Annotated in this window: 53 protein-coding genes (2 of these 53 only partly in view); 34 read left to right on the top strand and 19 right to left on the bottom strand. The window is 71.1% G+C overall.

Annotated features, from left to right (window positions below; all coding sequences use genetic code 11):
• The 5 genes from lepA to IE262_RS09230 all read left to right on the top strand — a co-directional run.
• Positions 1-78: the 3' portion of a translation elongation factor 4 gene (gene lepA, locus IE262_RS09250; RefSeq protein WP_189872620.1), read on the top strand. Its footprint begins 1,791 nt before the window's first position; only the last 78 of its 1,869 coding nucleotides appear in the window; its start codon lies off the left edge, out of view; the stop codon is at positions 76-78.
• Positions 79-543: 465 nt separating this feature from the next.
• Positions 544-2,421, top strand: a complete 1,878-nt coding sequence (locus tag IE262_RS09245; RefSeq protein ID WP_189872618.1) for an AMP-dependent synthetase/ligase — start codon at positions 544-546, stop codon at positions 2,419-2,421.
• Between the two features lie 361 nt (positions 2,422-2,782).
• A complete protein-coding gene (locus IE262_RS09240; protein ID WP_189872616.1) occupies positions 2,783-4,798 on the top strand; it encodes a SpoIIE family protein phosphatase in 2,016 nt (671 codons plus the stop codon).
• Between the two features lie 78 nt (positions 4,799-4,876).
• Positions 4,877-6,109, top strand: coding sequence for a radical SAM family heme chaperone HemW (gene hemW / locus IE262_RS09235; protein ID WP_189872614.1), 1,233 nt, complete (start codon positions 4,877-4,879; stop codon positions 6,107-6,109).
• 102 nt (positions 6,110-6,211) lie between these two features.
• The gene (locus tag IE262_RS09230) at positions 6,212-6,802 is read left to right on the top strand and encodes a Uma2 family endonuclease (RefSeq protein ID WP_134040465.1); all 591 of its coding nucleotides are present in this window, start codon (positions 6,212-6,214) and stop codon (positions 6,800-6,802) included.
• Here the strand turns inward: IE262_RS09230 and IE262_RS09225 are convergent.
• On the bottom strand, positions 6,780-7,592 hold the full coding sequence (locus IE262_RS09225) for a DUF3097 domain-containing protein (protein ID WP_134040464.1): 813 nt from the start codon (positions 7,590-7,592) through the stop codon (positions 6,780-6,782). The genes IE262_RS09230 and IE262_RS09225 overlap by 23 nt on opposite strands.
• 46 nt (positions 7,593-7,638) lie before the next feature.
• Entirely contained in the window at positions 7,639-8,382 is a 744-nt protein-coding gene (locus IE262_RS09220) for an MBL fold metallo-hydrolase (protein ID WP_189872612.1), read from the bottom strand.
• Positions 8,383-8,634: 252 nt separating this feature from the next.
• On the opposite strand from IE262_RS09220, the gene hrcA reads away from it, so the two are divergent.
• The 8 genes from hrcA to IE262_RS09180 all read left to right on the top strand — a co-directional run bounded on the left by hrcA (position 8,635) and on the right by IE262_RS09180 (position 18,954).
• A complete protein-coding gene (gene hrcA / locus IE262_RS09215) occupies positions 8,635-9,651 on the top strand; it encodes a heat-inducible transcriptional repressor HrcA (protein WP_134040462.1) in 1,017 nt (338 codons plus the stop codon).
• On the top strand, positions 9,652-10,788 hold the full coding sequence (gene dnaJ, locus IE262_RS09210) for a molecular chaperone DnaJ (protein ID WP_134040461.1): 1,137 nt from the start codon (positions 9,652-9,654) through the stop codon (positions 10,786-10,788).
• Positions 10,789-10,878: 90 nt separating this feature from the next.
• Complete coding sequence (locus IE262_RS09205; RefSeq protein WP_134040460.1) at positions 10,879-11,970, top strand: nitronate monooxygenase; 1,092 nt, start codon at positions 10,879-10,881, stop codon at positions 11,968-11,970.
• Positions 11,970-12,710: a 16S rRNA (uracil(1498)-N(3))-methyltransferase gene (locus tag IE262_RS09200; RefSeq protein ID WP_134040459.1), complete on the top strand. Its 741-nt coding sequence runs from the start codon at positions 11,970-11,972 to the stop codon at positions 12,708-12,710. The genes IE262_RS09205 and IE262_RS09200 overlap by 1 nt, the downstream gene beginning before the upstream one ends.
• A gap of 392 nt (positions 12,711-13,102) precedes the next feature.
• Positions 13,103-16,357, top strand: a complete 3,255-nt coding sequence (locus tag IE262_RS09195) for a S41 family peptidase (protein WP_189872610.1) — start codon at positions 13,103-13,105, stop codon at positions 16,355-16,357.
• Between the two features lie 288 nt (positions 16,358-16,645).
• Positions 16,646-16,999 (top strand): histidine triad nucleotide-binding protein, encoded by a 354-nt coding sequence (locus tag IE262_RS09190; RefSeq protein WP_134040456.1) that lies wholly within the window; start codon positions 16,646-16,648, stop codon positions 16,997-16,999.
• Between the two features lie 6 nt (positions 17,000-17,005).
• On the top strand, positions 17,006-17,911 hold the full coding sequence (locus tag IE262_RS09185) for a ribonuclease Z (RefSeq protein WP_134040455.1): 906 nt from the start codon (positions 17,006-17,008) through the stop codon (positions 17,909-17,911).
• Positions 17,912-17,961: 50 nt separating this feature from the next.
• Positions 17,962-18,954, top strand: a complete 993-nt coding sequence (locus IE262_RS09180; protein ID WP_189872608.1) for an adenosine deaminase — start codon at positions 17,962-17,964, stop codon at positions 18,952-18,954.
• A gap of 46 nt (positions 18,955-19,000) precedes the next feature.
• On the opposite strand, the gene IE262_RS09175 is transcribed toward IE262_RS09180, so the two are convergent.
• Positions 19,001-19,792 carry an IclR family transcriptional regulator gene (locus IE262_RS09175; protein ID WP_189872606.1) on the bottom strand — a complete coding sequence of 264 codons (792 nt, stop codon included), beginning with the start codon at positions 19,790-19,792 and terminating at the stop codon, positions 19,001-19,003.
• A 114-nt stretch (positions 19,793-19,906) separates the two neighbouring features.
• Here IE262_RS09175 and IE262_RS09170 point away from each other — a divergent pair, with 114 nt between their 5' ends.
• The 11 genes from IE262_RS09170 to era all read left to right on the top strand — a co-directional run bounded on the left by IE262_RS09170 (position 19,907) and on the right by era (position 31,244).
• Positions 19,907-21,202 carry a glucarate dehydratase family protein gene (locus tag IE262_RS09170; RefSeq protein WP_189872604.1) on the top strand — a complete coding sequence of 432 codons (1,296 nt, stop codon included), beginning with the start codon at positions 19,907-19,909 and terminating at the stop codon, positions 21,200-21,202.
• A 172-nt stretch (positions 21,203-21,374) separates the two neighbouring features.
• Complete coding sequence (locus IE262_RS09165; protein WP_189872602.1) at positions 21,375-22,487, top strand: carbohydrate kinase family protein; 1,113 nt, start codon at positions 21,375-21,377, stop codon at positions 22,485-22,487.
• A gap of 172 nt (positions 22,488-22,659) precedes the next feature.
• On the top strand, positions 22,660-23,724 hold the full coding sequence (locus tag IE262_RS09160) for a PhoH family protein (RefSeq protein WP_134040450.1): 1,065 nt from the start codon (positions 22,660-22,662) through the stop codon (positions 23,722-23,724).
• Positions 23,725-23,736: 12 nt separating this feature from the next.
• The gene (gene ybeY / locus IE262_RS09155; RefSeq protein WP_134040449.1) at positions 23,737-24,234 is read left to right on the top strand and encodes an rRNA maturation RNase YbeY; all 498 of its coding nucleotides are present in this window, start codon (positions 23,737-23,739) and stop codon (positions 24,232-24,234) included.
• On the top strand, positions 24,231-25,538 hold the full coding sequence (locus tag IE262_RS09150; RefSeq protein ID WP_134040448.1) for a hemolysin family protein: 1,308 nt from the start codon (positions 24,231-24,233) through the stop codon (positions 25,536-25,538). The genes ybeY and IE262_RS09150 overlap by 4 nt, the downstream gene beginning before the upstream one ends.
• Positions 25,535-25,894 (top strand): MmcQ/YjbR family DNA-binding protein, encoded by a 360-nt coding sequence (locus IE262_RS09145; protein ID WP_189872600.1) that lies wholly within the window; start codon positions 25,535-25,537, stop codon positions 25,892-25,894. The genes IE262_RS09150 and IE262_RS09145 overlap by 4 nt, the downstream gene beginning before the upstream one ends.
• Positions 25,895-25,971: 77 nt before the next feature.
• The gene (locus IE262_RS09140) at positions 25,972-26,325 is read left to right on the top strand and encodes a cytidine deaminase-like protein (protein WP_134040446.1); all 354 of its coding nucleotides are present in this window, start codon (positions 25,972-25,974) and stop codon (positions 26,323-26,325) included.
• Positions 26,326-26,905: 580 nt separating this feature from the next.
• Positions 26,906-27,382, top strand: coding sequence for a hypothetical protein (locus tag IE262_RS09135; protein WP_134040445.1), 477 nt, complete (start codon positions 26,906-26,908; stop codon positions 27,380-27,382).
• A gap of 257 nt (positions 27,383-27,639) precedes the next feature.
• The gene (locus IE262_RS09130) at positions 27,640-28,998 is read left to right on the top strand and encodes a WxL domain-containing protein (protein ID WP_189872598.1); all 1,359 of its coding nucleotides are present in this window, start codon (positions 27,640-27,642) and stop codon (positions 28,996-28,998) included.
• Between the two features lie 134 nt (positions 28,999-29,132).
• Entirely contained in the window at positions 29,133-30,107 is a 975-nt protein-coding gene (locus tag IE262_RS09125; RefSeq protein WP_189872596.1) for a WxL protein peptidoglycan domain-containing protein, read from the top strand.
• A gap of 159 nt (positions 30,108-30,266) precedes the next feature.
• Positions 30,267-31,244, top strand: coding sequence for a GTPase Era (era, locus tag IE262_RS09120; protein WP_134040443.1), 978 nt, complete (start codon positions 30,267-30,269; stop codon positions 31,242-31,244).
• A gap of 37 nt (positions 31,245-31,281) precedes the next feature.
• Here the strand turns inward: era and IE262_RS09115 are convergent, their stop codons facing one another.
• Together IE262_RS09115 and IE262_RS09110 are read right to left on the bottom strand one after the other, a co-directional pair.
• Entirely contained in the window at positions 31,282-32,109 is an 828-nt protein-coding gene (locus IE262_RS09115) for a phosphotransferase enzyme family protein (RefSeq protein WP_189872594.1), read from the bottom strand.
• Positions 32,110-32,232: 123 nt separating this feature from the next.
• Positions 32,233-32,946 carry an SGNH/GDSL hydrolase family protein gene (locus IE262_RS09110; RefSeq protein WP_134040441.1) on the bottom strand — a complete coding sequence of 238 codons (714 nt, stop codon included), beginning with the start codon at positions 32,944-32,946 and terminating at the stop codon, positions 32,233-32,235.
• Positions 32,947-33,009: 63 nt separating this feature from the next.
• Here IE262_RS09110 and IE262_RS09105 point away from each other — a divergent pair, with 63 nt between their 5' ends.
• A complete protein-coding gene (locus IE262_RS09105; protein ID WP_166681753.1) occupies positions 33,010-33,654 on the top strand; it encodes a TetR/AcrR family transcriptional regulator in 645 nt (214 codons plus the stop codon).
• Positions 33,655-33,676: 22 nt separating this feature from the next.
• Here IE262_RS09105 and IE262_RS09100 read toward each other — a convergent pair whose 3' ends face one another.
• The 3 genes from IE262_RS09100 to IE262_RS09090 form a co-directional block, all read right to left on the bottom strand.
• Entirely contained in the window at positions 33,677-35,029 is a 1,353-nt protein-coding gene (locus IE262_RS09100; RefSeq protein WP_189872592.1) for a GH1 family beta-glucosidase, read from the bottom strand.
• Positions 35,030-35,115: 86 nt separating this feature from the next.
• Positions 35,116-35,382, bottom strand: coding sequence for a protealysin inhibitor emfourin (locus IE262_RS09095; protein WP_189872590.1), 267 nt, complete (start codon positions 35,380-35,382; stop codon positions 35,116-35,118).
• 20 nt (positions 35,383-35,402) lie between these two features.
• The gene (locus IE262_RS09090) at positions 35,403-36,485 is read right to left on the bottom strand and encodes a M4 family metallopeptidase (protein WP_134040437.1); all 1,083 of its coding nucleotides are present in this window, start codon (positions 36,483-36,485) and stop codon (positions 35,403-35,405) included.
• A gap of 364 nt (positions 36,486-36,849) precedes the next feature.
• Here IE262_RS09090 and leuA point away from each other — a divergent pair, with 364 nt between their 5' ends.
• The 3 genes from leuA to IE262_RS09075 all read left to right on the top strand — a co-directional run bounded on the left by leuA (position 36,850) and on the right by IE262_RS09075 (position 40,974).
• A complete protein-coding gene (gene leuA, locus IE262_RS09085; RefSeq protein ID WP_134040436.1) occupies positions 36,850-38,571 on the top strand; it encodes a 2-isopropylmalate synthase in 1,722 nt (573 codons plus the stop codon).
• Positions 38,572-39,022: 451 nt separating this feature from the next.
• Complete coding sequence (locus tag IE262_RS09080) at positions 39,023-39,691, top strand: TerB family tellurite resistance protein (protein WP_134040523.1); 669 nt, start codon at positions 39,023-39,025, stop codon at positions 39,689-39,691.
• A gap of 68 nt (positions 39,692-39,759) precedes the next feature.
• Positions 39,760-40,974: a sialidase family protein gene (locus IE262_RS09075; protein ID WP_189872914.1), complete on the top strand. Its 1,215-nt coding sequence runs from the start codon at positions 39,760-39,762 to the stop codon at positions 40,972-40,974.
• Positions 40,975-41,214: 240 nt separating this feature from the next.
• Here the strand turns inward: IE262_RS09075 and IE262_RS09070 are convergent, their stop codons facing one another.
• The 5 genes from IE262_RS09070 to IE262_RS09050 form a co-directional block, all read right to left on the bottom strand.
• On the bottom strand, positions 41,215-42,153 hold the full coding sequence (locus tag IE262_RS09070) for a dihydrodipicolinate synthase family protein (RefSeq protein ID WP_134040435.1): 939 nt from the start codon (positions 42,151-42,153) through the stop codon (positions 41,215-41,217).
• Complete coding sequence (locus IE262_RS09065; RefSeq protein ID WP_229877168.1) at positions 42,150-43,331, bottom strand: oligopeptide/dipeptide ABC transporter ATP-binding protein; 1,182 nt, start codon at positions 43,329-43,331, stop codon at positions 42,150-42,152. The genes IE262_RS09070 and IE262_RS09065 overlap by 4 nt, the downstream gene beginning before the upstream one ends.
• Positions 43,328-45,313, bottom strand: a complete 1,986-nt coding sequence (locus tag IE262_RS09060) for a dipeptide/oligopeptide/nickel ABC transporter permease/ATP-binding protein (protein WP_189872909.1) — start codon at positions 45,311-45,313, stop codon at positions 43,328-43,330. Before IE262_RS09060 ends, IE262_RS09065 begins: the two co-directional genes overlap by 4 nt.
• A gap of 11 nt (positions 45,314-45,324) precedes the next feature.
• A complete protein-coding gene (locus IE262_RS09055; protein ID WP_134040434.1) occupies positions 45,325-46,284 on the bottom strand; it encodes an ABC transporter permease in 960 nt (319 codons plus the stop codon).
• A gap of 97 nt (positions 46,285-46,381) precedes the next feature.
• Positions 46,382-48,019, bottom strand: coding sequence for an ABC transporter substrate-binding protein (locus IE262_RS09050; protein ID WP_189872588.1), 1,638 nt, complete (start codon positions 48,017-48,019; stop codon positions 46,382-46,384).
• 243 nt (positions 48,020-48,262) lie between these two features.
• Here IE262_RS09050 and IE262_RS09045 point away from each other — a divergent pair, with 243 nt between their 5' ends.
• Both IE262_RS09045 and IE262_RS09040 read left to right on the top strand, forming a co-directional pair.
• Positions 48,263-48,994, top strand: coding sequence for a FadR/GntR family transcriptional regulator (locus IE262_RS09045; protein ID WP_373304995.1), 732 nt, complete (start codon positions 48,263-48,265; stop codon positions 48,992-48,994).
• Positions 48,995-49,034: 40 nt separating this feature from the next.
• Positions 49,035-49,475: a phosphatase domain-containing protein gene (locus tag IE262_RS09040; protein WP_189872587.1), complete on the top strand. Its 441-nt coding sequence runs from the start codon at positions 49,035-49,037 to the stop codon at positions 49,473-49,475.
• 6 nt (positions 49,476-49,481) lie between these two features.
• Here IE262_RS09040 and IE262_RS09035 read toward each other — a convergent pair whose 3' ends face one another.
• Positions 49,482-50,054 (bottom strand): class I SAM-dependent methyltransferase, encoded by a 573-nt coding sequence (locus tag IE262_RS09035; RefSeq protein ID WP_189872586.1) that lies wholly within the window; start codon positions 50,052-50,054, stop codon positions 49,482-49,484.
• A gap of 56 nt (positions 50,055-50,110) precedes the next feature.
• Between IE262_RS09035 and IE262_RS09030 the strand changes: the two genes are divergently transcribed.
• Positions 50,111-50,881 carry an AraC family transcriptional regulator gene (locus tag IE262_RS09030; protein ID WP_189872585.1) on the top strand — a complete coding sequence of 257 codons (771 nt, stop codon included), beginning with the start codon at positions 50,111-50,113 and terminating at the stop codon, positions 50,879-50,881.
• Positions 50,882-50,898: 17 nt separating this feature from the next.
• On the opposite strand, the gene IE262_RS09025 is transcribed toward IE262_RS09030, so the two are convergent.
• The 4 genes from IE262_RS09025 to IE262_RS09010 form a co-directional block, all read right to left on the bottom strand.
• Positions 50,899-51,738 carry an isoprenyl transferase gene (locus IE262_RS09025; RefSeq protein WP_189872584.1) on the bottom strand — a complete coding sequence of 280 codons (840 nt, stop codon included), beginning with the start codon at positions 51,736-51,738 and terminating at the stop codon, positions 50,899-50,901.
• Between the two features lie 29 nt (positions 51,739-51,767).
• Positions 51,768-52,517 (bottom strand): DNA repair protein RecO, encoded by a 750-nt coding sequence (gene recO, locus IE262_RS09020; protein ID WP_134040424.1) that lies wholly within the window; start codon positions 52,515-52,517, stop codon positions 51,768-51,770.
• Between the two features lie 139 nt (positions 52,518-52,656).
• Positions 52,657-52,887 (bottom strand): hypothetical protein, encoded by a 231-nt coding sequence (locus IE262_RS09015; protein ID WP_189872583.1) that lies wholly within the window; start codon positions 52,885-52,887, stop codon positions 52,657-52,659.
• Positions 52,884-53,111 (bottom strand): hypothetical protein, encoded by a 228-nt coding sequence (locus tag IE262_RS09010; RefSeq protein ID WP_131565670.1) that lies wholly within the window; start codon positions 53,109-53,111, stop codon positions 52,884-52,886. Before IE262_RS09010 ends, IE262_RS09015 begins: the two co-directional genes overlap by 4 nt.
• A 115-nt stretch (positions 53,112-53,226) precedes the next feature.
• On the opposite strand from IE262_RS09010, the gene IE262_RS09005 reads away from it, so the two are divergent.
• Together IE262_RS09005 and IE262_RS09000 are read left to right on the top strand one after the other, a co-directional pair.
• Positions 53,227-54,060 carry a helix-turn-helix domain-containing protein gene (locus IE262_RS09005; protein ID WP_189872582.1) on the top strand — a complete coding sequence of 278 codons (834 nt, stop codon included), beginning with the start codon at positions 53,227-53,229 and terminating at the stop codon, positions 54,058-54,060.
• Entirely contained in the window at positions 54,042-54,236 is a 195-nt protein-coding gene (locus tag IE262_RS09000; protein WP_189872581.1) for a DUF397 domain-containing protein, read from the top strand. Before IE262_RS09005 ends, IE262_RS09000 begins: the two co-directional genes overlap by 19 nt.
• A gap of 7 nt (positions 54,237-54,243) precedes the next feature.
• Here IE262_RS09000 and IE262_RS08995 read toward each other — a convergent pair whose 3' ends face one another.
• Complete coding sequence (locus IE262_RS08995) at positions 54,244-56,874, bottom strand: DUF6185 family protein (protein ID WP_229877167.1); 2,631 nt, start codon at positions 56,872-56,874, stop codon at positions 54,244-54,246.
• A gap of 316 nt (positions 56,875-57,190) precedes the next feature.
• Between IE262_RS08995 and IE262_RS08990 the strand changes: the two genes are divergently transcribed.
• Positions 57,191-57,310 carry the beginning of an AfsR/SARP family transcriptional regulator gene (locus IE262_RS08990; RefSeq protein WP_189872580.1) on the top strand. 3,006 nt of this gene lie beyond the right edge of the window, so 120 of the gene's 3,126 nt are visible here — the first part of the coding sequence; it begins with the start codon at positions 57,191-57,193; its stop codon lies off the right edge, out of view.

Here is a 57,310-nt window from a genome sequence, read left to right as displayed (position 1 = left end):
GTGGAGGTTCCGCAAGAGGCCTTCATCGCCGTGCTGTCCAGCGACGACGGCGGCGGGTCCGCGAAGAGCAAGAAGTAAGGAGCAAGGGCGGAAAAGGCAGGAAGCAGGGGCGCAAAGGGCAGGAAGTAGAAGCGGGAAGCAGGGGCGGGAAGCGGGGGCGCGAAGGGTGCGTCGCCCGCCTCCGCGAGGCTCCGTGCCCTGCCGGCACAAACACCTGTTACCCGCGGAAACCTGGGCAGGACGCGGGCAGAACCCGGGCAGTACGCGGGCAAAACCAGGGCGGCGCGCGGGCAGGACGCGGGCAGGTTCCGGGGCAAGGTCCGGGCGGAAGGCGGGCCCGTCGCGTTTCGGCGCGGCGGGCCCTACGTGCGCGTAGGGTCGCTCTCCGTAGGAGTTGTCCGGGAGAAGTGACAGGGCGCCGCCCCCTTACGCACCGGGCAGCCGCGCTCTACTCTGATCACCACTCGATGGTTACTCGCGAGTTAAACAACAGCCGCTTTGAGCCAGCCGCATACCGCACAGTCGCGGGCCCCGGAGGATGTCGTGAGCGACACACTGACCCTGATCGAGAACCGTCCGCCGTCCGTGGCGGCCCTCTTCCTGGAGCGCGTGGCGGCCACGCCCGACGCGGAGGCCTACCGCTACCCCGTGCCCTCGTCCTCCCACACCGGTCCGGACGACTGGAAGTCGCTCAGCTGGGCGCAGGCCGCCGAGCGGGTTCACGCCATCGCGGCCGGACTGATCGAGCTGGGCGTGCAGCCGGAGCAGCGTGTCGCCCTAGCCTCCGCCACCCGGGTCGAGTGGATCCTCGCCGACCTCGGCATCATGTGCGCGGGCGCCGCCACCACGACCGTCTACCCGTCGACGAACGCCGACGAGTCCGCGTTCATCCTGTCCGACTCCGAGAGCAGGATTCTCGTCGCGGAGGACGCCGCGCAGCTGGCCAAGGCCCGGGAGAAGCGGGCCGAGCTGCCCGACCTGACCCATGTCGTCGTCATCGACCCGGCCGGCGCGGACCTCTCCGAGGACTGGACCCTCTCGCTCGCCGAGCTGGAGGAGCGCGGCGCCGCGTACCTGGAGAAGAATCCCGACCTGATCAAGAAGAAGGTCGGCGCGATCACCTCCGAGCAACTCGCCACCCTCATCTACACCTCGGGCACCACGGGCCGTCCCAAGGGCGTCCGCCTCCCGCACGACAACTGGTCGTACATGGCGAAGGCGATCGCCGCGACGGGCCTGATCAGCGCCGAGGACGTGCAGTACCTGTGGCTGCCGCTCGCCCATGTCTTCGGCAAGGTGCTCACCTCCGGGCAGATCGAGGTCGGGCACGTCACCGCGGTCGACGGCCGCGTGGACAAGATCATCGAGAACCTGCCGGTCGTCCAGCCGACGTACATGGCCGCCGTGCCGCGCGTCTTCGAGAAGGTCTACAACGGAGTCGCCGCCAAGGCCCGCGCGGGCGGGCCCGCCAAGTACAGGATCTTCCAGTGGGCGGCGCAGGTCGCACGCGAGTACGCCAAGGTCAGCCAGGACAACTTCCGGCGCACCGGCAGTGCCTCGGTGCCGTTCGGGCTGGGAGCCAAGCACGCGGTCGCGGACGCGCTGGTCTTCAAGAAGCTGCGCGAGGCCTTCGGCGGACGTCTGCGGGCCTGTGTCTCCGGGTCCGTCGCGCTGGCCCCCGAGATCGGCTTCTTCTTCGCCGGCGCGGGCATCCACATCCTGGAGGGCTACGGCCTCACGGAGTCGTCCGCCGCGTCCTTCGTCAACCCCGGTGAGGCGTACCGGACCGGCACGGTCGGCAAGCCGCTGCCCGGCTGCGAGGTGCGCATCGCCGACGACGGCGAGATCCTGCTGCGCGGTCCGGGAATCATGGAGGGCTACCACAAGCTGCCGGAGCAGACCGCCGAAGTCCTGGAGCCCGACGGCTGGTTCCACACCGGCGACATCGGCGAACTCTCGCCCGACGGCTACCTGCGCATCACCGACCGCAAGAAGGACCTGTTCAAGACCTCCGGTGGCAAGTACATCGCGCCGACCGAGGTCGAGGGCCAGTTCAAGGCCCTGTGCCCGTTCGTGTCCAACGTCATGGTGATCGGTGCCGACCGCAACTTCTGCTCCGCGCTCATCGCCCTCGACGAGCCGGCCCTCCTCGGCTGGGCCAAGGAGAACGGCATGGGCGGCAAGTCGTACGAGGACGTCGTCGCCTCGCCCGCGACGGTCGAGCTGATCGACGGCTACGTGCGGCGGCTCAACGCGGGCCTTCAGCGGTGGCAGACCGTCAAGAAGTTCCGTCTCCTGCCCCGGGATCTGGACGTGGAGCACGGTGAGCTGACGCCGAGCCTGAAGTTGAAGCGGCCGGTGGTGGAGCGGGAGTACAAGCACCTGATCGAGGAGATGTACGCGGGCGCCAGGGAGGCGTAGCCGGGAGACGGCTTGCTCGAACAGGGGACCCCATCGCGCGGGGCCGCACATCGATGCGGCCCCGCGCCCCTTTGCGATGCGCCCCTTCGCGATGCCCGCTTTGCAATCCCCCTTCGCGATGCCGCCTTTGCGATGCCCGCGGCCATCACCACGGGCGGGGGCGCGCAGATCGGATGCCCGAATCTGCCCCTCTTGATGCCCGAATCCGCCCCTCTTTCTGACCGTCTTCGAGCACCCGCGTAGCACTGTTCTCACCCATGGTGGCCCACTTCGGTAACTCGGCGCTTATGGGCGTGGCCGGTCTGTCACTCTGTCCCTGCCGCCTGAGATCTATTCGTCGAACTGCTCCGGGAGCCGCACAGTGGGGGCCATTCCGACGCAACGCGAGTCGACGACTCGTGCCCCTGGTACGCCGGCGCACCAGGGAGCGGACCGGCGCGCGGTCGCCCACGCGTCGCTGCCCGGCGGCCCGCTCGCGCCCGGCGCCGCCCGCCGCTTCGCCCGCGCAGGACTGGACGAGTGGGCCGGGCTCGCGCTCCCCGGCGCCGAATCCCTCACCGACCGCCTCGTCGACGACGTGCTGGTCGTGGTCAGCGAACTGGTCACCAACGCCGTCGTGCACGCGGGCACGGACGTCGAGCTGCTGTGCCGTCTGGAGCCCCCCGAACCTCCCGACGAGGAGGCCGCCCACGTCGTCGTCGAGGTCTCCGACCACCACCCCGCGCGCGCCGTACGCGACGAAGGCGCCGAACGCCCGTACAGCACCGAGCGCCCCCACGGCACCGAACCCTCCTACGGCACCCCGGAGTACGGGCGCGGCCTGCGGCTCGTCTCCGCGCTCTGCGACGCCTGGGGCATCACCTACCGCACCGGAGTGAAGACCGTCTGGGCCCGCCTGCCCGTCGACGGGGCCGTGACCGTCGAGGAGAAGATCGAGGCGTACGCCGCCGATGCCGACGCCGCCTTCGGACACGGGACGATCACCGCCGACATGCTCGCCGCCGATGTCCTCGCTCCCGCACCGAGGCGGACCATGGAGAGCGACCGGGAGTGGCTGAACCGCGGCGCCCTCTCCTTCCTCGCCGAGGCCTCCGACCTGCTGGCGGGGCAGCTCGACGAGGACCTGGTCGCCGCGCTCGCCGGACAGTTGCTGGTGCCCCGCCTGGCGGACTGGTGCGCGGTGTGGCTGGAGGACGAGGGCATGGGCTGGCGCGGCACCGAGGCCGGCCTCGGCTCGGGTCCCCGGCTCGCCCGCGTCTGGCACGTCAGCGAGAACCGCATCGAGGACCTGCGCCACGCGCTGGAGAAGGACCCGCCCCGGCTGCCGGAGGCCGTACGGTCGCGGGCGGTGCCCGTGGCGTGGCCCGGGGAGGCGCTCGGCGACGAGGGCGAGACCGGCACCGCCCTCGCGTACCGGCTGATCGCGGGCGGACGGCCGCTGGGCACACTCGTCATCGGACGGGCCGGGCTGCTCCGCTTCGCCGACGAGGTCACCGGGCTCGTCGAGGACCTCAGCCGCCGCGTGGCTCTCGCGATCGGCGCGGCCCGCCAGTACGCCCGCCAGGCCACCATCAGCCGGGTCCTCCAGCGCGGACTGCTGCCCGGCGCGGTCGCCGAGATCCCCGGGATGCACAGTGCGCTCGTGTACGAGCCGTGTGACAAGGGCGGGCCCAGCGGCGACTTCTACGACCTGTTCCCGGCGGGCGACGGCCGCTGGTGCTTCGCTCTCGGAGACGTGCAGGGCAAGGGCCCCGAGGCCGCCGTCGTCATCGGGCTCGCCCGGCCCTGGCTGCGGTTGCTCGCCCGCGAGGGCTACCAGGTCGCCGACGTCCTCGACCGCCTCAACCAGCTCCTCCTCGACGACGCCACCGAGGCGGCCGACGCCGCCGCCCGCGCCCTGGTCACGGCCGGCGGCCCCGGCCTCGGCGCCGACGAGGGCCCGCAGACCCGCTTCCTGTCCCTCCTGTACGGCGAACTCGTCCCCTACGAAGGCGGCGTCCAGTGCACCCTCGCCTCCGCCGGACACCCCCTGCCGCTGGTCCTCGGCCCCGACGGCGACGTACGCACCGCCGCCGAGCCGCAGACCCTGCTCGGTGTGATCGAGGACACCGCCTACGTCTCCGAGACCTTCGCCCTGCACCCCGGTGACACCCTGCTGTGTGTCACCGACGGCGTGACCGAGCGGCGCTGCGGATCGGTCATGTTCGACGACGGGGACGGGCTCGCGGTCGCCCTGGCCGACTGCGCCGGGCTGAACGCGCAGCACATCGCGGAGCGGATCACGCAGTTGGTGCACGAGTTCGGCGAGCGGCCTCCGGAGGACGATCTGGCGTTGCTGGTGTTGCAGGCGGAGCCGGTGAGCACGGCGGGGAGGTGAGGACGGACGGCGGGGAGGTGAGCACGGCCGGGGAGGTGAGCACCTGGGGACGGTGGCCGGTGCTGGACAATGGAACGCATGCCTTCCGCACTCCCCGACGGCGAGCCCGTCCCCGACGACGGGGCACTGCCCGCGCACGCCCTGACCGGGGCCGCGGACCGGCCCCTCGGGTTCTACCTGCACGTCCCGTACTGCGCGACCCGCTGCGGCTACTGCGACTTCAACACCTACACGGCGACCGAACTGCGCGGCACGGGCGGGGTCCTCGCCTCCCGCGACAACTATGCCGAGACCCTGATCGACGAGATCCGCCTGGCCCGCAAGGTGCTCGGCGACGACCCGCGCCCCGTCCGCACGGTCTTCGTCGGCGGCGGCACGCCCACGCTGCTCGCCGCCGGCGACCTCGTACGGATGCTGGGGGCGATCCGGGACGAGTTCGGGCTCGCGGACGACGCGGAGGTCACCACCGAGGCCAACCCGGAGTCGGTGGACCCGGCGTATCTCGACACGCTGAGGGCGGGCGGCTTCAACCGGATCTCCTTCGGCATGCAGAGCGCCCGGCAGCACGTGCTGCGGGTCCTGGACCGCACCCACACCCCCGGCCGCCCCGAGCGGTGCGTCGCCGAGGCCCGCGCGGCGGGCTTCGAGCACATCAACCTCGACCTGATCTACGGCACCCCCGGAGAGTCGGACGACGACTGGCGGGCCTCCCTGGACGCGGCGATCGGAGCCGGACCGGACCACGTGTCGGCGTACGCGCTGATCGTGGAGGAGGGCACCCAGCTCGCACGGCGCATCCGCCGGGGCGAGGTCCCGATGACGGACGACGACGTCCACGCGGACCGCTACCTGATCGCGGAGGAGACCCTGTCCGCGGCGGGCTTCTCCTGGTACGAGGTCTCGAACTGGGCCACGTCCACCGCGGGCCGCTGCCTCCACAACGAGCTGTACTGGCGCGGCGCCGACTGGTGGGGCGCGGGCCCGGGAGCGCACTCGCACGTGGGCGGCGTGCGCTGGTGGAACGTGAAGCACCCGGGGGCGTATGCGGCGGCGCTGGCGGCGGGCCGTTCGCCGGGCGCCGGGCGCGAGGTCCTCGCGGAGGAGGACCGGAGGGTCGAGCGGATTCTGCTGGAGGTGCGGTTGCGGGAAGGGGTGCCGCTGGAGTTGCTGCGGGAGGAGGGGCTGGCGGCTTCGCGGCGGGCGCTCGGGGACGGGCTGCTGGAGGGCGGGCCGTACGAGGAGGGGCGTGCGGCACTGACGCTGCGGGGTCGGTTGCTGGCGGATGCGGTAGTGCGGGACCTGGTGGACTGATCACTCCGGCGGGTGAATCGGTGCGGAACGCCGGTTCGGTCCCTAACCTGTCTCGTAGGCTGCTGCCGTAAATCGGGGTGGCGGAAACCGGAGGCTGCGGAGATGACCGCTGTGGACGACCGACGGATGACCACCGGCATCGTGGAGATCTTCGAGAACCTTGAGGTTCCCGAAGGATTCAAGGTCGAGCTCCTCCGGGGGGAAATCGTGATGATGGCGGGGCCGGACGTGATCCACAATGACATCGTGGAGGCGATCCAGGATCAGATCCCCCGGCGCCGCTGGAGGAGACTTCAGACCCAGGACATCGCGATCCTCGAACAGACGAGTGAGCCACAGCCGGACCTTGTGGTGATCGAGCGCGGCATCGGCCCGGACCACGGGAGGCTGATGCCTTCCGAAATCATCACGATGTTGGTTGAGGTTGTTTCCAAGACCAGCGTCGATCGGGACTACAGCGTCAAGCGCTCGATCTATGCCGCAGCGAAGGTCCCCGCCTACCTGATCATCGATCCGGTCATGGCCCAGTGCGTACTTCTCACCGAGCCCACGGGTAACGGAGATTACGCGGACTACCGACGCCAGCGGATCACCAAATTCGGCGACCTCACCCCCCTGGAGCCCCTCGAAATCGAGCTTGACACCAGCGAATTCGGCACCTTCGCAAAGGTCAGGCCCCACCGCTACCCGTAACGAAGTCGATCAACTCCTCCACCCGCCCCAGCAACTCCGGCTCCAGGTCCTTGTAAGAGCGCACCGAGCCGAGGATCCGCTGCCACGCCTCCCCGGTGTTCGTCACCCGCCACCCGAGCGCCCGGCACACCCCCGACTTCCAGTCCTGCCCACGCGGCACCCGTGGCCACTCCGGGATGCCCACCGACGCCGGCTTCACCGCCTCCCAGATGTCGATGTACGGATGGCCCACCACCAACGCGTGCTCGCTCGTCACCGACTCCGCGATGCGCCACTCCTTCGACCCCGGCACCAAGTGGTCCACCAGCACCCCCAGGCGCGCGTCCGGTCCGGGCGCGAAGTCGGCCACGATCGACGGCAGGTCGTCCACGCCCTCCAGGTACTCCACGACCACGCCCTCGATGCGCAGATCGTCGCCCCACACCTTCTCGACGAGCTCCGCGTCGTGGCGGCCCTCCACGTAGATGCGCCCGGCACGGGCCACACGCGCGCGTGCGCCAGGGACGGCGACCGAGCCGGATGCCGTGCGGGTGGCACGGACAGGGCCCGACGGCGGCCGTACGAGCGTCACCACCCGGCCCTCCAGCAGAAACCCCCGCGGCTCCAGCGGAAACACCCGGTGCTTGCCGAAGCGGTCCTCCAACGTCACCGTGCCCGCCTCGCAGCGGATCACCGCACCACAGAAGCCGGTCACCGGCTCCTCCACCACCAGCCCGGGATCGGCCGGGACCTCCGGTGCGGGCTTGGGCTTCTTCCACGGCGGGGTCAGGTCCGGCGAGTACTGGCGCATTCGGATGACGATACGAGAACCGGGGCGGCAACCAGAGCGGCCATCGTCACGACACGCCGAAGCGGGCCGCCAGCGCGTCCCTCTGCGCCCGTACGAACGCGGCGTCCACCGCCGCCCCGTGCCCCGGCACGTACACCGCGTCCTCGCCGCCCAGATCCAGCAGCCGGTCCAGCGCGGCCGGCCAGTGCGCGGGGACGGCGTCCGGGCCCGCCTGGGGTTCGCCCGACTCCTCCACCAGGTCGCCGCAGAACACCACCTCCGGTGAGGAGGGCGAGCCCGGCACCAGCACCGCCAGATCATGGGCCGTGTGGCCCGGGCCCACGTTCGCCAGGAGCACCTGCGTGCCGCCACCCAGATCCAGCGTCCACTCCCCGCTGACGTGGTGACGGGGACGGACGAGGAGGTCCGCGGCCGCGGCCGCCTCCGACGCGTCCAGGCCGTACCGCACGGCGTCGGCGCGCAACTCCTCACGTGCCCGTTCGCCGGTGAGGACCATGTCCACGCCCACCGCGCCGTACACCTCCACTCCCGCGAAGGACGCCGCGCCGAAGACATGGTCGAAGTGCGGGTGAGTCAGCGCGAGATGGGTCACACGGCGGTCGCCACCCAGCAGCCACCGCGCCTCGGCGCCCAACCGCGCGCCCTCCCGCAGGCTCGACCCCGCGTCGATCATGAGAGCGGCACCGTCCCCGACGACCAGCCCGGCCGTGCAGTCCCACACCGGAAGGCGACAGCGCCCCACGCGCGGGCCGAGTTCCTCCCACCCGACCTCTTCCCAACTCACCGTCATACGCCGACGCTAACCCCAGACCCTCAGGGGCGCCGGATTCTCCCCGTGCCGCCGTTCCGTGCGTACTCGCCGGTACGACATCGCGGGACACGTCGGTAACGTCGGCATGACAAGGCGTGGCCGCCCTTGCCGGGGCCGTACCCCACCGCCGTACACTGGGGGGAATGCTGGCACTCGCCCGCGGTGAGTGCCAAGGGGGAGTCGCGAGGACGCGCGGGGACGCGCAAGGACGGATGACTGGAGGTGTGCGCGATGCTCAGCGAACGCAGGCTCGAAGTGCTGCGCGCCATCGTCCAGGACTACGTCGGCACCGAGGAGCCGGTGGGTTCCAAGGCGCTCACCGAGCGGCACAGGCTCGGTGTCTCCCCGGCCACCGTCCGCAACGACATGGCAGCCCTCGAAGAGGAGGGGTACATCGCCCAGCCGCACACCAGCGCCGGGCGCATCCCCACCGACAAGGGCTACCGCCTCTTCGTCGACAGGCTGGCCGCGGTGAAGCCGATGACCGCCCCGGAGCGGCGCGCCATCCAGAACTTCCTGGAGGGCGCCGTCGACCTGGACGACGTGGTCGGCCGGACCGTACGGCTGCTGGCGCAGCTCACACGGCAGGTCGCCGTGGTGCAGTACCCGTCGCTCACGCGGTCCACGGTGCGGCACGTGGAGCTGCTGTCGCTGGCCCCCGCGCGCGTGATGCTCGTGCTGATCACGGACACCGGCCGGGTGGAGCAGCGGATGATCGACTGCCACGCCCCGTTCGGGGAAGCGTCCCTCGCGGATCTGCGCGCGCGGCTCAACAGCCGTGTGGCGGGCCGCCGTTTCGCTGACGTGCCGCAACTCGTGGAAGACCTTCCGGAGGCCTTCGACGTCGAGGACCGCGGCAGCGTCTCCACCGTGCTCTCCGCCCTCCTGGAAACACTCGTCGAGGAGCGGGAGGAGCGGCTGATGATCGGCGGCACCGCCAATCTGACCCGCTTCGGACACGACTTCCCCCTCACGATCCGGCCGGTGCTCGAAGCGCTGGAGGAGCAGGTCGTGCTCCTCAGGTTGCTGGGCGAGGCGAAGGATTCGGGCATGACCGTGCGTATCGGCCATGAGAACGCGCATGAGGGACTCAACTCCACGTCCGTGGTCTCAGTGGGCTACGGTTCGGGCGGCGAGGCAGTAGCAAAACTCGGCGTGGTCGGACCGACCCGCATGGACTATCCGGGAACGATGGGAGCAGTACGAGCGGTGGCACGTTACGTCGGACAGATCCTGGCGGAGTCGTAAGTGGCCACGGACTACTACGCCGTACTCGGCGTGCGCCGCGACGCGTCCCAGGAAGAGATCAAGAAGGCGTTCCGCAGACTCGCGCGCGAGCTGCACCCGGACGTCAACCCCGATCCGAAGACGCAGGAGCGGTTCAAGGAGATCAACGCCGCGTACGAGGTGTTGTCGGACCCGCAGAAGAAGCAGGTCTACGACCTCGGCGGTGACCCGCTGTCCCAGGCGGGCGGCGGCGGTGCGGGCGGCTTCGGCGCCGGCGGGTTCGGGAACTTCTCGGACATCATGGACGCGTTCTTCGGTACGGCGTCCCAGCGCGGCCCGCGGTCGCGCACCCGCCGGGGCCAGGACGCGATGATCCGGCTGGACGTCGAGCTCGACGAGGCGGCCTTCGGCACGACGAAGGACATCCAGGTCGACACGGCCGTCGTCTGCAAGACCTGCAACGGCGAGGGCGCTGCCCCCGGCACATCCGCCCAGACCTGTGACATGTGCCGCGGCCGCGGTGAGGTGTCCCAGGTCACCCGGTCCTTCCTCGGCCAGGTCATGACGTCCCGCCCCTGCCCGCAGTGTCAGGGCTTCGGCACGGTCGTCCCGAACCCGTGCCCCGAGTGCGCGGGCGACGGCCGGGTGCGCTCCCGCCGCACGCTCACGGTGAAGATCCCGGCCGGCGTCGACAACGGCACGCGGATCCAGCTCGCGGGCGAGGGCGAGGTCGGCCCCGGCGGCGGCCCGGCAGGCGACCTGTACGTCGAGATCCACGAACTCCCGCACCCGACCTTCCAACGGCGCGGCGACGACCTGCACTGCACGGTCACCATCCCGATGACCGCGGCCGCGCTCGGCACGAAGGTGCCGCTGGAGACCCTCGACGGCCTGGAGGAGGTCGACATCCGCCCGGGCACCCAGTCCGGCCAGTCGATCCCGCTGCACGGGCGCGGCGTCACGCATCTGCGCGGCGGCGGCCGCGGCGACCTCATCGTGCACGTCGAGGTCACGACCCCCACCAAGCTCGACCCCGAGCAGGAGCGCCTGCTGCGCGAGCTGTCGAAGCTGCGCGGCGAGGAGCGGCCGACGGGGCAGTTCCAGCCGGGGCAGCAGGGCCTGTTCTCCCGCTTGAAGGACGCGTTCAACGGGCGCTGACCACGGTCGGCGGCCGTGCCCGTCCCCCTGGCCCGTACCAGGGGGACGGCCGGATTCGGACTCCTGCGGAGGACGTGACACCATGCCGTCATGTCCTCCGCGCTGACCGATCTCTTCCCCACACCGATCGTGCAGGCCCCCATGGCGGGTGGGGTCTCCGTGCCACAGCTCGCCGCCGCCGTGTCCGAGGCCGGCGGGCTCGGCTTCCTCGCGGCCGGGTACAAGACGGCCGACGGCATGTACCAGGAGATCAAGCAGCTACGCGGTCTCACGGGCCGCCCCTTCGGCGTGAACCTCTTCATGCCGCAGCCCGACTATGCCGACCCGGCCGCCGTCGAGGTGTACGCCAACCAGCTCGCCGGTGAGGCCGCCTGGTACGAGACCGAGCTGGGCGACCCCGACAGCGGGCGCGACGACGGCTACGACGCCAAGCTCGCCGTCCTCCTCGACAACCCGGTGCCGGTCGTCTCCTTCCACTTCGGCTGCCCCGCCCCCGACGTCCTCCGGGCCCTCTCCGCCAAGGGCACACTGACCCTCGTCACCGTGACCTCGGCCGACGAGGCGCTGGACGTGGCGCGCGCCGGTGCCGACGCCGTGATCGTGCAGGGCGTGGAGGCGGGCGGGCACCAGGGCACCCACCGCGACGACCCCGAGCGGGACCGCGCCGGCACCGGTCTGCTCTCCCTCCTCGCCCAGGTCCGCGAGGCCGTCTCGCTGCCCATCGTCGCGGCCGGCGGCATCATGCGGGGCAGCCAGATCGCCGCGGTCCTCGCCGCCGGGGCGTGCGCGGCGCAGCTCGGCACGGCGTTCCTCGCGACGCCGGAGTCCGGCGCCAACGCGCTGCACAAGCAGGCGCTGAGCAACCCGCTGTTCGTCCGCACGGAACTGACGCGCGCGTTCTCGGGACGCCCGGCCCGCGGGCTGGTGAACCGCTTCCTCAGCGAGCACGGCCCGTACGCCCCCGCCGCGTACCCCCAGGTCCATCACCTCACCTCCGGGCTGCGCAAGGCGGCGGCCAAGGCGGGCGATCCGCAGGGCATGGCGCTGTGGGCGGGGCAGGGCTACCGGATGGCCCGGGACCTGCCCGCGGGGCAGCTGGTGGAGGTGCTGGCGGCGGAGCTGGCCGCCGCGCGGACGGCGCTGTGCGCGGGCCCGGAGAGTTCGGCGCTGGGCGGCGCCTGATGACCGCGCCGGTTTTTGTCGTCGACCAACTGGACGGTGTCGGGGCGGAGTTCGTCCTCGACGGTCCCGAGGGGCGGCACGCGGTGTCCGTGAAGCGGCTGCGGCCCGGTGAGGGCGTGGTCCTCACGGACGGGCGCGGGCGGTGGACGCGGGGCGTGGTGAAGACGGCCGACGGCAAGGACCGGCTGGTGGTCACGGACCTGGCGCCCGTGCGGGAGGAGCCCCCCGAGTCACCCCGCATCACCGTCGTCCAGGCGCTGCCCAAGGGCGACCGGGGCGAGCTGGCCGTCGAGACGATGACCGAGACCGGCGTGGACGCGATCGTGCCCTGGGCGGCCTCCCGCTGCATCACCCAGTGGAAGGGCGAGCGGGGACTCAAGGCGCTGGCCAAGTGGCGCTCCACGGCGCGCGAGGCGGGGAAGCAGTCGCGGCGGGTGCGCTTTCCGGAGGTCGCGGACGCGGCGACGACGAAGCAGGTTGCCGCGCTGCTCGCCGAGGCGGACTTCGCGGGTGTGCTGCACGAGTCGGGTGACGTGCCGCTGGCGACGGTCGACCTTCCCGGTGCCGGGGAGATCGTGCTGGTGGTGGGGCCCGAGGGCGGGGTGTCGCCGGAGGAACTGGCGCTGTTCGAGGAGGCGGGGGCGCGGCCGTATCGTCTCGGGCGCAGTGTGCTGCGTACGTCGACGGCTGGTACGGCGGCCGCGGCGTTGCTGCTCACGCGGACGGGGCGGTGGTCCTGAGGGGGCGTGCCTGCGGGGCGCAGGGGGTTTCTTCGCCCCCGCCGCCCCTACCCGTCCCATCCCTTCCCTGGGGGCTGCCGCCCCCAGACCCCCGCTTGTCGGCCTGAACGGCCTCGTCCTCAAACGCCGGACGGGCTGGGGGTGCCTGGCGCCTGGCGGGGCGGGGCCCGCCACAGGCGCCGTCGTGGGCGTTTCCGCGTTGCAACGCGCCCGACCCCACGCCCACGCCCACCACCCCGCCCACCGACGACAACCGGCCCGGCGGGCCCGCCCCGACCGTCACTGTCACCGTCACCAAAACCGTCTACTGCCAGTCGCATCCCACCTGCCGGCCCGAGGGCAAGTGATCCAAACACCTCCCAAGAACGCCATACGCTGCCTAGAGTGACCTGGTGACACTGCCTGCAGCCTCTGCCTCCCCCGCGTATTTCCGGTTTCCGCACCTGCACGGCGAATCGGTCGCCTTCACCGCCGAGGACGACGTCTGGGTCGCGCCTCTCGACGGCGGCCGCGCCTGGCGGGTCAGCGCCGACAACGTCCCCGTCAACCATCCGCGCATCTCCCCGGACGGCACCACCGTCGCCTGGACCTCCACCCGCGACGGAGCCCCCGAGGTCCACATCGCCCCCATCGACGGCGGGCCGTCCAAGCGCCTGACGTACTGGGGCAGCTGGCGCACCCAGGTGCGCGGCTGGACACCCGACGGCAGGGTCCTCGCACTCAGCACACAGGGCCAGGCCAGCCTCCGGCGCAGCTGGGCGCGTGCCGTTCCGCTCGACGGCGGACCGGCGACGACCCTGCCGTACGGGCCCGTCGGCGACGTGGTGTACGGACCGAGCACCGTACTGCTGTCCGCGCCCATGGGCCGCGAGGCCGCCTGGTGGAAGCGGTACCGGGGCGGCACGGCGGGCAAGCTGTGGATCGAGCGGGAGCAAGGGGACGAAGGGGGCAGTTCCGGCAGTGGGGAGTTCGTGCGGCTCCACGCCGAGCTCGACGGGAATCTGGAGTATCCCCTGTGGGTGGGGGAGCGGATCGCTTTTCTGTCCGACCACGAAGGGGTCGGGGCGCTCTACTCGTCGTTGAGTGACGGCTCCGATCTGCGGCGGCACACACCTCTCGACGGGTTCTACGCCCGGCACGCCGCCACCGACGGCACCCGCGTCGTGTACGCGTCCGCCGGTGAGCTGTGGCTCCTCGACGACCTCGACGGCGCGGAGCCCCGGCGGCTCGACATCCGGCTCGGCGGACAGCGCGTCGATCTCCAGCCGCATCCCGTGAACGCGAGCCACTGGTTCGGGACGGGCTCGCCCGACCACACCGGGCGCGGCAGCGCCGTCTCCGTGCGCGGTGCCGTCCACTGGGTCACCCACCGTTCCGGCCCCACCCGCTCGCTCGCCGCCGAGCACGGCGTACGGGCCCGGCTGCCGGTCACCTTCCGCGCGGACGGCGAGGAGTGGGTGGTGTGGGTGACGGACGCCGAGGGCGACGACGCCCTGGAGTTCGCGCCCGCCACCGGGGGCGCGCCGGGGGCTACCCCGCGACGGCTCGCCGCCGGGCAGCTCGGGCGCGTGCTCGGGCTCGCCATGGCCCCCGACGGCAGCCGGGCCGCCGTCGCCTCGCACGACGGGCGCGTGCTGCTGGTCGAGCGGGAGAGCGGCGAGGTGCGCGAGGTCGACCGGAGCGAGGACGGCGAGGTGTCCGGACTGGTCTTCTCGCCCGACTCCGCCTGGCTCGCCTGGTCCCACCCCGGCCCGAGCCCGCTGCGCCAGCTCAAACTCGCCAACACCGCCGATCTGTCGGTGACGGAGGCGACACCGCTGCGGTTCCAGGACTACTCGCCCGCCTTCACCCTGGACGGCAAGCACCTGGCGTTCCTGTCCGCCCGGTCCTTCGACCCGGTCTACGACGAGCATGTCTTCGACCTGGCCTTCGTCGGAGGCGCGCGTCCGCACCTCATCACGCTCGCCGCGACCACCCCGTCCCCCTTCGGACCGCAGCGCCACGGCCGCCCCTTCGAGGCGCCCGACAAGGACGAGACCCCGGAGAGCGAGGGCGCCCCCGCGACCCGTATCGACCTCGAAGGGCTCGGCGACCGGATCGTGCCGTTCCCCGTCGAGGCCGCGCGCTACTCGGGGCTCCGGGCCGCCAAGGACGGCGTGCTGTGGCTGCGGCACCCGGTACGCGGCGTGCTCGGCCACGCGCGGGCAACGCCCGACGACCCGGACCCCAAGACCTCGCTGGAGCGGTACGACCTCGCCCAGCAGCGCGTCGAGTACCTCGCCTCCGACGCCGAGCGGTACGCGGTCAGCGGCGACGGCAAGCGGGTGCTGCTGTGGACCGACGGCAAGCTGAAGGTCGTCCCCAGCGACCGGCGCGCCTCCGGCGACGAGGACAGCGACACCAACATCACCGTCGACCTGTCCCGCGTACGCCAGACCGTCGACCCGGCCGCCGAGTGGCGCCAGATGTACGACGAGGCCGGCCGCTTCATGCGGGACAACTTCTGGCGGCCGGATCTCGGGGGAGTCGACTGGGACGGGGTGCTGGACCGGTACCGGCCCGTGCTCGCCCGGGTCGCCACCCACGACGACCTCGTGGACCTGCTGTGGGAGGTACAGGGCGAGCTCGGTACGTCGCACGCGTACGTCACGCCGCGCGGCGGCGGAGGATGGGGCGAGCGACGGCAGGGGCTGCTCGGTGCCGACATCTCCCGGCACGAGGACGGCCCCCAGGGGGCCTCGCTGTGGCGTATCGACCGCGTCCTGCCGTCGGAGACCTCCGACCCCGAGGCACACGCGCCGCTCGCCGCGCCCGGAGTGGCGGTACGGGCCGGGGACGCGATCATCGCCGTGGGCGGGCAGCCCGTGGACCCGGTGACCGGTCCGGGGCCGCTGCTCGTGGGCACGGCGGGCAAGCCCGTCGAGCTGACCGTCCTGCCCGCCGGCGGCGGGGACCCCCGGCACACGGTCGTCGTGCCCATCGACGACGAGGAGCCGCTCCGCTACCACGCCTGGGTGGCGGACCGGCGGGCGTACGTGCACGAGAAGTCGGGGGGCCGGCTGGGCTATCTGCACGTGCCGGACATGCAGGCGCCGGGCTGGGCGCAGATCCACCGCGACCTGCGGATCGAGGTGGCGCGGGAGGGCCTCGTGGTCGATGTCCGCGAGAACCGTGGCGGGCACACCTCCCAGCTGGTCATCGAGAAGCTGGCCCGCCGGATCGTGGGCTGGGACGTGCCGCGCGGGATGCGGCCGTACAGCTACCCGGGGGACGCCCCGCGCGGACCCGTCGTCGCCGTCGCCAACGAGTTCTCCGGGTCCGACGGGGACATCGTGAACGCGGCGATCAAGGCGCTCGGGATCGGGCCGGTCGTCGGTACCCGGACGTGGGGCGGTGTCATCGGCATCGACAGCCGCTACCGCCTCGTCGACGGCACGCTCGTCACCCAGCCGAAGTACGCGTTCTGGCTGGAGGGGTACGGGTGGGGCGTCGAGAACCACGGTGTCGACCCCGACGTGGAGGTCGTCCAGGCCCCGCACGACTACGCGGCGGGGCGGGACGCGCAGTTGGACGAGGCGATCCGCCTCGCGCTGGCCGCGCTGGCGGAAACACCGGCGAAAACGGCTCCGCCTCTGCCGGAGTTGTAAGACGCGCGGGGGGCCGGGGTGGTCCTCCCGAGAGGTTTCGCCCCCGCCGCCCCTACCCGTCCCATCCCGAGGGGCGCTGCCTCTTCGACCCCACGGGGGCTCCGCCCCGGACCCCGTTTTCGGGGGCCGGCCCCCGGGCCCCCGCTCCTCAAACGCCGGAGGGGCTGGATTGTGCGGGGGTCTGGGGGCGGCAGCCCCCAGGGGACGGGAATGGGTAAGGGCGGCGGGGGCGAAACCCTCCCCGCTACCATGCCCGGGACGCGATCAATCGGCGGCGAGGAGGCACGTATGGCAGGGGAGCCGCAGGACGACTGTCTGTTCTGCAAGATCGTGGCGGGGCAGATTCCGGCGACCGTGGTACGGGAGACGGAGACGACCGTCGCGTTCCGGGACATCAACCCCCAGGCACCGACGCACGTGCTGATCATCCCCCGGGCGCACTACCCCGACATCGCCACCCTCGGCGCCGCCGAGCCCGGTATCGCCGCGGACCTGCTCCGCGAGGCCGGTGAGGTGGCCGGGGAGGAAAAGCTGGAGAGCTACCGGGTCGTGTTCAACACCGGCAGCGGCGCCGGGCAGACCGTCTTCCACGCGCACGCCCACCTCCTCGGCGGGCGCGGCCTCCAATGGCCTCCCGGATAACGCGCCGTGTCCGTACGTGAACTGGTGGTCCTCGGTACCGCCAGCCAGGTCCCGACCCGGCACCGCAACCACAACGGGTACGTGCTGCGGTGGGACGGCGAGGGCATCCTGTTCGACCCCGGTGAGGGCACGCAGCGGCAGATGCTGCGTGCCGGAGTCGCCGCGCACGACCTGCACCGGATCTGTGTCACCCACTTCCACGGGGATCACTCGCTGGGCCTCGCCGGTGTCATCCAGCGCATCAACCTCGACCGGGTGCCGCACGACGTCACCGCGCACTACCCGCGCTCCGGGCAGCGGTTCTTCGACCGGCTGCGGTACGCGACCGCGTACCGCGAGACCGTGCAACTGGTCGAGGCGCCGGTCGCGGAGGACGGTGTGCTCGCCGCCACCCCCGCCTACCGCCTTGAGGCGCGCAGGCTCTCCCATCCCGTCGAGTCGTTCGGGTACCGGCTCGTCGAGCCCGACGGGCGGCGCATGCTGCCGGAGCGGCTGGCGGCGCACGGGATCAAGGGGCCGGACGTCGGGCGGATACAGCGGGAAGGAGCCCTGGGGGGCGTCTCGCTCGGGGACGTGAGCGAGGTGCGGCGCGGGCAGCGGTTCGCGTTCGTCATGGACACCCGGCTGTGCGAGGGCGTGTACGCGCTGGCCGACGGCTGCGACATGCTCGTCATCGAGTCGACGTTCCTCGACGAGGAAGCGGAACTCGCCGACGAACACGGACACCTGACAGCCGGTCAGGCGGCCGCCGTGGCACGGGACGCGGGGGTGCGGCACCTCGTGCTGACGCACTTCAGTCAGCGGTACACCGAGCCCGACGAGTTCGAGCGGCAGGCGCGGGCCGCCGGGTACGAGGGGGAGCTGACGGTGGCGCACGACCTGCTGCGGGTGCCGGTACCGAAGCGTAGGTAGATGCGGGTGCCGGTTCCGAAGCGCGGGTAAAACGGCCGTACGATGCGTTGATGCCCCTCCCGAAAGCGGAACTGCACCTGCACATCGAAGGCACCCTGGAACCGGAGCTGGCGTTCGCGCTGGCCGCGCGGAACGAGGTCGCGTTGCCGTACGCCGACACGGACGAGCTCCGTGAGGCGTACCGGTTCGAGGACCTGCAGTCCTTCCTGAACCTGTACTACGAGCTCATGGCCGTCCTGCGGACCGAGCGGGACTTCGAGGACCTGGCCGACGCGTATCTCGCGCGGGCCGCCGCGCAGGGGGTGCGCCACGCCGAGATCTTCTTCGATCCGCAGGCCCACATCGCGCGGGGCGTGGCGATGGGGACGGTGGTGGAGGGGCTGTGGCGTGCGCTCGCTCGGAGCGAGGACACGTACGGGGTCTCCACCCAGCTGATCATGTGCTTCCTGCGGGACGAGTCCGCCGAGTCGGCGAGGGAGACGCTTGAGGCCGCGAAGCCGTATCTCGACCGGATCGTGGGCGTCGGTCTCGACTCCGCCGAGGTCGGGCATCCCCCGGCGAAGTTCCGGGAGGTGTACCAGGCGGCCGCCGGCCTGGGGTTGCGGCGGGTGGCGCACGCGGGGGAGGAGGGGCCGCCGTCGTACATCGTCGAGGCCCTGGACGTGCTCGGGGTCGAGCGGGTCGACCACGGCCTGCGGTGCATGGAGGACGAGGCGCTGGTCGAGCGGCTCGTACGGGAGCGGGTGCCGTTGACGCTGTGCCCGCTGTCGAACGTCCGGCTCCGCGCGGTCGACGCCCTCGCCGACCATCCCCTGCCCGCCATGCTGGACGCCGGGCTGCTGTGCACGGTCAACTCCGATGACCCGGCCTACTTCGGCGGCTACGCGGGCGACAACTTCGACGCGGTGCGCTCGACGCTGGGACTGGGCGAGGAGCGGCTGCGTGAACTGGCCCGCAACTCGTTCCTGGCGTCCTTCCTGGAGCACGACGAGGAGCGGCGGGCCCGGTACCTCGCCGAGGTGGAGGCGTACGAGTTCGGGTAGCGGCCGGCGGCCGGATCGGCGGACGACACCGCGACACCGCCCGAGCTCAACGCCAGTTGACCGCGCCCGACACCCCGGGGGTCGCCGCCTCCACCTTCGCCCGGATCTCCCGCATCACCGCGATGATCTGTTCCTCATGGCTCGGCGAGAGCCGTGCCACCGGCACCGAGCAGCTGATGGCGTCCTGAGCGGGAGCGTCGTAGCGGAGGGCGAAGCCGAAACCGACGATGCCGGTGACGCCCTCCTCGCGGTCGACGGAGTAGCCGCGGGCGCGGGTCGCGGCGATGTCGGCCAGCAGGGACTCACGGGTGGTGTGGGTGTGCGGGGTCAGCCGGGTGTACGGGGCCTCGGGGAGGGCCTCGTCGGGGCGTTCCGCCAGGAGGGCCTTGCCCAGGGCGCCCGCGTGGGCGGGAAGGCGGCGGCCCACGCGGCTGATGGTGCGCAGGTACTCGTGGGACTCGCGGGTCGCGAGGTAGGCGACGTCCGTGCCGTCCAGACGGCCCATGTGGATCGTCTCGCCCAGCGCGTCGGAGGCCTCGTCGAGGTAGGGGCGCACGATGCGGACGCGTGGGTCGGAGTCCAGGTAGCTGGTGCCGGTGAGCAGGGCGCTGATGCCGATGCCGTAGAGGGAGCCCGTGGCGTCCGTGCGGACCCAGCCACGGTTGATCAGCGTCTGGAGCAGGGCGTACATCGAGCTGCGGGGGACCTGGAGCTCGTCCGCCAGTTCCTGGAGGCGCGCGGGGCGGTCGCCGCGGGCCGCCAGGAGTTCCAGGAGGTCGACCGTGCGGGCAGCGGACTTCACCTCGCGTACGCCGCGTTCGTCCGTGGGTTCCGGCATGAGCTGATCGTAAGGGGATCGCGCACGACCATTGACGGCTGGTGTTCGCGTACCTAGCCTCCATCTTCATACGTGGATGACGTCTACGTATGAAGACATCGGAGGAGCCGTCCCGTGACCCGCGATCTGACCATCACCGACGTCCGTCTGACCCCGATCCTCGTCGCCGATCCGCCCCTGCTGAATACCTCGGGGGTGCACCAGCCCTACACCCCGAGGCTGATCGTGGAGGTGGTGACCGCCGACGGGATCTCCGGGTTCGGTGAGACCTACGGCGACGGCAAGTACCTGGAGCTCGCCCGGCCCCTCGCGGACAGGCTGATCGGCCGCCAGGTCAGTGACCTGGGGGGCCTGTTCACCGTCGCCGACGAACTCACCGTGGACAGGGCCCGGGTCGACAACCAGCTCGACGTGGGTGGGCAGCGGGGCGTACAGACCGCGGACAAGCTGCGGCTGTCCGTCGTGTCGGGGTTCGAGGTCGCATGCCTCGACGCGTTGGGCAAGGCGCTCGGGCTGCCCGTGCACGCACTGCTCGGCGGCAAGGTGCGGGACGCGGTCGAGTACAGCGCGTATCTCTTCTACAAGTACGCCGCTCACCCCGAGGGAGTCCCCTGCGAGAAGGACGACTGGGGGGCCGCCGTCGATCCGGCCGGAGTCGTCGAGCAGGCGCGGAAGTTCAAGGAGCGGTACGGGTTCACGTCGTTCAAGCTCAAGGGCGGTGTCTTTCCGCCCGACGAGGAGATCGCCGCCGTACGTGCCCTCGCCGGGGCCTTCCCCGGGCATCCGCTGCGGCTCGACCCCAACGGGGCCTGGTCCGTGGAGACGTCGATCAAGGTCGCGGACGCCCTGCGTGACGTGCTGGAGTACCTGGAGGACCCGACACTCGGCACGCACGCGATGGCCGACGTCGCACGGCGCACCGGCGTCCCCCTCGCCACCAACATGTGCGTGACGACCTTCGCGGAGATCAAGGAAGCCTTCACCCAGGGCGCCGTCCAGGTGGTCCTGTCCGACCACCACTACTGGGGCGGCCTGCGCAACACGCAGCAACTCGCCGCCATCTGCCGCACGTTCGGCGTGGGAGTCTCCATGCACTCCAACACCCACCTGGGGGTCTCCCTCGCCGCGATGACCCATGTCGCGTCGACCGTGCCCGGCCTCCACCACGCCTGCGACTCCCACTACCCCTGGCAGTCCGAGGACGTGCTCACCGAACGGCTCACGTTCGAGGACGGCAGGGTCACCGTCTCCGACGCGCCGGGCCTCGGTGTCGAGGTCGACCGCGAGAAGGTGGAGTTCCTGCACCGGCGGTGGCTCGACGACGACGGGTCGCTGCGGGACCGGGACGACGCGGCCGCCATGCGGGTCGCCGACCCCGGGTGGGTCGCTCCGGCCGTGCCCCGCTGGTAAGCGCCGGGCAGGCGCCGGCAGGCACGGCACTGTTCCTGGGCCGAGGGGGCACCCGACGCGGGGCGCATGCGCGGTCGTAGGACGCAGGGGGCGGCTCCGGCGCGAGGGGCGGTGCCGTGTGGGGCGGTTGGTGCACACTGGGCCTGATCCGCACCACGCCAGGGAGCACACCGTGATCGCGTCCAAGGGAGAGCGACTGTACCGCCGGCCCCACGTCGACCCCCTCGCCGCTCTGCGCACACCGGGCGACCCGCCGTGGGACGTGTACCTGACCGGCACCGTCTTCCTCGACATCGTCTTCACCGGCCTCGACTTCGCCCCCGTGCGCGGGACCGAGTCCTGGGCGCGCGGCATGGGATCGAGCCCCGGCGGCGTGGCGAACATGGCGACCGCGCTCGCCCGGCTCGGTCTGCGGACGTCCCTGGCGGCGGCCTTCGGGGACGACCACTACGGGGAGTACTGCTGGGACGCCCTGGAGCAGGGCGAGGGCATCGACCTGACCCCGTCCCGCAGGGTCCCCGGCTGGCACTCCCCGGTCACCGTCTCCATGGCGTACGAGGGCGAGCGCACGATGGTCTCGCACGGCCACGAGCCGCCGCCGGAGGAGACCGCGCCGGAGTGCCCGCCCCATGCGCGCGCCGCGGTCGCGTCCCTGGTGCCCGGAGTGCGCGCCCCCTGGATCGCCCAGGCCGCGGGCAAGGGCACCCGGATCTTCGCCGACGTCGGCTGGGACGACACCGGCCGCTGGGACCTGGCGGGCCTCGCCGACCTGGAGCACTGCGAGGCGTTCCTGCCCAACGCGACGGAGGCGATGCGCTACACCGGCGCCGACTGTCCTCGTGCGGCCGCGCACGCCCTCACCGACTATGTGCCGCTCGCGGTGGTCACCCTCGGTGCGCAGGGGGCGTACGCCGTGGACGCGCGGACCGGTGAGACCGCCGAGGTGCCGGCCATCGCCGTCGAGGCGATGGATCCCACGGGGGCGGGGGACGTGTTCGTGGCGGGTTTCGTGGCCGGGACCCTGGCCGACTGGCCGCTGGCCGACCGGCTGGCCTTCGCCGGACTGACCGCCGCACTCTCGGTGCAGGAGTTCGGCGGCTCCCTGTCGGCTCCCGGCTGGGCCGAGACCGCCGCGTGGTGGCGACGGGTGCAGTCGCTGGAGCGCCAGGACCCGGCGGCCCTCCAGCGCTACGCCTTCCTGGAGGCCCTCCTGCCCGACGAGGCGGTCAGCCCGTGGCCGCTGCGCAGGGCGGTGCCGACGATCGGGTTCAGGCGGTCGGCGTGAACAGGCGGGTTCACCCCGGACGTCCGGCTCCCGGCGCCGGCACGCGGGCCCGACCGACCGCGAAAAGCCCTACGGCGTTGTCAGTGCCCCGGCGTACCCTGGAAACTGCCAGACCGCCCATGGGGCGGGCGAGTCGTATCGAGGAGGACGAGCAAGGCCTACGAGCCGGCCCATGACTCAAACACACACCTCCGCGCAGGAGCAGGCGCGAGCGCAGTTCACCGTTCCGGCCGCACACCCCATGGTGACCGTGCTGGGTTCCGGAGACTCGCTCCTGCGCGTGATCGAGAAGGCCTTCCCGGCGGTCGACATCCATGTCCGGGGCAATGAGATCAGCGCGGTCGGCGACGCCGGTGAGGTCGCCCTAGTACAGCGCCTGTTCGACGAGATGATGCTGGTGCTCCGCACCGGACAGCCGATGACGGAGGACGCAGTGGAACGCTCGATCGCCATGCTCAGGGCGAGCGAGAACGGGGAGAGCGACGGCCAGGAAACCCCGGCCGAGGTACTCACACAGAACATCCTGTCCTCGCGAGGCCGCACGATCCGCCCCAAGACGCTCAACCAGAAGCGCTACGTGGACGCGATCGACAAGCACACCATCGTCTTCGGCATCGGCCCCGCCGGCACGGGCAAGACCTACCTCGCCATGGCCAAGGCGGTCCAGGCCCTCCAGTCCAAGCAGGTCAACCGCATCATCCTGACCCGCCCGGCGGTGGAGGCGGGCGAGCGGCTCGGCTTCCTGCCCGGCACGCTGTACGAGAAGATCGACCCGTACCTGCGCCCGCTGTACGACGCGCTGCACGACATGATCGACCCGGACTCCATCCCGCGGCTGATGGCGGCGGGGACCATCGAGGTCGCGCCCCTCGCATACATGCGTGGCCGCACCCTTAATGACGCCTTCATCATCCTGGACGAGGCCCAGAACACCAGCCCCGAGCAGATGAAGATGTTCCTCACCCGCCTCGGCTTCGACTCGAAGATCGTGATCACGGGTGATGTCACCCAGGTCGACCTGCCGGACGGGACGAAGTCCGGTCTGCGGCAGGTGCGGGAGATCCTGGAGGGCGTCGAGGACGTGCACTTCTCCATGCTGTCGTCCCACGATGTCGTCCGGCACAAGCTGGTCGGCCGTATCGTCGACGCGTACGAGAAGTACGACAGCAAGAACGGCACGCAGAACGGCACGCACAAGGGCCGCGGCAAGGCCGGACACGGGCACAAGGGGAAGTAGACCAGCACGACCATGTCGATCGACGTCAACAACGAGTCCGGAACCGAGGTCGACGAGCAGGCGATCCTCGACATCGCCCGCTACGCGCTCGCACGGATGCGCATCCACCCGCTCTCCGAGCTCTCGGTGATCGTCGTGGACGCCGACGCCATGGAGCAGTTGCACATCCAGTGGATGGATCTGCCGGGCCCCACGGATGTCATGTCCTTCCCGATGGACGAGCTGCGGCCGCCGTCCAAGGACGACGACGAGCCTCCGCACGGGCTCCTCGGTGACATCGTGCTGTGCCCGGAGGTCGCCGCCAAGCAGGGGGCGGAAGCGCCCACACAGCACTCCATGGACGAGGAGCTCCAGCTGCTCACCGTCCACGGAGTGCTGCACCTGCTGGGGTACGACCACGAGGCGCCGGACGAGAAGGCCGAGATGTTCGGCCTCCAGGCGGCCATCGTCGACGGCTGGCGCGCGGAGAACGGCCTGACGGGCCCCTCACCGGCCCCCACCGTGTCATGAGCGCATCCCTTCTCACCGGTGCCGTCGCCCTGGTCGTCGTGGCCTGGCTCGCCGCCTGCGCGGAGGCGGGCCTCGCGCGCGTCTCCAGCTTCCGCGCCGAGGAAGCCGTACGGTCCGGGCGGCGCGGCAGCGCCAAGCTCGCCCAGGTCGCGGCCGACCCCACCCGCTACCTCAACGTGGCGCTGCTCGTGCGCGTCGCCTGCGAGATGGCGGCCGCCGCGCTGGTCACGTACGCCTGCCTCCAGGCGTTCGACAAGACCTGGCAGGCCCTTGTCGTCGCCATCGCCGTGATGGTCCTCGTGTCGTACGTCGCCGTCGGGGTGTCGCCGCGCACGATCGGCCGCCAGCATCCGCTGAACACGGCGACGGCCGCCGCGTACGTGCTGCTCCCGCTGGCCCGGATCATGGGCCCGATCCCGCCCCTGCTGATCCTCATCGGTAACGCGCTCACCCCCGGCAAGGGCTTCCGCCGTGGCCCGTTCGCCTCCGAGGCGGAGCTGCGCGCGCTGGTGGACCTCGCCGAGAAGGAGTCCCTGATCGAGGCCGAGGAGCGCCGTATGGTGCACTCCGTCTTCGAACTCGGCGACACCCTCGTCCGCGAGGTCATGGTCCCGCGGACCGACCTGATCGTCATCGAGCGTTACAAGACGATCCGTCAGGCCCTCACCCTGGCCCTGCGCTCCGGCTTCTCCCGCATCCCGGTCACCGGCGAGAGCGAGGACGACATCGTCGGGATCGTGTACCTGAAGGACCTGGCCCGCAAGACGCACATCAGCCGGGACGCCGAGTCCGAGCTGGTCTCCACCGCCATGCGGCCCGCCGCCTTCGTCCCCGACACCAAGAACGCGGGTGACCTGCTGCGCGAGATGCAGCAGGAACGCAACCACGTCGCCGTCGTCATCGACGAGTACGGCGGCACGGCCGGCATCGTCACCATCGAGGACATCCTTGAGGAGATCGTCGGCGAGATCACCGACGAGTACGACCGTGAGCTGCCCCCGGTGGAGGAGCTCGGCGAGGACCGCTACCGCGTGACGGCCCGCCTCGACATCGGCGACCTCGGCGAGCTGTACGGCATAGAGGCGTACGACGACGAGGACGTGGAGACGGTGGGCGGGCTGCTCGCGAAGGCGCTGGGCCGCGTGCCGATCGCCGGTGCCTCGTCCGTCGTCCCCCTGCCGGACGACCGGGAGCTGCGCCTCACCGCCGAGGCCGCCGCCGGACGCCGGAACAAGATCGTCACGGTACTGGTGGAGCCGATCGGGCCGCCCGAGCCCGTGGAGGAGGAGAAGGAGCCCGAGTGACGCCCCAGGAACTGCGCGCGTTCTGCCTCTCCTTCAACGCGGCAGTGGAGGACTTCCCCTTCAACCCGGAGACCTCGGTCTTCAAGGTCCGGGGCAAGATGTTCGCCCTCACGTACCTGGCCGGGCGCCCGCTCACCGTCAACCTCAAGTGCGAGCCGGAGGACGCCGTACGGCTGCGCGGCGAGTACCCCGGGCTGATCATCCCGGGCTGGCACATGAACAAGCGCCACTGGAACACGGTCACGGCCGACGGCGAGCTCCCGGACCGTATCGTCCGTGAGCTCATCGAGGACTCGTACGACCTGGTGGTGGCCGGGCTGCCGCGAGCGGAGCGGCTCCGCCTGGACCGCCCCTGAACGTCCTCGGCGGCGGCCGTGGTCGGCGTGGCGGGGTGAGTGGGCCGGTGGTCGGCGTGCCTCCGTATGCTCGGGGCATGACCGACAGCAGCGCGCTTGACCCCGAGGACCGCAAGATCGTCACCCTGGCCCGGTCGGCCCGGGCCCGTAACGGGGTGCCCGAGGGCGCGGCCGTACGGGACGACACGGGGCGCACGTATGTGGCGGGGACCGTCGACCTCGACTCGCTGCGGCTGAGCGCGCTGCGTACGGCGGTCGCGATGGCCGTGGCGTCCGGGGCGAAGTCCCTTGAGGCGGCCGCGGTGGTCACGGAGTCGGAGAGCGTGCCGGAGGAGGACCGGGCGGCGGTACGGGATCTGGGGGGCGCGGGGACCCCGGTGCTGGTCGCTGGGCCGGACGGGGTGGTGCGGGGCACTGTCACGGCGGGCTGAAGCGGTGGGATGGGCGGCGGCGGGGGTTTGTCGCCCCCGCCGCCCCTACCCTTCCCGTCCCCAGGGGCGCTGCCCCTTCGGGGGGCTGAACCGGAGACCTCGCCCGGCACGGATCGGCCGGTAGGCGGGCCCTGGCCCGGGGGAAAAGCCGTGCGTACGCGACAGGTGGGCGGGGCGGTGGAGTCCGCACCGTGTGGACAGAACATCGCAACCGGTTCCAAATGCAGCGGCGTGCGCGACCATCCTGGGAAGAACTTCGGCCACTTTCCCGACCCTTGGAAGAACTCACAGGGTGCGTCTTGCAATCCCAGGTGACGCACGCCTCAATGGAAGCCGTTCTTCCGACGGACCGTCAGATTCCGCCGCGCGGCGTGCCGCACCCCGCTCGCGGTGGGTGGTTCGCGCGCACGCGTCTCCCCGCAACCTCGCCAGGCCGGCCCCACCGCTCCACCTCGCGGTGCTCGGACTCGTTGCCGAGCGCCGACCGGTCCGGTGACGAGTCCGCGTGTCCGAACAACGGCGGTCCCAAGCTCCGTCCCCACATGGCAATTCCCGGACCAGGGAAGGGAACGCGATTCACATGAGACGCAATCGATTCGGGGTCAGCGCGGCACTGGTGACCGGTGCGGTCGCCGTCGCGGGGCTCGCCTTCGCCCCCGGCGCCGCGGCCGTCGTGCCGCAGGCCGCGACGATCACCGCCGACTGCGGCCTGTACGGTGGCGGCGGCGCCACCCTCACGGCCACCCAGAACGGCACCTCCGCCACCATCACCCTCAGCTCTGACGAGATCACCGCTCCCCTCGCCCTCGCGGCGGACTCCGTCCGGTCCACCCTCACCTTGGTGAAGGCGGGCGGCGGCACGACCGCGTTCACCGGTACCAAGAACCCCGCGATGGCCGCCGGGGACGGGGTCACGGTCGGACCGCTCCCCGGCACCGTGGCGGCCGGGGACAGTCTGGAGGCGTACGGCGGCTCTCTCAAGCTGGTGGTCTTCGGGATCACCATCACGTGCACCGCCGAAGGGCCGCAGTCGCCGGGGCCCTTCGTGTTCGAGTAAGCCCTCGCGTGTGAACCCTCGCGTGTGCAATGTGTGAAGGCGGGTTCCGTCCCCGGAGGCCTACGGGGACGGAACCCGCCGGGTTGCTTCCCTCGGATCGCCGCCAATCGGCCTGCCGGGACCGCACGTTGCCAGAAGCTGATGGGCCGTCAGTTCAACTGTCGCGCGTCCATTGACTTTTCACGCAACCCGCACATCAATGGCCCCCTGTCGGCGCGGAAGAGCCACTGCGCCCGCATCCCTCAAGGGGGTATCCCATGGGATCCATCAGCCGATCCATCAGCCGAAGAGGCGTCGTACGAAGACGCCGCCTGACGGTGCTCCTCGCGGCGACCGCGCTGACCGTCACCGCCCAGGGGGCGCTCACCGCGCCTGCCGGAGCCGCGAGCACCCGGGCCGCGGATGTGGACTTCGCCACGCACTGCGTTCCGCCGCCGATCGCGGGCATTCCGCCCATCGACGGCACCACCACCGCGCGGATCGCGGTGGACAACGCCGCACCGAAGGTGGGCGACACCGTCACCGTGACCTACACGGTGGTCGAGCCCGCCGCCAGCAACCCCACCGAGCTCGCCCTGCCGGCCGACATCATGACGCCCACCGGCAGGATCACCCTGGGCGGTGCGCAGACAGGGGACATCACGGTCGCGGGGCCGAAGAAGAACGACCCCGTGCCCGGACGGGGCCCCTTCCCGTCGTTCTCCATGACCGGCACCTTCACGGTCACCGCGCCCGGCGCGATCACGCTCTCGCCCGGCGACTACAACATCCACACCAGCTACATCCTCGAACTGGACACCCCCTGCACCGTGACCGACCCGCCCGCGCCGGTCTCCGAGACCGTGACCGCCACGGACGGCAGTGGTCAGCCCAACACCCGTGCCATCTCGCTCGGTTCGGCCTCAGGAAGCCCGGGTGCCCGTGTCACCGTCACCGGCAGCGACTTCACGCCGGGCGCGCGGGTCACCCTCGCCGGGCGCGCGGGCGCGGCCCAGACGGCGGACACCGCCACCGTCACCGCGGACGGCCAGGGCGCCTTCAGCGGTGCGCTGACCGTGAACGACAGGGCGACGACGGGCGTCGTGGCCTACGAGGGCGACAGCTGGAGCGACAGCAGGGGCGCCGGTCCGGCCGCGTACGCCGTGATCGACGACACACCCGTCCCCGGCGACAGCCAGAAGATCACGGCCAGGGTCACCGCGGGGACCCTCTCCATGACCCAGGCCGGGGACACCGTCGATCTCGGCTCCGTCGAATCCGGTTCCGGCGGCACGGCCGACGGCGATCTGCGGACGGTCACCGTCAAGGACCACCGCGGCGGCACGGCCGGCTGGTCGCTGACCGGGAAGGTCACCGACTTCACCGGTCCGGGGGCGTCCATCCCCGCCTCGCAGCTGAGCTGGACCCCGGCGTGTGCCACCGAGCAGGGCAGCCCGAGCACCTGCCGGGCCGGTTCGGCTGGTCCGGTGGGCAGCGCGGGCGCGACCCTGGCCTCCGCACCCGACGGCACCCGCACCGGCGGTGAGTTCACCGTGGACGCCAGGCTCTCGCTGAAGGTCCCGGCATCCACGCCGCCCGGTTCGTACGCGGGCGTCCTGACGCTCACCCTCACCTGACGGCCGTCACCCCCTGTGGGCCGGGCGCGCACCCGCCCGCCCACCACGTCACCCGAGCATCCGAGCAGCCGAGTATCCGAGCAGCTGAGTACCCGAGCGTCCGTCCGCCGCGCGTCCGTAGGGGGTCCCCACCCATGCGCAAGCCGTACGTCCTCCTCCTGGCCGCCCTGCTGCTGCCGCCGGCGCTGCTCTGGCCGGCCGGCCCCTCGTACGCCGCCGACAACGGCAGCTGGTCCGTGTTCCCCGTCTCCTCCGAGGTCTCCCAGCGGCCGTACTTCTACGTCACCGCACATCCCGGCACGACGGTCAGGGACAAGGTCGTCGTCGCCAACAAGACGGGCAGACCGTTGACGTTCCGCCTCTACGCGGCCGACGCGTACAACACCGCCCGGGACGGCGGGTTCGCGGTCCGCACGGTAAAGGAGAGGCAGCGCGGGGTGGGTGCCTGGGTGAGGCCGGAGAAGTCCCGGGTGACTGTTCCGGCGCGCGGCTCTGTCACCGTGCCGTTCACCCTGCGCGTGCCCGAGCGGGCCGAACCGGGGGATCATCCGGGTGCGCTGGTGGCTCTTGACGAGCGGATCGACGCGGGCGACGGGTCGCTCGCGGTCGGGGTGCAGCGGGCCGTGGGCGCCCGCCTCTACCTGCGGGTGAACGGGCCGACGGTGCCCGCCCTCGCCGTCGAGAAGGTCCGCGTCCGCCACACACAGCCTCTGGTGCCCGGTACGGGCGACAGCACGGCGACGATCTCGTACACCCTCCACAACACCGGCAACGTCACCCTCACTCCACGGGTCGAGCTCAGAGCCCAGGGCCTCTTCGGCCGTACGCTCCTGTCCCGCGACCTGACGGCAATCCCCTCGGAGCTGCTGCCGGGGCAGCGTGTGCGCCTGGCCGAGCCCTGGCACGGCGCGCCCCAACTCGACTGGGCGGACGTCACTTTGACCGCCTCCGCCGAGGACACCCGCGAGTCGGCCAGTGTGTCGTTCTTCGCGCTGCCGTGGCTGGTGGCCCTGGTGCTGGGGGCGGGGCTGGTGGCGGCGGGGGTGGTGTTCCGGGTGCGGCGGCGCAGGCGGTCCGCTGACCAGGGTCGGCTGACCAGGGTCGGCTGACCGGAGTCGTCTGACCGGGGTCGTCTGACCGGGGCGCCGTGGTCCAGGATTCCGTGGTCCAGGACGCCGTGGTCCAGGACGCCGTGATCCCAGGCCCGTTTCGGCGTGCACCGCAGGGCCGGGCCGGTCTGTGCGGTGGGGCTTCGGGGATCAGGGACAATGGGCGCCATGAGCGTTCGCACCCAGTCCCCCGAGCCGTCGGAGACCCCGGAGTCCTCGGGGTCCGTCCACCGCGCGGGCTTCGCCTGTTTCGTGGGCCGCCCCAACGCGGGCAAGTCCACCCTCACGAACGCTCTGGTCGGGCAGAAGGTGGCGATCACCTCCAACCGGCCGCAGACGACGCGGCACACGGTACGGGGCATCGTGCACCGGCCGGAGGCGCAGCTGATCCTGGTGGACACCCCCGGGCTGCACAAGCCGCGCACCCTGCTGGGCGAGCGGCTGAACGACGTGGTGCGCACGACGTGGGCCGAGGTGGATGTGATCGGCTTCTGTCTGCCGGCCGACCAGAAGATCGGCCCCGGCGACCGCTTCATCGCCAAGGAACTGGCCGGGATCAGGAAGACCCCGAAGGTCGCGATCGTCACGAAGACGGACCTGGTCGACCCCAAGGACCTGGCCGAACAGCTGATCGCGATCGACCAGCTGGGCAAGGAGCTGGGCATCGAGTGGGCCGAGATCGTGCCGGTGTCGGCGGTCGGCGACAAGCAGGTGAACCTGCTGGCGGACCTCCTGATCCCGCTCCTCCCCGAGGGCCCGGCGCTCTACCCCGAGGGCGACCTGACGGACGAGCCCGAGCAGGTCATGGTGGCCGAGCTGATCCGCGAGGCGGCGCTGGAGGGCGTACGGGACGAGCTCCCGCACTCCATCGCGGTGGTCGTGGAGGAGATGCTCCCCCGCGAGGACCGTCCGGCGGACAAGCCCCTGCTGGACATCCACGCGAACCTTTACATCGAACGCCCCAGCCAGAAGGGGATCATCATCGGTCCCAAGGGCAAGCGCCTGAAGGAGGTCGGCATCAGGTCCCGCAAGCACATCGAGGCCCTGCTCGGTACGCCGGTGTTCCTCGACCTCCATGTGAAGGTCGCCAAGGACTGGCAGCGGGACCCGAAGCAGCTGCGGCGGCTGGGATTCTAGGGCCGCATCAGGCTGGATGGGGCCGTGGCGGATGACATCAGCCGAGTGCTGCTCGGATCTCGCTGAGCCACTGCGTGCCCAGCCGGCGCCCGTTGGGGAGCTGGTCGTCCCGATCCCAGCGCCACGCTGTGATCATCGCCAGCACGAGGATCCGGCACTCGCGCAGCAAGCCTTGATCGGCACCCGGATAGTGGTCGCCGACTTCTTCGGGTGCGTGGGCGAGGTCGAATTCGACGGGCCCACGGCAACACGTCTCCAGGTCGATGAACAGCAGCCCGTTCCTCGTGGTGAGCACGTTGCCCGGGTGGGGCTCGCCGTGCAGCAGCTGCTCGGCGCCGCCGCGCTCGCCGATCACTCGTCTCAGGTTTCGTAGGGTGTCGCCGAGCAGCTCCCGGTCCGCGTCGGCGAGCTCCGGGGTACGGTCGCGGTTCGCCACGAGTTGTTGAGCCTGCTCGACTCGATCCGTGAAGTGCGGCGTCGGGACATCGAGCGTGCGCATGCCGGTATGCAGCCGCTTGAGGGCATGGGCGTAGTCGGCCGGTGGGAACTTTCCACGGGTCACGGGTTCGTAGTGGGTCCACAGCGTGACCACGAAGCCATCGCGCTCATGGACGCGTGGCTCCACGCGTGGCTCAAGAGCAGCCACCGGGCACCCGGATGCGGCGAGCCGCTGAGCGAGCTCGACTTCGAACTGTGCGACCTGTTGCGCCACAGGTGCCACCCGGGCCAGGACGTCACAGGGCAGCAGACGCAGAGTGAGCTTGTTCGAGTCATGGAGAACGGTCGCGTCGTCGACCGCCAGGCCAAGTGACGAGGCGGTCGACATGGCCGCGGCCACCGCACGCCGGACCTCTGACGCCTGCATCGTCGCCCGGCCTCTCTCCCTTGAGCGCTGCTACAACTCGGCTGCCACAGCTCGCTGCCACGAACGCTCCAAGCGGTGCGGCCCGCGCACGATACCAAGCTGCCGGCGCAGGCCGGTCGTGCGTCACGGGACCGCCGGCAGCGTTGCCTCCGTCACTGTGGCCAGGCGGGCCGCCAGCACCCTCGCCCAGGCCCGGTAGCCCTCCGCGGACGGATGGAAGCGGTCCCTGGCCAGCCACTCGCCCGGGAGTTCCGGCGGGCCCCCGGACGGCAGGTGGAAGACGGCGACTCCCCTCGCGGCCGCCGTCCTCAACTGCCGGTCCAGGAGCCCGACGTACAGTCCGAGTGGTACTCGGACCCGGCGGGGGAGCGCCTCCAGGCGGGCCAGCGCCGGGAGGCCGGCGAAGACCACAGGGACGTCCTCACCGAGCCGTAGCCGGACGTCACGGATCAGGCGCTCCGCCTCCCGGCGGAACGCCCGCGGCCGGCGCAGCCGCATCGCGTCGTTCGTGCCCGCCGCCACCAGCACCACGTCCGGGCGCCAGCGGGCCGTCGGGTCCGTCAGGCCCGGCAGCATGCCCCGGCGGACCGCCGACAGCGAGGCCCCCGTCTTCGCCGCCACCCGCCACGACACCGCCCGCCCGGTCATGGCCGACAGGGCCGCAGCCAGCTGCCCCGCCAGGGCTTCCCGGTGGTCCGCCGCCCCGACCCCCGCGGCCACCGAGTCCCCGATCACCGCGAGCCGCAGGGCCGGCTCGCTGCCTTCCGTGAGCCCCGAGTCGTCCCCCGCGGCCTCGGGCAGCCGCACCAGCCGCCCGCGCATCCCTCTCGTGAACATCACGACCCCCTCGCCCGCTATCCATAACGGCGTTATATCCATAACAACGTTATGCTGTGGTCCGTGTCAAGTGACCGCCAGGAACCAGCCAGTCCGGTTCGCCGTCGCCTCCTCGACGAAGCCGCCCGCGTCCTGGCCGAGGAGGGCCCCGCCGCGCTCAGCGCCCGTCGCCTCGTCAAGGCCGTCGGGGCGTCGACCATGGCCGTCTACACGCACTTCGGATCGATGCCGGCGCTGGTGCGCGAGGTGATGCGGGAAGGCGTGGAACGGTTCCTGAGCAGGGTGGACGCCGTCGCGCCGGGAACCGATCCCGTCCGCGAACTCACCGAACTCTGCCGCGTCTACCAGGAGTTCGCCCGCGCCGAACCCGATGTGTACGCCGTGATGTTCGGCGGCTCCTCCCTCGCCGGGTTCGAACTCACCCAGGGCGACCGGAAGATGGGCGTGGCCCTGCTACGGCACCCGCGGGACGCCATCCGCCGCTGCATCGCCTCCGGCCGGTTCCGCGCCGACGCGGACGCCGACCTCCTCGTCCGGCAGCTCTTCGTGCAGATGCACGGCCTCGCCCAACTCGCCCACGCCGGTTACATCCTGGGCATCTACGGCCCGGAGGACGTGCTCGCCGGACTGCTGCGGGACTTCGCGGTGGCGTCCGGCGACGACCCGGAACAGGCGGCGCGCTCCGTGAGATCAGGACTCGGGGAGTGAGGTCAGGGCTCGGGGAGTGAGATCAGGACTCGCGGGGCGACACGCCCCGCGGGCCCACCGCGTGCGGCGGTCGCGGGCGGCTCCGCAGCCCGTCCCGCAGCCACGCGTACGACGCCTTGGGTGTGCGCTCCAGCGTGTCGTAGTCGACGTGGACGAGGCCGAAGCGGCGCGCGAACCCCTCCGCCCACTCGAAGTTGTCGAGCAGGGACCACACGAAGTAGCCGCGGACGTCCACGCCCGTCTCCATCGCACGGTGCAGCGCCCGGATGTGACCGTCGAGATAGGTGATCCGCCGCTGGTCGTCGACGCCCTCGTACGAGCAGCCGTTCTCGGTGATGACGACGGGCGGCAGGCGGTCGCCGTACCGCTCGGCGAAACCCGTCAGCAGCTCCGTGAGGCCCTCCGGCACCACCGGCCAGCCGAAGTCCGTCACCGGGTATCCCTCGATCTCCCTTACGGAGAAGGGCAGTTCGGCCGGCATCGTCAGCCCGCCGAACTCGATGTCCTCGCCCTGGGGCGCACCCACCCGGGTCGGCGCGTAGTAGTTGACGCCGTACCAGTCCAAGGGCTCCCCGATCACCTTCAGATCGGCCGACACGTCCCCGGGCATCAGGTCACCGATGCCCTCCGGGTACTCACCCAGCAGGACGGGGTCGCAGAACATCCGGTTCAGCAGCAGGTCGTAGAACTCCGCCGCCTCCAGGTCCGCCTGCTCCCGTGAGGCCGGCCATGTCGGCCCGTGCGAGTTGGCGATCCCGATGTCGTCGGCTCCGGCCGCGCGCAGGGCCCGCACACCCAGCCCATGGGCCAGGAGCTGGTGGTGGGCGGCCGGCAGCGCGTCGAACATCAGCCGCCTGCCCGGTGCGTGCGCGCCGAGCGCATGCCCGAACAAGGTGTGCTCGGCGGGCTCGTTGATGGTGATCCACTTCTTCACGCGGTCGCCGAGACGTTCGGCGACGACCGACACGTAGTCCGCGAAACGCGCCGCCGTGTCCCGCTCCAGCCAGTCAAGGGCCACCGGCAGATCCCAGTGGAAGAGGGTCGGGACGGGCCGCACGCCCGCCCCGCACAGCTCGTCCACCAGCCGGTCGTAGAAGTCCAGGCCGCCCTGGGAACGCACCCGTGGCCAGGAGATCGAGAAGCGGTACGCGTCCACGCCCAGGCCGGCCAGGAGCGCGACGTCCTCGCGGTAGCGGTGGTAGTGGTCGCAGGCCGTCGCCGCGGTCGACCCGTCCTTGATCCGTCCGGGCTCGGCGCTGAACGCGTCCCACACGGAGGGCTCGCGCTCGTCCGCCGCACCCTCGATCTGGTGGGCCGAGGTCGACACGCCCCACAGGAAGTCGGACGGGAACTGGGGTATCGGGTTCGTCGCCATGCGCGGATCATCCGTACCGGCGGTAACGGAAGTCAACGCATCCGGGTGAACCGGCCGTTACGTCCCCGGCCGTCACACCCCGGCCGTTACGCCCCCTCCTTCAGCACTCTTGAGATCAGCTTGCGCTGTTCCTCCGTGAGCCGGGGGTCGGAGCAGTACACCGTCCTGTCGTCCACGGTGATCTGGTAGCTGAAGCCGTCCGGCACCCCGATCGGGGGTGTGCCCCGGCCGTCGGCGACCGCCTGCTCGGCCAGGGCATGCCACTCGGGGGCGTCGGCGCGCCCCGAGGTCTCCACCTCGGCGTACCGCTCGATGCCCGCGAAACCGCCCGTGCGCCTCACCTGAATACGCATGGGTCTTGTCTAGTACGGAACTACCGCGTCCGCACCCCGACCTGCTCCCAGGCCTTCAGCACGGCCCGCAGTTCGTCGCCCTCGCCGTACCGGGCCCGCGCCGCCGCGCCCGTCAGCTTCGCGAAGTCGGTGAACTGGGCTTTCTCCTTCAGTTCGCCGCCCGTCAGCACGTCGTACCAGATCTGCCCGGCCCGCTCCCAGGCGTGCCCGCCGAGCGCGGTGGCGGCCAGGTAGAACGCGTGGTTCGGGATGCCGGAATTGATGTGGACGCCACCGTTGTCGCGGCCGGTGCGCACATAGTCGTCCATCGTCGCGGGCTGCGGGTCCTTGCCGAGGACGTCGTCGTCGTACGCCGTGCCGGGAGCCTTCATGGAGCGCAGGGCGGTACCGGTGACACGCGGGGCGAGCAGGCCCGCGCCGATCAGCCAGTCGGCCTCGGCGGCGGTCTGACCGAGCGTGTACTGCTTGATCAGCGCGCCGAAGACGTCCGACACGGACTCGTTGAGCGCGCCCGACTGGCCGAAGTACGTGAGGTTCGCCGTGTACTGGGTGACGCCGTGCGCGAGTTCGTGGCCGATGACGTCGACCGGGATGGTGAAGTCGAGGAAGATCTCGCCGTCACCGTCCCCGAAGACCATCTGCTCGCCGTTCCAGAAAGCGTTGTTGTAGTCGCGGTCGTAGTGCACGGTCGCGTCCAGCGGCAGGCCGTTGCCGTCGATCGAGTCCCGCTCGTACGCCTTGAGGAACAACTCGAAGGTCGCGCCCAGGCCCGCGTACGCGCGGTTCACCGTGGCGTCCTTGCCGGGATCGTCGCTCTCGCCGCGCACCTTGTGGCCGGGCAGGTCGGTGCCGTGCCGGGCGTCGTAGACGGTGCGGTGCGGTTTCCCGGCCTCCGCCCCGGCGGGCGCGGCGACGGCCGGGGCGCCGATGACGGTGGTCAGGCGGCGGTGGGTGCGCTCCAGGGCGTCGCGCTCCAGGGTCCGGCGGGCGGGACGGGCCAGCGCGGGGTCCTCGTGCTGGGCCAGCTTGTCGAGGACGTGCGGTGGTACGACGGTGCAGAAGACGGGCTCGTGGCCCCCGTGGGTCTTCCTGCCTGTGTCCATGCCTGTTTTCATGTCCGGCACCCTTGCACTGAGTCATCGCACTGTCACTAGGCGCAACCATGATTGGTGAAATGTGGTGACACGAGTGCCGGTTCCTCGGTCGGAGGTGATGCCGGAGTGGTATGGAGCACTTTTTGCTCCGTTCCTCCCCTTGGCCGCCTTGGTCCGCATAGTGATCCCGCATACTGATACGGGCCCCCGCACAGAGTGAGGCTCGGCTATGCTCCGCAGCATCATGCGTTTCGGGCTGCTCCTCCTTAGCTGCCGCGGCGAGGGCCTGTAGTCGAGGCCGACCCCCTCCCCGCGGAGTTTGGCGTTGCGCCGTCGGCCGTCCACTCGGACACCCTGAGGAGCCCGAAGCATCATGGCGAACCGCCAGCAGCCCACCTCCATGCCGGTCCACAAGTACCGTCCGTACGACCAGGTCGACATCGCCGACCGCACCTGGCCGAACAAGCGGATCACCCAGGCGCCGCGGTGGCTCTCCACCGACCTGCGCGACGGCAACCAGGCCCTGATCGACCCCATGTCGCCCGCGCGCAAGCGCGAGATGTTCGACCTGCTGGTCAAGATGGGCTACAAGGAGATCGAGGTCGGCTTCCCCGCCTCCGGCCAGACCGACTTCGACTTCGTACGCTCGATCATCGAGGAGCCGGGCGCCATCCCGGACGACGTCACCATCTCCGTACTGACCCAGGCCCGTGAGGACCTGATCGAGCGGACCGTCGAGTCGCTGAAGGGCGCCAGGCGCGCCACCGTCCACCTCTACAACGCCACCGCTCCCGTCTTCCGCCGGGTCGTCTTCCGCGGCTCCAAGGACGACATCAAGCAGATCGCCGTCGACGGCACGCGCCTGGTGATGGAGTACGCGGAGAAGCTGCTGGGCCCGGAGACGGAGTTCGGCTACCAGTACAGCCCCGAGATCTTCACCGACACCGAGCTGGACTTCGCGCTGGAGGTCTGCGAGGCGGTCATGGACGTCTGGCAGCCCGGTCCCGGCCGCGAGATCATCCTCAACCTGCCCGCCACCGTGGAGCGGTCGACGCCGTCCACGCACGCGGACCGCTTCGAGTGGATGGGCCGCAACCTGTCCCGCCGCGAGCACGTCTGTCTGTCGATCCACCCGCACAACGACCGCGGCACGGCCGTCGCCGCCGCCGAGCTGGCGCTGATGGCCGGCGCCGACCGCGTCGAGGGCTGCCTGTTCGGGCAGGGCGAGCGCACCGGCAACGTCGACCTGGTCACCCTGGGCATGAACCTGTTCTCCCAGGGCGTCGACCCGCAGATCGACTTCTCCGACATCGACGAGATCCGTCGTACGTGGGAGTACTGCAACCAGATGGAGGTCCACGCACGCCACCCCTACGTCGGCGACCTCGTCTACACCTCCTTCTCCGGCTCCCACCAGGACGCCATCAAGAAGGGCTTCGACGCCATGGAGGCCGACGCGACGGCCAAGGGCGTCACGGTCGACGACATCGAGTGGGCCGTTCCGTACCTGCCCATCGACCCCAAGGACGTCGGCCGTTCCTACGAGGCCGTCATCCGCGTCAACTCCCAGTCCGGCAAGGGCGGCATCGCCTACGTCCTGAAGAACGACCACAAGCTGGACCTGCCGCGCCGTATGCAGATCGAGTTCTCGAAGATCATCCAGGCGAAGACGGACGCCGAGGGCGGCGAGATCACCCCGAAGGACATCTGGGCGGTCTTCCAGGACGAGTACCTGCCGAACCCGGCCAACCCCTGGGGCCGCATCCAGGTACGCAACAACCAGTCGACCACCGACACCGACGGCGTGGACACCCTCACCGTCGAGGCCGAGGTCGACGGCACGGAGACCACGCTGGTCGGCACCGGCAACGGTCCGATCTCGGCGTTCTTCCACGCGCTGCAAGGCATCGGCGTCGACGCCCGCCTCCTGGACTACCAGGAGCACACGATGAGCGAGGGCGCCTCCGCGCAGGCCGCCTCGTACATCGAGGTCGCGATCGACGACAAGGTCCTGTGGGGCATCGGCATCGACGCGAACACGACACGTGCCTCACTGAAGGCGATCATCTCGGCGGTCAACCGCGCAACGCGCTGACGCGCAGCCGCGTTCCCTCGCGCCCCCGGAAGGGGACGCGAGGGAAGTGCGCCGGTCCAGAGGCGCCGGGAACTGCGCGATCCAGAGGTACAGGGAACTGCGCAATCCAGCGGCGCGGGGAGCTGCGTGAGCAACCATCGACGACCGCACTTCCCGGACAACCCGCACCCCGCACACCCCCACCCAGGCCGCACCCCTAGCCCACCCGCACCTCCAGATCCGGCTCACCCAGCGCAGCGAACCGGCCATTCGTTCGCCAGATCACGAACGGGTCTCTTCCGGAGGGCTGACTCCACCTCAACAATGTGGCTAACATCACGGGGCGCGGCGATGGTGCCGCGGCGTTGGGAGGTGCGACGTGCAGCCAGACGGACGGGACGGCCGGGGTGCCCACGAGGCCCGCGCGCCGCGCGGAGCGGGCTCCCGCACGGCCGGTACGGCGAGCCGCACGATGACCCGCCTGCACCGCGTCCTGGGCACACGCACCGCGTGGACACCGGTCGGCGACGGCGAGTTCTTCTGCCCCGGATGCGGGGGCGACCGTAACTACCAGCGCCTCGTGGGCCGCCGCCGCCTCACCCTCGCGGGCGTCCCCCTCGTCTCCCGCGGCGAGACGGGCCCGGTCGTGGAGTGCGCGGCCTGCCGTCACCACTACGGCACCGAGGTCCTGGACCACCCGACCACCACCCGCTTCTCCGCGATGCTGCGGGACGCCGTCCACACCGTCGCGCTCGCCGTCCTGGCCGCCTGCGTCCCCTGCGCCCCCGCCGCCCTGTCGACCGCCGCGGACGCCGTGCGCTCCGCCGGCTTCGACGACTGCACGGTGGAAGGGCTCGGCGCCCTCGTCGAGGCCCTCGCCGCCGACACGGGCCGTGTCTTCGGCGAGCCCTGCGGCGCGGGCCTGGCCATAGAGCTCCACGAGGCCCTGGACCCCCTCGCTCCCCACCTCGCCCCGCCCGGCCGCGAGACCATCCTGCTCCACGGCGCCCGCATCGCCCTCGCCGACGGCCCGTACACCCCCGCCGAACGGGACGTCCTGTCCACGGTCGGGGCGGCCCTCACGATGACCGCGGACGACGTCACCCGCCTGCTGCTGGCGGCCGCCCGGACACCGTCGTAAACCGTCCAGCAGGTGAGACCCGGCATCCGAGGAGAGCCGCCTTGCCCATCACGAGCCGCACGGCCGCGATGTCCCCCGCCGCGGGACTGCTCACCGCCCTCACCGCCCTCACCGCACTCACCGCACTCACCGTCCTCGCCGTCACCGCCGCGACGAGCCCCGCCGCGGCCCTGCCCCCACGCGGCTGCACCTCGTCCGTGCCGTACACCGCCGGGCAGGGCGGCTACGACACGTACCGGATCCCGGCGACGATCACCACGCCCGGCGGCGCCGTGCTCGCCTTCGCCGAGGGACGACGCAACAGCGCGAGTGACACGGGCAGCATCGACGTCGTCCTCAGACGCTCGATCGACGGCGGCTGCACCTGGGGGCCGACGAAGGTGGTGGCGGCGGGGAAGGGGAACACACGGGGCAACCCGGCGCCCGTGGTGGACCCGCGCACCGGCCGCATCGTGCTCGTGACGTCCTACAACAGCGGCGCGGTGACCGAGGCGCAGATCATGCGGGGCGAGGTGACGCCGGAGCAGAGCCGCCGCGCCTTCGTCCAGACGAGCAGGGACGACGGCCGCACCTTCACGACGCCCCGCGAGATCACGGCGGACGTGAAGCTCCCGACCTGGCGCTGGTACGCGACGGGTCCGGGCCACGCCGTCGCCCTCACCCGCGGTCCGCACGCCGGGCGGCTGGTGATCCCCGCCAACCACTCCGCCGCGCCGCCCGCGGGTTCCTCCGACACGGGCCAGGAGGCGAAGTACTACGGCGCCCACGCCTTCTACTCCGACGACGGCGGTGCGAGCTGGCGGCTGGGCTTCGTGGACGACGCGTACGACGGGTACGCCAACGCGAACGAGAGCACGGCCGCCGAACTCCCCGACGGCCGCGTGTACTTCAGCTCCCGTGACCAGAACGGCACGAGTACCGGCAACCGGCTCGACGCGTACTCCCAGGACGGCGCCGCGACCCTGGCCCGCCCCTACACGGTCCAGCCCACGCTCAACGACGTCCCCGTGGTCCAGGGCAGCGTCCTCCAGGTGAAGAACGGCCCCCTCCTCTTCTCCGGCCCCTCCGTCCCGACGGCCCGCCAGTCCATGGCGATCTGGCGCAGCGGGAACGCGGGCGCGACGTTCACCAAGGCGAAGACCCTGTCGACGGCGCGCGCCGCGTACTCCGACCTCGTGCAGCTCGGCGGGGGCCGGGTGGGGGTCCTGTACGAGACGGGGGTGTCGGGGGCGTACGAGCGGATCGAGTTCCGGCGGGTGGCGGTGGCCGAGCTGGCGGGGTGACACCTGCCCAGCGGATTGCGCCCCCGCCGCCCCTACCCGTCCCATCCCTGGGGGCTGCCGCCCCCAGACCCCCGCATCGGCCTGAACGGCCTCGTCCTCAAACGCCGGACGGGCTGACGTTCAGCCCCTCCGGCGTTTGAGGAGCGGGGGTCGAAGGGGGCGGAGCCCCCTGGGCGGGGTCGAAGGGGCGGAGCCCCTGGGGATGGGACGGGTAGGGGCGGCGGGGGCGAGGAAAACCCGTTACAACAGACCCGCACTCGCCAGGTACTTCCCCACCCGCTCCACCTCGTCCTCCGACAACGCCACCTGAGGCTCGGCCGTCGCCCCGCACGCGATGACGCCCCGGAGCCGGAGCGCCGCCTTGAAGGCGCCGAGGGCCGAGGAGCTTCCGCCCATATGGCCGTCGGCGGCACCCACACCCACCATGCCGAACAGGGCGAACAGCCGGTCCTGCTCGGCGCGCGCCCGCTCCCAGTCACCGGCGCGGCAGAGCTCGTACAGGCGGACGTACCCGGCCGGGTCCACGTTGGCGAGACCGGGCACGGCACCGTCCGCGCCCATGGCCAGGGCCGAGTCGACGACGAGCTCCGAACCGGTCAGGACACTGAAGTCGGTGATGTCGTGGCGGGTACGGGCCCCCGCCACCACCGCGCGGAACCCCGCCTGGTCGCCGCTGGAGTCCTTCAGCCCCGCCAGCACCCCCTCGGCCGCGAGGCCGAGAACCAGGTCCGGGTCCAGCTTCGTGTGGACGGAGACCGGCAGGTCGTACGCGACGACCGGGACCGGCGAGCGTTCCGCGATCAGCCGGTAGTGGCGGGCGATCTCCACGGGGTGGGTGGGGGTGTAGAAGGGCGCGGTGACGACGACGCCGTCCGCGCCCGCCCCGATGACGGCCGCCACATGGTCCAGGACCCGGGGCGTGGTCATGTCGATCGCGCCCGCCAGGACCGGCAGCCGGCCGCCGACGTGCGCCACGACGGTCTCCACGACCAGCCTGCGCTGCCGGTCCGTCAGATACGCGGCCTCCGACGACGAGCCGAGCACGAACAGTCCGTGCACACCCCCGGCCACCAGATGGTCGACCAGGCTGATGAGGGAGGGGACGTCCACCTCGCGGTCCGGTGTCAGCGGGGTGCAGACGGGGGGAATGACACCGGTCAGCGGGGTGGACATGGTCATGGATGCTCCCTGGGTTCTTTCCGTACGTCGGGTACGGGGACGTCGGCCATGGCGGTGGCCTCGGGCGGTGCGGAGGCGGCCGCCTGGGCGACGAGCTCCCTGGTCGGCCGGCCCTCCTCAACAGGATGGTGGCACCGGAAGCGGTGACCGGGCGTCGACGCGGCCGTGACGTCCGGCATCACCTCCGCGCACACATCGTCCGCCTTCCAGCAGCGCGTACGGAACGGACAGCCGCTCGGCGGGCGTGTCGCCGACGGCACCGGCCCGACGAGCGGGATCGGGTCGATGGGGTCCAGCAGACCGGGCGTCGCGGAGAAGAGCGCGCGGGTGTACGGGTGACGGGCGCGTTCCGTGACCTCGTCGGCCGGGGACTCCTCGACGATCCGGCCGAGGTACATGGTGATCACGCGGTCGCTCATGCGCCGTACGGTCTGGATGTCGTGCGACACGAACACCAGGGCCAGACCCAGGCGTTCCTTCAGATCCAGCAGGAGGTTCAGGATCTGGGCGCGCACCGACACGTCCAGGGCGCTCGTGGGCTCGTCCGCCACCACCAGGTCCGGGTCCAGGGCCAGCGCCCGCGCGATGGCGACGCGCTGCCGCTGTCCGCCCGACAGCTGGCCGGGCAGGGCGTCGGCGAGTGCGTTCGGCAGACCGACCAGGGACATCAGCTCCCTCACCCGGTCCTCGCGTTCGGCCGGAGTGCCGCGCCGGTGCACGTCCAGTGGGTCGCGGAGGATCTGGCGGACGGGCAGCCGCCGGTTCAGCGCCGTGGACGGGTCCTGGAAGACCATGCCGGTGCCGCGGCCGACCGTGGCCCGGCGCTCGGCGGGCTTCATCGCCCACAGGTCCCGGCCCCGGAAGGAGACCGTGCCGGACGTCGGCCGCTGCACCCCCACCAGCACCTTGGCCAGGGTCGACTTGCCGCAGCCCGACTCCCCGACCACGCCGACCGTCTCGCCGGGTGCGATACGGAAGCCGGCGCCCGTGAGGGCGTACACCCGGTCGCGCGTGAACAGGCCGCCGCTGCGGGCCTTGTGGACGACGTGGGCGTCCGCGAGGGCGGCCAACTCGCGCCCCTCACTGCCGAGCCGCTCGGCCGACTCGTGCCCCGCACTGCTCACCCGGTCGGTCATCTCGTGCCCCTCACCGCTCACCCGCTCGGTCGGCTCATTCACGTCACGGCCCTTCCCGTCGGCTCGGGGGCGGTCAGGTCGACCGCCGGGTGGTGGCAGGCGGCCGTGTGACGGGCGCCGCCGAGGAGTTCGGGGCGGGTCGTGTGGCACACCTCGGTCGCCATCGGGCACCGGTCGGCGAACCGGCAGCCCGGAGGGAAATCGGCGGGGGAGGGGACCGTGCCCTTGATCTGCGTCATGCGTTCGGCGGCCGACTCCAGGGACAGCACGCTGCCGAGCAGGCCGCGTGTGTAGTGGTGGGACGGGCTGTCCACCAGGTCGGCCGTCACGCCCGTCTCCACGATCCGGCCGCCGTACATCACGATCACCCGGTCGGTGACGTCCGCGATGAGCGCCAGGTCGTGCGAGACGAGGATCAGCGCGAAGTCCAGCTCCTCGCGCAGCCGCAGCAGCAGCTCGATGATCTGTGCCTGCACGGTGACGTCGAGGGCGGTCGTCGGCTCGTCGGCGACGATCAGCCGGGGCTCGCGGGACAGGGCCATGGCGATCAGGACGCGCTGGCGCTGCCCGCCGGACAGTTCGTGCGGGTAGCTGCGCAGGGTGCGGTCCGGGTCGAGGCCGACGAGCTCCAGCAGTTCGGCCGGGGTACGCCGGCCGCCCCGCCGTACGACCTGTTTCAGCTGGGCGCGGATCGTCATCGCCGGGTTCAGGGACGACAGCGCGTCCTGGTAGATCATCGCCATCTCGTGGCCGAGCAGCCGGCGCCTGACGCGCATCGGTTCGGCCAGCAGGTCCCGCCCGCCGAAGCGGACCTGTCCGCGTACGCGGGCACCCTTCGGCTCCAGGCCCATCACGGCCAGCGCGGTCAGCGACTTGCCGCAGCCCGACTCGCCGACCAGGCCGACGACCTCACCGGGGTGTACGTCGAAGCTGATGCCGTCCACGATGTCGACGCCGCCGTGCCGCTGCGCGAAGCCGATGGCGAGGTTCTCCACCGAGAGCACCGGCTGTCCTCCGGGCAGGGGCCGGGCCCGGTCGCGCAGCCGCCGGGCCGCCTCCGTGAGCCCCGGCAGCCGAAGCACCGTCCCGCTGCCCGGCTCGGGCGCCTCCAGCCGGTCCCGCTCGCCCGTGCGCGCCTCGACGTCCCGGGGCGCGGGCGCCGCCCACGCGTCCGACACGCCCTCGGAGAGGATGTTCAGCGACAGCACCGTGATCAGCATCAGCAGCCCCGGGAACACGGTCGCCCACCAGCCCCCGGTCAGCACCATGTTCTTGCCGTCCGCGATGACACTGCCCCACGACGGGTCCGGCGGCCGCACCCCCGCGCCGATGAACGACAGCGACGCCTCGAAGACGATGGCCTCCGCGACCTGCACCGTGCAGAACACCAGAACGGGGGCGGCGCAGTTGATGGCCACGTGCTTCACCACGATGTGCGGCGTACGGGCCCCGATCACGCGCTCGGCGGTCACATAGTCCTCGCCGTACTGGTCCAGGACGTTGGCCCGTACGACCCGCGCGACCGGTGGCGTGAACAGGAACGCGATCGCGCAGATCAGCACACCGATACCGCCGCCGAACACGGCGACCAGCACGGCGGCCAGCGCGATGCCGGGGAACGCCATGACGACGTCCAGGCAGCGCATCAGCGTCTCGTCCACCGCCTTGCGCGAGGTCGCGGCGACGGCACCGATGACCGCCCCGACGAGCAGCGCCAGCCCGGTGGCCCCGAGCCCGATCGCGAGCGACCACCGGGCCCCGTACATCAGCCGGCTCAGGATGTCCCGGCCGAGGCTGTCCTGCCCCATCCAGTGAGCGGCCGACGGGCGCCCCGTACCGTCCACGAGCTCCTGCTGGTCGAGGGGGTCGTGCGGGGCGAGCAGCGGAGCCAGCAGCGCCACCAGCACCACGACCGACAGGAAGCAGACCGCGATCCGGGACAGCAGCGGAAGCCGCCGCCAGCCGCGCACCCGGATGCCCGGACGGGACAGGGCGTCCGTGAGGCGTTTGCGCGTCGTCACCATGAAGCCGCCCATCAGCTCGCCTCCCTCAGCCGCGGGTTGACCAGCAGATAGAGGATGTCGATGACGAGGTTGACGACCACGAAACCGGTCGCCGTCGTCAGCACCACGCCCTGCACCACCGCCGGGTCGCCGTTCTTCACGGCGTCGATCATCAGCTTCCCCATCCCGGGCAGCGAGAAGATCGTCTCGATGACGACGGCGCCGCCCAGCAGATAGCCGACGCGCAGCCCGAGCACGGTCAGCGGGTTGATCAGCGCGTTCCGCAGGACATTCCGGCCGACCACGACCCTCGGCGGCAGACCGCTCCCGATCGCCGTCCGCACATAGTCCTTGTCCAGCTCCTCCACCACCGACGTGCGGACGATGCGGGTGAGCTGCGCGGCCACCGGCAGCGACAGCGCGAACGCGGGCAACGTCATCGTCTTCAGCCACCCCGTGAACGAGTCCGCCGGATTGACGTACCCGCTCGTCGGGAACCAGCCCAGGTCCACCGCCAGGTACTGGATCATCAGCAGCGCCAGCCAGAACCCGGGCGCCGCCACCCCGGTCAGCGACACCACCCGGATGATCTGGTCCGGCAGCCGGTCCCGGTAGATCGCGGCGGTGACCCCGCCCAGCAGGGCGAGGACCACCGCGATGCCGAGGCCCATGAAGGTGAGCTGGACGGTGAGCGGCAGCGCGGTGGTGACCTGGTCGACCACCGGCGCCCTGGTCAGCGCGCTGATCCCCATGTCACCGTGCAGCAGGTCCCCGACGAATCCCACGTACCGCACGGGCAGCGGGTCCAGCAGCCCGTTCTCCTCCCGGAACCGGTGCAGTTGCTCGGGCGTCGGATTGGCCCCCTGGAAGAACGCCGACGCCGGGTCGACGTCGGAGAACCGCATGACCAGGAACACGAACAGCACGATCCCGAGCACGAGCGGGACGAGCAGCGCGACCCGGCGGATCAGGATCCTGAGAATGGCGATCACGTACGAACTCCCGTGACTCCGGTGACTTCCGTGATTCCAGCGACGGCAGTGACTGGAGCGACTCCAGCGACTGGAGCGACTCCAGCGACTCCGGCGCTCACGGTGACTGAACCCACTTGGCCTGGAGCAGGTTGATCCCCGGATAGGGCTGCGCCCTTATCCCCGCCAGCCGCTTCGGGTCCCACGCCGTCATCAACTCGGTGTGCACCACCGGGTACAGCACGGCCTGCTCGGCGACGACATCGACGTAGTCCTGGATCATCGCCTTCTTCTTCTCGGCGTTCGGCTCCCGCGTCGCCTGGTCCATGTCCTTGAAGAGCTGCTTGGCCACGGAGTTGTCGGCCCACCGGGTGTACTGCATCCAGAGGTTCGTCGCCGTGTAGTTGTACCGCATGATCAGATCGGCATCGAGACCGAACTGGTTGGGGTTCGAGGCGGCGGCGACGACCTGGTAGTCCTGCTTCTGGTCCATCTTCGTGAAGACGGCCGTGGTCTCCTGCGGCGACAGCGTGGTCTCGACGCCGATCGCGTCCCAGGAGGACTTGATGGTCGGCAGACAGTCGACGATCCAGCTGACGTTCACGGCCAGGATGTCGACCTTCAGCCCACTGACCCCGGCCTCCTTCAGCAGCCGCTTGGCCTTGTCCGGGTCGTAGTCGTACACGGTCTTCGCGCGCCGGTACGTGGGGTTCGCCTCGTTCAGGAACGACGTGGACGGCGTCCCGTGCCCCTTCAGCGCGACCTCCACCATCTTCTCGGTGTCGATGGCGTAGTGCAGCGCCTGCCGGACCCGTACGTCGTCGAAGGGCTTGTGCCGGGTGTTGAACATCAGGAAGAGGTTGTTCATCCCCGAGCCGCCCTTCACGGTCAGCCCGCCCTTCTCCAACTGCGCGATGTTGGCGTACGGGATGTTGTCCGCGATCTGCGAGCCGGCGCTGGCACCCGAGATCTTCGCCACGCGGGAGGAGGCGTCCACTATGGTCAGCCAGTTCATCTTCTTGAAGGCGGGCTTGCGCGGGCCGTTGTAGTCGGCATACGCCTCGAACGTCGTGTTGGACTTCGGGTGGTGCGCGGTCTGCCGGTACGGTCCCGAGCCGATCGCCTTGCCCCTGATGGCGTCCTCCCAGGCGCCGGGCCGCGAGAAGACGTGCTTCGGCATGATCTTCGCGAGGGTCAGCCGCGAAACCCCCTCGGGGAAGGGGAACTTCAGCACCAGCTCGACGTTCTGCGCGTCGATCTTCCGCACTTCCTTGAGCCAGCTGACGAAGAACCCCTTGGCCAGGGTCTGCGTGTCCGGGTCCAGAATCCGGTCGAACACGAACACCACGTCGTCGGCGGTGACCGGCTTCCCGTCGTGGAACGTCGCACCCGCCCGCAGCGTGAACTTCCAGGAGGTGCCGGTGAGATCGCTCGGCACCTCCGTGGCGAGCGCCGCGTACGGCTCGCGCGAGATGGGGTCGGTGTCGAGGAGGCCCTCGTAGATGTGGTTGTTGGCGGCCATGCAGAAGGCGGACGCCGTCTGTGTGGGGTCCCAGCTGCCGTCGTTGCCGTAGCCGATGACGGCGGTCAGCGTCCCGTTCCCGCCGCGCCCGCCCCCGGTGTCGTTGGTGGACTCGGGCCCGGACGAGCAGGCGGATAACGACGAGGAGATGGCTGCGGCGGCACCCAGTGCGCCGGAGTACTTCAGGAACGACCGGCGGTGCGGCGCCGGTACGTCGGGGGTCACGTCGCGCACGGTTCCTCCTACAGGGGTCCGGGAGGGGAGGAGTACGAGGAGTACTGAATATGTGGTGAGGAGATACGACGTCCTACGTCATAGGGAGCAGCGTGACCATAAGAGGGGTCGTGGGGGCGGTCAAGGGGTCGCACACGAATGGCGTGTCGCATGCCGTATCTTCCACAGGTGCGAACCAATGGCAGGGTGAAAACCGCCCCGGAGGTGGGACGTCGGATGTCCAGTGAGCGTACGATGCGGCGCATGTCTCAGGAGACCGGGAACCGGCGTCGGCCCGAGCGGCGGGTGAGCAGCCAGGTCCAGCGCGACGTGATGCAGCTGATCCTCGACCGCAAGCTCCGGCCGGGCGCGCCGCTGCCCACCGAGACGGAGCTGATGGGGGACCTCGGCGTGAGCCGCAACTCCGTCCGGGAGGCACTCAAGGCGCTCCAGGCCCTCGACATAGTCGACATCCGGCACGGCTACGGCACCTACGTCGGCCAGGCCTCGCTGACCCCCCTCGTCGACGGTCTGACCTTCCGCACGCTCGCCCGGCCCGACGACGATCCGGGCGCCCTGGCCGAGATCCTCCAGGTGCGCGAGGTACTGGAGGAGGGCCTGATCCGCCGGGCCGCGGCCACGCTGTCCGACACCGATCTGGACCGTCTGGAAGCGGTGGTCGACCGTATGGAGGCGGCCGGGAAGGCGGGGGAGCCGTTCCCCGAACTGGACCGCGAGTTCCACGAACTGCTGTACGCGCCCCTCGGCAACGCGCTCGTGCCGCAGCTGCTCGGCGCCTTCTGGACGGTCTTCCGCCGGGTCTCGGGCGCCCGTGGCTGGACGGACGACCCGGCCCCCGAGCTCACGGTGCGCCGCCACCGCGACATCGTCACCGCGCTACGGGCCCACGACATCGAGGCCGCCCAGCGTGCGATGGCCGACCACTTCCGCGGCATCGAGGCGAGGGCGGCACAGGAGTCGCGCGGGGTCGGCTGAACGCCCTCTGCTTCCCACGGGCCGTGCCTAAGCTGACCCGATGACCGAGCCCTGGAAGCCGACCGACCCCGGCGTGCTGCGCCTGCCGTCCGGACGCCTGGTGCGCGGCAGGGGCCTGCGTCACCCCCTCCCGGAGGGCCCCACCCCCACGTACGCCGTGTACCTCCTCGGCAGACAGCCACCCGAAGTCCCGTGGGCCGCCGACTGGTTGCGCTGGCCCGACTTCCGCCTGCCCAGCGACCGCGCGCGGGCCGAGAAGATGCTCCGGGACGTCTGGGCCCGTACCGCCACCGAGCGTGTGGAACTCGCCTGCGGCGGCGGCCGGGGCCGCACGGGCACCGCCCTGGCCTGCCTCGCGGTCCTGGACGGCGTACGCCCGGAGGAGGCGGTGGCGTACGTGCGCGAGCACTACGACCGGCACGCGGTGGAGACACCGTGGCAGCGACGGTACGTACGGCGCTTCGCGGCTCCCGTCACGTGAGGGTCCTCAAGGGCGGCGGGCCCGGAAGCGGAAGCCGTTGGCCTCGGGGTGCGGGTCCAGGGACACGTCCGTGAAACCCGCCCTGGCAAGGCGGTCGGGGAAGGCGTCCGGATCGATCGTGTTGTTCGTGTCGCCGAGGTGGAGAATCCGGAAGCGGAAGCTCGGCAGGCTGTCGCTGCCGGCGAAGACGCCGCCGGGGCGCAGCACACGGAAGGCCTCCGCGAAGATGCGGTCCTGCTGCTCGGCGGTCGGCACGTGGTGCAGCATCGTGAAGCAGACGACCGAGTCGTACGACGCGTCGGGCAGGGGCATCGCGGCGCCGTCCGCGTGCAGGACGCGGACGCGCCCGCCCCAGGTGTCCCGCAGCATACGGGCGGTCGCGTCGTCGATCTCGACGGCGGTGAGGCGGGGCACCCGCTCCACGAGCACGCGCAGATTGGCCCCGTAACCGGGACCGATCTCCACCACGTCCTCACCCAGCTCGACGTCGGCGAGCGCCCAAGGCAGCAGACGCTCCTTCGTCATCCGTGCCCACTTCTCGGAGCTGCACAGCTTGCGGTGGACCAGGTTCATCGGCATGCCATCGACGCTACGAGCGGCCTGCCCGTGTCCACCACGGGCTAGGCTGCCGTCCCATGTCGCGAAACGGACAGTGGCCCGCCCCGACTGCGATCTTCATCGGCCACTTCGCCATGCCGCGCGGCACGGCCTTCCCCCAGCACTGGCACGACGCGCATCAACTCGCCTGGTCGGCCAAAGGGTTGCTCCGCGTCACCACCGAGCAGGGCTCCTGGCTGCTGCCGCCCTCGCTCGCCCTGTGGATCCCCGCGGGCACGCCCCACACGACGGAGTCGGCGGGCGACGCGGTGATGCGCAGCCCGTATGTGAACCCGGAGAGCTGCCCGCAGCTCGACTGGCGGGAGCCGACGGTGCTGGAGGCCGGCCCGCTGCTGCGCTCCCTCATCGACCACCTGGTGCGCACCGACCTGACGCCGGAGGCCCGCTCCCGCGCGGAGGCGGTCCTCCTGGACATCCTGCACCCCGTCCCCGTGACGAGCGTCGCAGTGACCGTGCCGCGCGACCCGCGCGCCCGCGCGATCGCCGATGCCCTCACCGCCGACCCCGCCGACAGCCGCTCCCTCGACTCCTGGGGCACCCAGGTCGGTGCCAGCGCGCGGACGCTGGCCCGCCTGTTCGTCAGCGACACCGGGCTGGCGTTCGGCCAGTGGCGCGAACGCCTGCGCATGCGCGCCGCGATGCCGCTCCTCGCCGAGGGCCTCCCGGTCGAGTCCGTCGCCCGCCGTGTGGGCTACGCCTCCGCCAGCTCGTTCGTGGCGGCGTTCCGGCGGATCGTGGGAGTGACGCCCCGGCAGTACTTCCCGGTGGAGCGGCGTGACCTCCCGTGAGGCGGGCGCCTCAGACCTCAGCTCTGCTCGGTCCGGCCCTCCATGGCCAGCAGCTCCTCGTTCGGGATCGCGCCGCCGAAGCGGCGGTCGCGCGACGCGAACTCGACGCATGCGCGCCACAGATCACGCCGGTCGAAGTCGGGCCACAGCACGTCCTGGAAGACCATCTCGGCGTACGCGCTCTGCCAGAGCAGGTAGTTGGAGGTGCGCTGCTCGCCGCTCGGACGCAGGAACAGGTCCACGTCAGGCATGTCCGGGTAGTAGAGGTACCGCGCGAAGGTCTTCTCGTTGACCTTCGACGGGTCGAGCCGGCCCGCCTTCACGTCCTCCGCCAGGGCCTGCGCCGCGTCGGCGATCTCCGCGCGGCCGCCGTAGTTCATGCAGAAGTACAGCGTGAGCCGGTCATTGCCCTTGGTCTGCTCCTGGGCGACCTGGAGCTCCTTGGCGACCGACCTCCACAGCTTGGGCATACGGCCCACCCAGCGCACCCGGATGCCGAGGTCGTCGAGCGTGTCCCGGGTCTTGCGGATGAAGTCCCGGTTGAAGTTCATCAGGAAGCGCACCTCGTCCGGCGAGCGCTTCCAGTTCTCCGTGGAGAAGGCGTACAGCGAGATGTTCCCGACACCGATCTCGATCGCGCCCTGGAGCACGTCCAGCACGCACTCGGCGCCGACCTTGTGCCCCTCGGTGCGCGGCAGACCGCGCTCCTTGGCCCAGCGGCCGTTGCCGTCCATGACGATCGCCACATGGTCCGGGACCAGCTCGCCGGGGAGTTTCGGCGGGCGGGCGCCGGACGGGTGCGGCTCCGGCGTCCTGTACTCGCGGCGCTGCCGCCCCAGGATCCCGCGTACGACCATGTGCTTCTCGTCTCCTCGTGCTTGCTTCTTCAGGACTTCTCTACGTACCGCAGGGAGCGCAGCCCTCGTTCCAGGTGCCAGTGCAGATACGCGGACACCAGCCCGCTGCCCTCCCGCACATACCGAGGCTCGCACGCGTCCGCCGTCTCCCAGTCCCCCGTGAGCAGCGCACCGAGCAGTTCGAGGGCCTGCGGAGACGGTACGACACTGCCGGGCACCCGGCAGTCGCCGCACACGGACCCGCCGGACGCCACCGAGAAGAACCGGTTCGGTCCCGGCAGCCCGCACTTCGCACAGTCGCTGAAGGTGGGCGCGTAGCCGTTCACGGCGAGGGAACGCAGCAGGAACGCGTCCAGGACGAGATGCGGCGCGTGCTCCCCGCGGGCCAGCGTGCGCAGCCCGCCGACGAGCAGCAGGTACTGCTGCACGGCCGGCTCACCCTCGTGGTCGGTGAACCGCTCGGCGGTCTCCAGCATCGCCGTCCCGGCCGTGTACCGGGCGTAGTCGGCGACGATCCCACCACCGTACGGGGCTATCGTCTCGCTCTGCGTGCACAGCGGCAGCCCGCGCCCGACCAGGTCGCTCCCGCGGGCGAAGAACTGCACGTCCACGTGGGAGAAGGGTTCGAGGCGGGCCCCGAACTTGGACTTCGTCCGCCGTACGCCGCGTGCCACGGCCCGGACCCGTCCGTGCCCCCGGGTGAGCAGCGTGATGATCCGGTCCGCCTCACCCAGCTTCTGGGTGCGCAGCACGATGCCGTCGTCGCGGAACAGACTCATGCACCCATTCTCGCCTACGGCGCGTGTGCGGCGGGCCGGAGCGGCTTGGGTGCCGCCCGGAGGGGGGACAGGCCCGGTGGGGCTGGAGAGCCAGCCCCACCCGGTGTTGAGGACGACGCCCGTCAAGGCCTGGCGGCCTTCAAGGAACCTCGCCCCTGCTCCTCGCGTTCTCGTACGCCGTCGCCGCGCGCAGCCGTTCTATCGTCGTCGCGGCCCGCAGGCACTCGGGCGCGCAGTCCCACTCCCGGCCCCCGCCCACCGGTCTCAGCTGCACATACGGCCCCTCGTACCCCATGACCCGGCCCACTCTCCCGGTAAGGGTGTCGACGGCGTACGTCCCGATCGGCGGTCTCTCGCTCGTATCGCTCACCGCAACGCCGCCGCGAGGCGTGCCGCGACGGTGACGGAGCAGCCGCCCAGTACCACCAGCGGACAGGGCGCCTCCCGCGCGAGAGTTGCCGGGTCGATCCGTAGTGACGGCAGCACAATTCCGGCCCTCGCGAGCGCCTGCCGCAATTCCTCCACCGTTTCCTCCGCCTCTTCGACGCAGAGCGCCGAGTGTCGTCCCCCGAGTGATGCGTTTTCTGCCTTCACGCTGCTCCCCTGACCTGTTGGGTTTCACTCTTCGCATCTCCATGGTGACGCTCTGCGCCTACACTCGGCAGCAGTCTGTGCCCTACAAGATCGGGGCAGCGCGAGGGGATCGGTCATGGCCAACGGTTCGCGGCAGGCCGCGTGGGAGTTCTTCGGGGCGGAGTTGAAGCGGCGCCGGGAAGACGCGGGACTTACTCAAGTCGAGTTGGGGGCACGGGTATTCGTCTCCGGGGGGTACATCGGGCAGTTCGAACAGGCGATTCGTAAGCCGCAGTTGGATGTGGCGCAGCGGATTGACGAGGTGCTGCAATCCGATGGTTTTTTCGAGCGCACGTGGCGAAAGCTGATTGATGACAAGCGGTACGCGGATTACTTCGCGGCGGTTGTGGAGCTGGAGCGGACGGCCACGAAGATCTGTGAGTTCGCGCCGGCGCTGGTGCCGGGGCTGTTGCAGACAGTCGCATACATCCGAGCGGTGACGCTGGCGAGCAACCCCTTCGTCACTGAGGCGCACATCGAGGAGAAGGTGGCCGCTCGCATCGAGCGGGCACGGATCCTGGACGACGCTACCCGGCCCGTGTATTGGGTGATCCTGCACGAGCACGTACTGCGTATTCCGGTTGGCAGCGGGGTCGAGATGGCCCAGCAGTTGGATCACATCGCGGATCTGGCGCGGCAACGGAAGGTTCTGGTGCAGGTTCTGCCGACCTCGGTCGGGGCGTACCCGCTCATGGGCCGGATGGTCACGCTCTTCGAGTTCGAGGATGCGCCGCCAACTGCCTATACGGAGGCGGTGTATTCGGGGAACCTGCTGGACGATCCAGCCCTGGTGAAGCGTGTGCAGGGAACATACGATCTGCTCAGGGCCGCCGCACTGCCGCCGGAGGCGTCCCTCGCCCTGATCGAATCGGCGGCGGAGGACCACAGACGATGCGCGAGTACGACCTGAGCCTCGCCCGCTGGCGCAAGAGCAGCTACAGCGACGACAACGGAGGCAGCTGCGTCGAAGTCGCCGACGGAGTCCCCGGACTCGTCCCCGTCCGTGACAGCAAGTCCCCCCACGGCCCCGTCATCCTCGTCGGCGCCGCCGCATGGGGCGCGTTCGTGCGGCAGTACACCTCGTAGGGGCGGGTCAGGGAGCCCCCTCAGGGCTCCCCCCGGAGCTCTCGCCGGGCGTGTTCGGCTGGATCAGGACCATCGGGTCGTTCCCCTTCAGCTGCTGCCAGATGCTCACCAGCGCCACCAACTGGGCCACGAAGAACGCCACCTGCACCGACGCCGTGCGCAACTGGTACACGGACAGAAGCAGCGCCGCCTTCGTCGGCCAGTAGTGGCCCTCCTGGCGGAACGTGTCGATGTCCATGACGACCCCCGTCACGGTGAGGATGAGCAGGGTCAGGGCCACGTCCAGCGCCCAGTTGCCGAAGAACTGGTCGAAGGCCCTGGTGATGATCCAGTGCTGGGCGACCGGAGCCGCGTACACCAGGGAGAGGCCCAGCGCCTTCGTGGGACCCCGCCGACCGGGGAGCAGGCGCCACAGTGCTCCCAGGACGAAGCCGGCGGCCGCCCAGCTCGCCTGTGAACCGATCACCTGCGTCAGAAGGTCGGCGAAGCCGAACCGCTGGTTGAACTTGTCGCTCCACAACGGACCCCGTATCTGGTTCGCCCAGAGGCCGACAGCCGTGGCGGGCAGGGCGATCAGCGACGAGAAGAGCGCGGCGCGGCACGCGTTGCGCCACCAGGTGGCGCGTGGCCCCCACGCCAGTGCCAGTTCCACGGAGTCCACCGAGTCGGGCAGTCGTGCGTCGACGTAAGGCGCCGTGGCGCCCGGAGGCGTCCATCGGTGCAACTGGTCGAGCTGATCCTCCAGTTCGGCTCGCTTGCCGTCCTGCTGGCCCTGGTCGAGGCGGCGCAGCTGGGCGTGCAGATCGCGGTAGGTGCGTGCGGAGTCGATGAGCCAGCGGCGGTGGGACTCCCGGATCATGCTGTGCAGGGGCCCGCGCCGGGGTGTGCCCGGGAGCAGCTCACGGGAGAGCACCGAGCGTGATCTTCCGAGGGCGAGAAGGAGGTAGAGGGCGAGGGCTATGGGCGGTACCGAGACCAGCCACATGGGGAAGCCCGCGACCCAGCCGGGAGTCGGCGCGATCTCCATCACGAACAGCATGTTGATGACCAGGAGGTCGGTCGCCCCGGGATTGACCGGCGGTGCGCCGGGCGCCTGAGCCCGCGCCCAGAGCACGGCGACGAGTGCGCCTATCAGGCTCAGCCACCAGGTCCAGTAGTGGATCCAGTCCGGCCAGTCGGAGGGGAACCACGCCAGGTCGTTGAGGAGTTCCGCGACGTGCCAGCGGACGTAACCCTCGTCGCTGTCGCCGATGCTCAGCCAGCTCCGCTGTTGCCACAGGTTCTCCGAGGCCCACACGCTCATCGCCGGGAGGACGGCCGCGACGGCCGCGCACGCGACGAGGACCCGGTGCGGGAAGACCCCGCGGGGGACTGCTCCCGGGGTCTGCACGTCGACCGCCCGTCGCAGCCGCGCGACGGACGCGGCGAGGCCCACCATCCAGACGAGGACCAGGCAGCCGCACGCGAGGGCGAACCGCAGGAAACCCCAGGTCATCCGGAAGTGATCGATGTCGCCTGCGTGCTCCGTGGAGAGCCAGAAGCCGGGTGGCAGCGCGGACCATTCGGGTGCGCTCGCCACGACGCCGATGTAGGCGACCGCCAGCGCCGCCGCCGTCCCGGCCGCCCGCCCGGGTCTGCCGAACAGGACCAGGGCACCCCCGCCGAGCGTCGAGATCACCAGGTGGACGGCGACCCTGTGGTCCGGCCACCACGGGAAGAGCCCGTGATCACCGAGGAAGCGGGGCGCCTGGTCGTCCACTTCGAAGGCGAGTACGGCGGCGAACATGACACAGGCCCACACGAGCAGGTTCCGGCGTGTGGCCTCCTCCGCCGGGGTCGGTGACAACGACACGGGCGACCTGCGCAGCCTCCGCACCAGGAGCAGGAGGGCCGGGAAGAGCACCAGGTCGTACGAGAGCAATGTCGCCGAACTCACGAGGTACCAAGGGCTGTCGTTCCACTGGGCGGCCAGCGCCTTGGTCGCCGGTGGCTGGATCTGGATCCGGACGTCGGGCGGACTGTCACCCGCCTTCGCCCGGGTCCAGGTCAGCCGGGTGACCGAGCCCTTCGTCGGGGTCGGGGACACGGTCCGTGCCGCACGTCCGCCGAGATCGACCGTGATCTCCTGCCACCAGGCCTTGTCCAGGGCGGGAGGGCGCAGCAGGGTCAGCGTCCAGAGCCTCTTGCCGATGCTGATGCGCCACGGCCCGAAATCCCTGTCCCCCGTGGCGTCCACGTTCGTGACGGCGCGGTGCTCCACCGTGATCGACTTGTTCTGGACCGTCACCTTGGGCGGCCAGGGGCGCCATTCCGTGTCCCGGTACGGATACGGATCGTCCGGGTAGCGCAGAACGCACCGCATGGCCGCGCGGTACCCCTCGGTGTCTCCGTTGAGCAGCAGGTCCGGGGCCAGGCTCCAGGACTTCGGCACCTCCACGACCAATCGGGTGTCGGCCTTCGTGAAGTCCTCGCCGTCGTGTTTCAACCGCACCGACGTAGTGGCCTTGGCGCCCTTCAGCTCTCCCGAAGCACAGTCGTCGTCCGCCGCCGACGCCCTCCCCTGAAGGCCGAACTCCGCCAGGACGAACAACACCGTCAGGCACAGCAGCAGACAACCTCTGAGCAGCCCCCGTCCCAAAGCCTCCCCCTCGAACTCCCCCTCGGCGCAGACCGGCCAGGTCTCACCCCTCCGGCCTCACACGCGCCGGAAAAACATACCCATCCCGCCCCGGCATGAAAATCCGACGGGCGACCGTGCCGTACTTGTCCGGCTACGGGAGGAAAACTTCCGAAATCACCTCCCGGCCCGGCCAGAACGCCCGTGCCTTCTCCTGTTTTCTCTCAAATCAGTAGCGCATCATGTGTGCGGGGAAACCACGACGCCGTACATCCGCGTCGAACGTTGCGTGAGCAACGCTGTCGCTGCGGACCGACGGCCCGGAAGACGGGGACCCGTGGAGCTGGAATACCGCTTGCTCGGCCCGGTCGAGGCGTACCGGGACGGCGTGCCCTTGCGCCTCGGCGGCCCCAAGCCGCGGGCGCTGCTGGCCGTGCTGCTGCTGCGGGCCGGACAG

Source organism: Streptomyces bluensis (genome assembly GCF_014650715.1).
In the GTDB taxonomy this organism is placed as follows: Bacteria; Actinomycetota; Actinomycetes; order Streptomycetales; family Streptomycetaceae; genus Streptomyces; species Streptomyces bluensis.
Note: the sequence above shows the minus strand (reverse complement) of the source record. Positions and strands in the feature narration are given on the sequence as shown.

Excerpts from the sequence above, each read along its gene's own strand:
- hemW (WP_189872614.1), top strand. The coding sequence starts at position 4,877 with ATGCCTTCCGCACTCCCCGACGGCGAGCCCGTCCCCGACGACGGGGCA.
- IE262_RS09230 (WP_134040465.1), top strand. The coding sequence starts at position 6,212 with ATGACCGCTGTGGACGACCGACGGATGACCACCGGCATCGTGGAGATC.
- IE262_RS09225 (WP_134040464.1), bottom strand. The coding sequence starts at position 7,592 with ATGCGCCAGTACTCGCCGGACCTGACCCCGCCGTGGAAGAAGCCCAAG.
- IE262_RS09220 (WP_189872612.1), bottom strand. The coding sequence starts at position 8,382 with ATGACGGTGAGTTGGGAAGAGGTCGGGTGGGAGGAACTCGGCCCGCGC.
- hrcA (WP_134040462.1), top strand. The coding sequence starts at position 8,635 with ATGCTCAGCGAACGCAGGCTCGAAGTGCTGCGCGCCATCGTCCAGGAC.
- IE262_RS09205 (WP_134040460.1), top strand. The coding sequence starts at position 10,879 with ATGTCCTCCGCGCTGACCGATCTCTTCCCCACACCGATCGTGCAGGCC.
- IE262_RS09200 (WP_134040459.1), top strand. The coding sequence starts at position 11,970 with ATGACCGCGCCGGTTTTTGTCGTCGACCAACTGGACGGTGTCGGGGCG.
- IE262_RS09190 (WP_134040456.1), top strand. The coding sequence starts at position 16,646 with ATGGCAGGGGAGCCGCAGGACGACTGTCTGTTCTGCAAGATCGTGGCG.
- IE262_RS09180 (WP_189872608.1), top strand. The coding sequence starts at position 17,962 with ATGCCCCTCCCGAAAGCGGAACTGCACCTGCACATCGAAGGCACCCTG.
- IE262_RS09175 (WP_189872606.1), bottom strand. The coding sequence starts at position 19,792 with ATGCCGGAACCCACGGACGAACGCGGCGTACGCGAGGTGAAGTCCGCT.
- IE262_RS09160 (WP_134040450.1), top strand. The coding sequence starts at position 22,660 with ATGACTCAAACACACACCTCCGCGCAGGAGCAGGCGCGAGCGCAGTTC.
- ybeY (WP_134040449.1), top strand. The coding sequence starts at position 23,737 with ATGTCGATCGACGTCAACAACGAGTCCGGAACCGAGGTCGACGAGCAG.
- IE262_RS09150 (WP_134040448.1), top strand. The coding sequence starts at position 24,231 with ATGAGCGCATCCCTTCTCACCGGTGCCGTCGCCCTGGTCGTCGTGGCC.
- IE262_RS09140 (WP_134040446.1), top strand. The coding sequence starts at position 25,972 with ATGACCGACAGCAGCGCGCTTGACCCCGAGGACCGCAAGATCGTCACC.
- IE262_RS09135 (WP_134040445.1), top strand. The coding sequence starts at position 26,906 with ATGAGACGCAATCGATTCGGGGTCAGCGCGGCACTGGTGACCGGTGCG.
- IE262_RS09130 (WP_189872598.1), top strand. The coding sequence starts at position 27,640 with ATGGGATCCATCAGCCGATCCATCAGCCGAAGAGGCGTCGTACGAAGA.
- IE262_RS09125 (WP_189872596.1), top strand. The coding sequence starts at position 29,133 with ATGCGCAAGCCGTACGTCCTCCTCCTGGCCGCCCTGCTGCTGCCGCCG.
- era (WP_134040443.1), top strand. The coding sequence starts at position 30,267 with ATGGGCGCCATGAGCGTTCGCACCCAGTCCCCCGAGCCGTCGGAGACC.
- IE262_RS09115 (WP_189872594.1), bottom strand. The coding sequence starts at position 32,109 with ATGCAGGCGTCAGAGGTCCGGCGTGCGGTGGCCGCGGCCATGTCGACC.
- IE262_RS09110 (WP_134040441.1), bottom strand. The coding sequence starts at position 32,946 with ATGTTCACGAGAGGGATGCGCGGGCGGCTGGTGCGGCTGCCCGAGGCC.
- IE262_RS09100 (WP_189872592.1), bottom strand. The coding sequence starts at position 35,029 with ATGGCGACGAACCCGATACCCCAGTTCCCGTCCGACTTCCTGTGGGGC.
- IE262_RS09095 (WP_189872590.1), bottom strand. The coding sequence starts at position 35,382 with ATGCGTATTCAGGTGAGGCGCACGGGCGGTTTCGCGGGCATCGAGCGG.
- IE262_RS09090 (WP_134040437.1), bottom strand. The coding sequence starts at position 36,485 with ATGGACACAGGCAGGAAGACCCACGGGGGCCACGAGCCCGTCTTCTGC.
- leuA (WP_134040436.1), top strand. The coding sequence starts at position 36,850 with ATGGCGAACCGCCAGCAGCCCACCTCCATGCCGGTCCACAAGTACCGT.
- IE262_RS09080 (WP_134040523.1), top strand. The coding sequence starts at position 39,023 with ATGACCCGCCTGCACCGCGTCCTGGGCACACGCACCGCGTGGACACCG.
- IE262_RS09075 (WP_189872914.1), top strand. The coding sequence starts at position 39,760 with ATGTCCCCCGCCGCGGGACTGCTCACCGCCCTCACCGCCCTCACCGCA.
- IE262_RS09070 (WP_134040435.1), bottom strand. The coding sequence starts at position 42,153 with ATGACCATGTCCACCCCGCTGACCGGTGTCATTCCCCCCGTCTGCACC.
- IE262_RS09060 (WP_189872909.1), bottom strand. The coding sequence starts at position 45,313 with ATGGTGACGACGCGCAAACGCCTCACGGACGCCCTGTCCCGTCCGGGC.
- IE262_RS09045 (WP_373304995.1), top strand. The coding sequence starts at position 48,263 with ATGTCTCAGGAGACCGGGAACCGGCGTCGGCCCGAGCGGCGGGTGAGC.
- IE262_RS09040 (WP_189872587.1), top strand. The coding sequence starts at position 49,035 with ATGACCGAGCCCTGGAAGCCGACCGACCCCGGCGTGCTGCGCCTGCCG.
- IE262_RS09035 (WP_189872586.1), bottom strand. The coding sequence starts at position 50,054 with ATGCCGATGAACCTGGTCCACCGCAAGCTGTGCAGCTCCGAGAAGTGG.
- IE262_RS09030 (WP_189872585.1), top strand. The coding sequence starts at position 50,111 with ATGTCGCGAAACGGACAGTGGCCCGCCCCGACTGCGATCTTCATCGGC.
- IE262_RS09025 (WP_189872584.1), bottom strand. The coding sequence starts at position 51,738 with ATGGTCGTACGCGGGATCCTGGGGCGGCAGCGCCGCGAGTACAGGACG.
- recO (WP_134040424.1), bottom strand. The coding sequence starts at position 52,517 with ATGAGTCTGTTCCGCGACGACGGCATCGTGCTGCGCACCCAGAAGCTG.
- IE262_RS09005 (WP_189872582.1), top strand. The coding sequence starts at position 53,227 with ATGGCCAACGGTTCGCGGCAGGCCGCGTGGGAGTTCTTCGGGGCGGAG.
- IE262_RS09000 (WP_189872581.1), top strand. The coding sequence starts at position 54,042 with ATGCGCGAGTACGACCTGAGCCTCGCCCGCTGGCGCAAGAGCAGCTAC.